This window comes from Flavobacteriales bacterium (assembly GCA_025210805.1).
Taxonomy (GTDB): domain Bacteria; phylum Bacteroidota; class Bacteroidia; order Flavobacteriales; family CAJXXR01; genus JAOAQX01.
In genome coordinates this window covers 57,672-102,424 of sequence record JAOAQX010000019.1, presented here as the reverse complement: position 1 = coordinate 102,424, position 44,753 = coordinate 57,672, and the positions used below count along the sequence as shown (strand labels likewise).

Below are 44,753 nucleotides of genomic sequence, written 5' to 3'. Positions count from 1 at the left end.
CCAGAAGCATAATAGTCTCCCATAAACAGAACACTATCTCCCGAGCAGATACTGGCGGATGTGGTGTCTGTATAACTGCTGGGTAAAAAATGAACGCTTCTTGCCACAATGCTGTCTGTTCCCCAAGTGGTAAGCATACTATCGATATATAACCCCGATTGGTTGGTCCACTGACCGTTTATCTCCAAACCGACTCCTGCACAAAGGGTATCCGAATAATGACGAAGGTATTTGAAATTGTCAACGGGTTGAATATATTCCCAAGGCGTAAAATACGCAATTGAATCTACTGTATAATTATGAATTTTCTCCACTTTTAATTTACCATTTTGAGGTATCGAATCTATTGGTTTAGACCAATAAAAAGAATTATTTGGAGGAGTAGCAAACATCCAAACCCCATTAACTCCTGGTTCTGTTCCTAATGAGCTATTTCCAAACCTATCCATGCACCCAATTCCTCTAATATTAGTATTATTCAATCCAAAATATCCATATGAATAATACTCAACAGAGTAGTACATGCTTTTTGGAGCATTTGGAAAAAGTTCAATATAACCTAAACGTATTCTATTTTTTCTTGAAAAAAATGCTCCATTTGACCATAACTCGGAACCCAAATGATTTGAAGAATGGTAAGCAACTGTTTCATGTAAGTCTCCAGGATAATTCTGATGAATATTAGTCCAAGTGATACCATTATTATAACCATGAAACAAAGTTGCAGGAATCCAATAACTTGGACTTAACCACATAGAAGAGTTTTTTTCAGACCAATTATGTATAATCGGATAATCAATACCTCCTTTTTGATAAGTAGGGACATCATTCACTAATCTCATAAACCTCGGATAGGCTTTTTCAAAATCTTCAAAAAGATGAGGGAATTGGTTTCGATAGTTAATTTTAGTGATGATTTCCCCGTCGTAAATTATATCGTGAACATAATAGTCGTGAAAGAGTGTGATTTCTACACTTCTAAAAGCCGCACTATTGCTATCGGGATAGTGGGGGTAATTATATTTAAAGACATCTTCAAAACTGTTGTTGAAGTGGATTGCCGAATCGTAATCTAATAAAACACTCTTTTGAATCGTATAATTGGCTTGCCCATGGTGATTTTCTAGCGAAACCGAAAACTCAAAAGTACTGTTGTTTGCCACATAATTACTATCAAAACTCCAATGTATTTTAATTTTGTTTTGATCTTTTTCTTTGGTAATATACAGTAGCTTAATCCCGCTAGGCAGAGGGTCGGGAGGCAAGGCTTCCGTTATTGTTTGAGCTTGTATTCCCAAGGGAATCATAAAGATAAAGAGATATAATATATTTTTCATGATCATGTTTTATAGTTATTAGTAAGGGGTATTCATCTACATGATACTCACCTACAAGTGCTTTATAGTATGAATGAATCTACCTCACAACATACTGATTATTGGATAATTATTATGTTGAAAATAATAAAAATACTACATCCATCAAATAATTTTCGATGATCAAGTCATTATTACTGCTTAATTATTTATTTCTATCGTCAAATCACAAAACCATTACGCAAACAACTTACAATATGACCATTAAATAACATACTCCTATTCAAAACGACATTAAGATTATGATCATAGACCTATCGACAATCAACACTAAAGATTGTAAAAATTACAAAATTGAATCAAAAAGTCTCAAAATTCAATAATTTTATCGCTCGAAAAAGCACATAAAAAAATGACTGAACAAGAATTTGTACATAAAGAATTTATCCAAGCTATTGAAGAATTAAAATCGAACTCAAGTCAGTTGATTAAACTCACTACGGCTTGTCATTTAATAGAATCTTTGGGTGCTTTTTTAGACAAAAAGCCTTTTGCTTGCCCAGGGCAAAGTCAAAAAAGGTTTGATATAGCGATCAACAGCTTATTTTCTGAGTCTTATCAGAAGACCAACCGAAAATCTTTCTTCTATTTCAAGTTCCGTTGTCATTTAATTCATTATTACCAGTTGCACCGTCAATACTTTTTGGTGGATTCGTCTGAGGAGCATCTCCGTTGGGACGATACTCGTATAGGAATTCATGCTGATACCTTATTAACAGATGTTCAGAATGCCGCCAAACAACTTATTGAACTTTGGGAAAAAGGATCCTTAAAAAAGAAAAAGACCAGTGCAATGACTGGTCTAGGTTTTGGTAAAAATTAATGTCTTGATTTATAGTATCCGCTTTTAGGGATCTTTATTCTGTACTTTTTCTTACTTTTATTTTTCAGATAGGTTTCTCTTAACCAAGGGTTATGAATCTTTAGTATTTTATAATTAATCCCAAGGTTTTCTGCAAAAGCAGAAAAATCTGTAACAGCAGAATCAATCACTACAGTAGTTGTGGGAACCAGTTGATAACTCGGTGAATGTTGCATTTGAAATCCATAATTTCTTGGGTTTTTCAAAATCTGTTTTATGGCTGCTATTCTAAAGATATAACGACTGGTTTCGGGGTTGAGAATTAAATCCAAATAATGCGTACTTCCCTGTCTATTTTGTTGTTTTTTTATACCGCCTACTCCTCTATTATAAGAAGCTGCAACGGTCATCCAATCGGCATTTCCGAGTTGTTTTCTTGCTTTTTTGAGATATTTACAAGCTGCTTCAGTTGCTTTTTCTAGGTGATATCTTTCGTCTACATAATCGTTTACTTCCATCCCAAAAGATTTTGCAGTGGGTTTCATAAATTGCCAAAAACCCTTAGCTCCGGCAGGTGATGTCACATTGTCTAGTCCACTTTCGGCAACAGCCAAATATTTAAAATCATCAGGAATTCCATGCTTTGCAAGAATAGGCTCAATGATTGGGAAATATTTTTTTGCTCTTTTTATCAGGATAATAGTTGAAGAGTGTCGGTAAGTATTTACGTGTAATTCTCTATCAAATCTCTCATATAAATCGGGTTCATTTAAAGGGATTTTGATTCCAGCAAAAGTTATTTTTGTAGGTTTTTTTAGTGCCGCTATTTCATAAGTATTTGGAATACCCGATTCATTATTTATTTTGGATTCTAATTCCGAAATTTTTTCATTTTGCTTAGAATTTATAAATAAAACTGCTACCAAAGCTACCAAAGCCATTGGACTTATTACATAATGTAATTTTTTCATAAATATTTTTTGTTTTTTTTTTAGAGACAATTTGAAAAAAAAGATTTTATGAATCCTTATATCTAATACTGATTATACTTCTCCCGAAAAATAGGGACAAGCTCTGTAATTAAATCCCTTCTGAAATGTCATTGTTTTATTAAACCTTAAAGCAAAGTATAAAATGCATCAGTATCCAAAAAAGAATTTTTTAATACTTATTCGCACAAACTAATAAATTTCAGGATTCCAATATTCTTTTACACGTCCTTCAAAGTTAGCATAAAAAGCTTGAATATGTTCCATATCTTTTTCAACATCGCCCGTTAGATAATACAAAGGACCGATCCCAAAAGTTTTCGTTTTTGAATCTGTAAAACAAAGGATCAAAGGAACATCAGCAGTTTGAGCTATTCTATAAAAACCTGTTTTCCACTTCCGAACCCTTTTTCTTGTTCCTTCGGGTGTAATCATTAAATGAAATCCTTCGGGGTGTTTTTCAAACTCCTTAATAAGTCCTCCTACAAAATCATTTTGGCTTTTACGAGATCTGTTGACTCCTATTCCACCTAGCGGCTTCATAAACCAACCCCATGGCGCTTTCATCCAAAAATCTTTGATTAGAAATTTGAGTTTCATATCAAAATGCCAAAACACCATCAATCCTTGATAAAAATCATAATTTGAGGTATGTGGTGCGGCAATCAAAACAGCATGTTTTGCTTCTTTTGGTAACACCCCTTTTATTTTCCATCCTGTAAATCTTTGGTATAATTTTACAAATAATTTCTTCATCACTTTTATTCAAAAAAATCTTCTTTAAAACCTATAAAATGTACTTTATCTGAAGCTCTGGTAACAGCTGTATAGAGCCATTTCAAATCTCCTTCTTCAATTTGATCAATATCCCAAAAAGGTTGTTCTACAAATACTTCTTTCCATTGTCCTCCTTGTGATTTATGGCAAGTAATTGCATAGGCAAATTTGATTTGAAGCGCATTGTAAAATGGATTCTTTTTGATACTTTCAAATTTTTTCCTTTTTGAACTCAAATGTTGATAATCCTCCATAATATTAAAATAGAGTGTTCTCATCTCCTCATAAGAGAGTGCGGGAGCTTCCTTTGTAAGCGTATCAAGTATCAAATGACATTCAAAAGAATCCATTTGTGGATAATCAATCAGTTTGAGTTCTACAACGGCAAATTCAAAACCATATTCTTCAATATATTTCTTTACCCGAACAATTTTTGCCATATCTCCATTGGCAATAAACCCAGCGGGAGAATCTTGATCTAGCCAAAAATAATTATTTTTTACCACCATAATCAAATCATCCTTTTCTAGTACCGATTCTTTACCAAAAAAATGGTAGCGTATTCTTTGATTATATTGGTTTGCTCTTTTATTGGATCTACAAAGTAGCACCGTTTCATCTTCACCATTTAGGTTATAACTTTTTTCTATTGCATACTCTAGCTCAAAGCGATCTTCATGGCGAAAACAATCCTTTTTATTTGATTTTAATTGAGGTATTTCCACAGGAATATTCGACATAGATTCTCTAATATTCGTTGCAGACCATAAGATATCCGACTCTTTTTTTTGTCTTTGAACATCTTGAAGATTAAAAAAATCTAGATTTCTCCAAAAGGTAGTTCTCAGCTCTTCGGCATCCAATGCAATACTCATTTGTGCACCCACTGGCGGTAATTGCGCTTGATCCCCTACCAATAATAATTTATTGTTTCTACCAGAAAAAACATATTGAATTAAATCATCTAAAACAGATTGACCTTCGTGTGCATGATGATGAATCATAGAGGCTTCATCCACTATATAAATAATGTTTTGAGCCTTATTGGCTTTTCTGGCAAAGGAAGTAATTCCTGCACCATCCACCTTTGTCTGATAAATGTGTTTATGGATCGTGGAGGCATATTTCTTGGTCTTTCCCTGTAAAACTTTTGCAGCCCTTCCTGTGGGTGCCAATAAAACAAATTTTTGCTGAAGCTGCGTATAGGCTTTCGCCAAAGCACCCAAAATACTTGTTTTTCCTGTTCCAGCATATCCTGATAATACAAAAATTTCTAAAGAAGTATCTTTTAGAGAAAAGCCTGAAACCTTAGCAATTAATAGCTCTTGCTCCGCTGTAGGATCAAAAGGTAGGTTATATTTAACAGTTTCTTCAAGAAGAGCTCTTGACATTGATTATTTTTTTTGGTTATATTTGACCGAATTCAAAGATAGCTGAATTTATCGCAATAAAACTGAAATATTTTATGCGAAATTGAGTTATTAGATTAAATTTGAAACAAAGAAAACGAAAAAACTAAACAAAGATGAAATACCTTATCAGATTGGTTCTATTAGCGGTTGTGGGATATTTAGCAGTACAGTTGTACAATTCAATACAAGAACCTATTATCTTTGAGAAGAAAAAAGAAGCTATTTACACAGAAGTAAAAGAAAGATTGCATTTAATAAAAGATGCACAAATGGCATTTAAAGAAGGAAATAAACGCTATGCAAATAATTTTTCTGAATTAATTAACCATATTGATACAGCAGAATTTGTTTTGATTTCCAAAAGAGATAGTTCTTTCCTTTATTACAACAAAGTGTATCGTGAGAAACAAGAAAAAATTGTTACGATAGTTGACACATTAGGTTTTGTTTCTATTAAAGATTCTGTTTTCAATAATGATGATAATTTATTGAAAAACTTAGCCTCAATTCCTACAAGTAAAAAAGGAGACAAGTTCGAAATGAAAACAAGCCTTGTAAAAAAAGGATCTTTGAACGTTCCTACTCTTTTAGTAAAAGCTAAAAAAGAGGTGCTACTTGAAGGACTAAACAAAAGATTAATCGCAAATAAAGCAGACGATCTTACTATTGGATCTTTAGAAGAAGTTCACTTAAATGGAAACTGGTAATCAAGCGTTGATTTACGAACACCATCTACTCAAGCAAGCGAAGCTTGAGAACTGCATATTGTCCATTCGATTTTTTTCGGATGGACTTTCTGTTTCTATCCACCAAGATAAACAATGGTGGTTTTTTTGGGAAAATAAAATGAAACCCGAAGAAGTCTATGAAGACCTCTTAACGCATTTATTATCTCATTATTCTTTTCTTCAACTTCCCTTCAAGCAAGTAAAAGTAAGTACAAATACGGGGTTCAACACTTGGATTCCATCTCAAATATTTCAGGTAGATCATCTATCCTCGCTTTGCAAAGAAGTAATTCCTTTTGAGCCAAAACACCAAGAACTACATCAAGATTTTCATCATCAATGGGATGCTTACCAAGTATTCTCATTCCCAAAATCTCTTAGTCAGTTTCTAAGCGTGAATTTCTCTAAAGATTTCTCCTTAAACTTTGAATGCTTTGAGCTATTTGAAGAAAGCAAAAAGATTCTCAGTATTCAGAAAAAAGTATTTTTTGTTTACGATGGAGACTTCCTACATCTGTGGGCATTACAAGGTAACAAACTCTTATTTCAACACACACTCGAATATCAAAATCCAAAAGAACTTGCCTTTAGAAGCATCTTACTTTTGGAAGAATTTGAACTCGATTTCTATAATGATTATTTCCAAATTTTTGGAAATCTCCCCGATGAGCTCGACTATATTCTTCACCAATACATTCATACTTTTGTGAATAAAAAACGTGAAGACGTTTTTGATATCTCTTAAATCAGTGCCCTCTCAAGTTAAGGAAAAGACTTTTTGTCAGTATTTTTTTTAACTAAAAACGCTTTTTTCTGTCATAATTTCCGATTTTTAAAATTGGTTAGAATCTTGCTCCCTCAAGATCACAAGCCAAATAAATCGACATGAATACAGATAAACTCAGTTATAAAACTCAAGAAACCATCAATAAGGCTGTACAGATAGCCACAGAAAAGAATCATACAATTATTGACCTAGAACATCTTGCTCAATCTTTTTTAGACACAGACCAATCAATTGTTCAGTTTATAATTAAAGATCAAAAAAATAATTTACAAGCATTTCAGGAAAAAACCAGTCAAGCTCTTGAAAAGAAAATATCTCAAGGTGAAAATAAAAAAGCCTATGCGGCTAATGATTTGCTAAAAACCATAGAAAAAGCAGAAAAACTTGCCGAAAAAAACCATGATGAATTTGTCAGTTTTGAATTCCTATTTTTAGCATTTGCTCAGCATAGCCACTCCTTTATCAAAGGTTTTGAGTTTGATGTAAAAAAGATGGAAAAGAATATTAAAGAATTAAGAAAGGGAGAGAAAATGACTACACAAAACGGAGATAATCAATATCGTGCATTAGAGAAATATTCTAAAAACCTCAACCAACTTGCAAAAGAAGGAAAAATAGATCCTGTGATTGGAAGAGATGATGAAATACGAAGAGTTCTTCAAATAATTTCTCGTAGAACAAAAAACAATCCGATCCTCATTGGAGAACCTGGTGTGGGGAAAACAGCAATCATCGAAGGTCTTGCCCAAAGAATTATCGATGGCGATGTCCCTGAAAACATCAAAGACAAAACGCTTATTTCTTTGGATATGGGACTCTTAGTAGCAGGTGCAAAATACAAAGGAGAATTTGAAGAAAGATTAAAAAGTGTGATTCAGGAAGTGAAAAAATCAGCAGGTAAAATCATCCTTTTTATTGATGAAATTCACACGCTTATAGGAGCAGGAGGCGGTCAAGGAGCTATGGATGCAGCTAATTTACTCAAGCCAGCATTGGCTCGTGGAGAGCTTAGGACAATTGGAGCTACTACCTTCCAAGAATATCAAAAACATATTGAAAAAGACAAAGCCCTTGAAAGACGCTTTCAACAAGTAACTGTGGATGAACCAAGCGTAGAAGATGCGATTTCTATCCTGAGAGGAATCAAAGAAAAATATGAAATTCACCACGGTATTCAAATAGAAGACGATGCCGTTATTGCTTCCGTAGAACTTTCAAAACGCTATATTTCGGATCGTTTTTTACCCGATAAAGCCATTGATTTACTTGATGAAGCCAGTTCTAAATTAAAAATTGAGATGAATTCTGTTCCCGAAGAATTAGATGAAATCAATAGAAAAATCATGCATCTGGAAATTGAAAGGGTTGCCATTAGAAGAGAAAAAAATTCGGAAAAAGAACAAGTACTCAATCAAGAAATTGAAGAAGCAAAAGAAATTCAAAACTCCATAAAAGCTCAATGGGAAAATGAAAAAGCCATTTTAGATGGAATTCACAAAACAAAAGAGCGTATTGACCACTTAAAACTACAAGCAGAACAAGCCGAAAGAGACGGAAACTTTGCCGAAGTGGCGGAAATTCGTTATGGAAAATTAGAAAATGCAAAAAAAGAGTTAGAGAATATCAAAAAACAAGCTCAAGAACTCCAAAATAGCGAAAATGCTTTGGTAAAAGAGCAAGTAAGTGCACAAGATATTGCAGATGTAGTTTCAAAATGGACAGGAATTCCTGTAAAAAACATGCTCCAGTCTGAAAAAGAGAAACTACTTTATCTAGAAGATCAACTCAAAAAACGCGTGGCAGGACAAGAGGAAGCCATAGAGGTTTTAGCCGATGCGGTAAGGCGAAGTAGAGCAGGGCTGCAAGACCCAAACAAACCTATCGGTTCTTTTCTTTTCCTAGGAAGTACGGGTGTAGGAAAAACAGAACTGGCTAAATCCTTGGCAGAAAATCTTTTTAACGATGAAAATGCCATGGTGAGAATTGATATGAGTGAATATCAAGAAAAACATGCCGTAAGCCGATTGATAGGAGCACCTCCTGGTTATGTGGGTTATGATGAAGGAGGACAACTTACAGAGGCTGTGAGAAGAAAACCTTATTCGGTGATTTTGCTAGACGAAATAGAAAAAGCACATCCAGATGCCTTTAATATTCTCTTGCAAGTATTGGATGATGGAAGACTGACGGATAATAAAGGAAGAATTGCCGATTTTAAAAACACAATTATCATCATGACTTCTAATATGGGATCAGAGTGGATTCAGGAGCAGATTCCAGTATTAGAACAAGTAAATTCTACTGAACGCGAAAGAATGTATGAAGATATTGAGAAAAAGGTTTTAAATGTGCTAAAGTCTCATCTAAAACCCGAGTTTATCAACAGAATTGACGAAACTATTCTCTTTAAGCCTTTATATAAAGAAGTAATTGAACAAATTGTTTTAATTCAACTAGTGCAAATTCAGCACCTTCTTAAAGGTAATGGAGTTGACATCCATTTTGACACTCCAGTGATAGAAAAACTTGCTCAGGATGCTTATGACCCAATTTATGGTGCTAGACCGCTAAAAAGATATATCCAAAAATATATTCTTAACAGTTTGTCTAAAGATATCTTGGCAAACAAAATAGATAAAGAAATCCCTGTAAAAGTGCATCTATCACCTCAAGGGGAATTTAGTTTCGAAAACGCCTAAGAGTTTTTATTATAGATTAGTTTTTGTTTTAAGAGAAAAGCCATTTTCAAAAAAATTTGAAAATGGCTTTTTGGTTGATATTTAGTGTAAGAAAAAAATGTGATTCCAATTCCTTTCTCAACCTACAGACTTCTTATCTGTGAATCCACGTTTGGAATCGTTTATTTAAAATCTACACTTAAATACTGTCTTTTCTTTCTCTTTTGACTATTAAAAAGGAGCTTTGAGCCTCCACGATAGGTATCTCCCATTCTAAGAGGATTTGGAGATTCTTCTTTACCCATTAGTAAAGTTTTTTCTTTAAACCCTTCATCAGTAAACTCTTCAAGAATTACTGCTTGGTGTCCTTTATTACCTTTATTAAATACCTTAACATTACTGGTTGTTAAGTCTTTTCTAAGGTTCTCTGATCTACCATTATAAATCACACGTAACATCCCATCATTATAAAAAGAATAAAAATAACCCATTCGACGTGATTTATCAATTAATTTAGTGCGCCTATTAATCTTATGTACCCACTTAATGTCTCCTTGGTTTCCAACAAATATTACAGGAATTTCTCTAAAATGATGAACAACGACTGTTCCATACTGAGAGGTAGAACTCACTATCAAGTAATATTCTAATATTAATATAAATCCATTATCAGCAGTCATTATCCTTTTAAAACTAAAATCCTCAAGTTCTTTTAGCTTCCCTTTTTTGTATTTTTCTTTAATTCTTTTAGCTTTTGATTTTTTTAGGTTTTGATAAAACATCTTCGCAGGGAACTTTTGGTATTTTAATTTATTTACATCTTTTATATCTGAAAAAACGACCCCTTCATATCCATCCATTTTTGGATGACTATTATATAAACCAACGATCTTGAGCTCTTGAGCCTTTGTCATTTTAAGATATAATTCATGTATGAATTTTTTCGATTTAAAAGACGCCACCTCAACAGGAGCTGATCCTTTAGTAATTTTTAGAATTTTATACTGTGCGTTGGGTTTTCTAAGATGAACTTTTTTAGCTGTTTTATTCATATAATGCATCAGTAAAATATACACATCACCATTATTACTGATATCATAATCAATAATACGATTATAGTCTCGTTTTACATTCAAAGAAACATTTTTAGACCATAAAGTATTTAATTTATCATCAGCCACAACAACTCCAAATTTCAATTGAGCTTTTTTCTTTTTAGGGTTTTGGTAAAAAATTAAATTTTTAGTAGAATCCATTGAAGCAAAATTTCTAAAAGATCCCGATTTGTATTTATTCCCTTCTTCGTAACTAATTTCTGCTACTTTATTAATGGAACCAAGACTAAGGTCATTCTTGTTTAATTTTTGCCTAAAAAGATATTTCATCTTTGTTTTCTGATTTCTAAAAGAGGAAAAAAGAAAAGCACCCTTTTTATTTTCAATAGAAAACTCATATTTCATTTTCTTGTCCTGATACTTCATTTCGATTTTTTTCTCATTTACTACTTCGAGGTCACCATTTACTTTTTCTAGAGTCATTTTTTTTCCACCATTACCAAATGCATTCAGTTTGTCTTGCAGAATAATATAACCATCGCCATTAGAATAAACTCGTTTAGTAATAACTCCTTTTTTCTCAATATTCCAAGACCCTCCTTGTGTAGAATAAGGTGATTTTTTTTGCGCATTTCCAGTGAATACCAATAATAGGAGTACACTTAGTGTTATTGTCTTCATATTTTTCCTCTATCTATATAGTTATTAAAAGATTATCCCTACCGAAATATTAGTATTTAAAACTTGTCGAGTCAAGTCACCCTCTAGCAGTTTATCATGAGAATCAAAATTTGAAGTATTTTTTAACCCATATTCCCAACCGAATCCCCAAATCCATCTTGTATGCCAGTTAAACTGATATCCAGCAGACAATAAATACTCATTTGAATTTTGACTTTTTGTATTTCCAAAATATCTTCGTTTTCGATATTTAAAGCCGATGAAATATTTTTCAATTCCCTCACCAAATGAATTTACTTTAAGAAAACCCGAATAACTATATCCATATCTTGCACCTATATCCTCCTTTCTGTATATATCTTCATCTACATCCCACAAATGCATATAATTATCGTAATAGGGTAAAATAGTTCCTCCAGATATTTCGACACTAAAAACATCTGTTATTTTTCTCTCGTAAGAAATCGTTAAATCTCCCTGAACCAAAAATGCTAAATCAACCTTAACTACTTGCCTTGTCAAAGATATCTCATCGTCTTCAAAATAAATACTCAAAGAATCCGAATTTTCCTGAGCAAAAACGGAAACACAAGTTAACCAAAAAGATACCAGAAGTATCAGTCTATTTATTTTCATCAATTCTATTTTTATCATCGTAATATCTGGTGCAATTTAAGGATGTGATTTTTCATTTCCAAAAAAACAGCTACCGAAATACTAAAATAAGTATCTCGATAGCTGAAAAAAAATGTTTTTTAATGATCTCAATCAGACCTAAAGTCTTTCAAGAATCATGGCTGATGCTCCACCACCACCGTTACAGATTCCTGCGGCTCCATATTTGGCGTTGTTTTGTTCTAAAACATTAATAAGTGTTACCAAAATTCTCGATCCAGAGTTTCCAAGTGGATGTCCTAAAGATACGGCTCCACCGTTTACGTTTACATTTTCTGGTTTAATTCCAAGGATTTCCATATTGGCTAATCCTACCACTGCAAATGCTTCGTTAAGTTCCCAGTAAGCGATATCATCTTTCGTTAATCCTGCCTTCTCTAAAGCAATTGGCAAAGCTTTAGCAGGAGCTGTGGTAAACCATTCTGGATCATGTGCCGCATCTGCATAAGAAGTAATCTTTGCTAAAGGCTTTAATCCAAGTTCAGCAGCTTTTTCTGCAGACATCAAAACTAAAGCAGAAGCTCCATCATTGATCGTAGAAGCATTACCCGCTGTTACTGTTCCGTCTTTTTTGAAAACAGTTCTTAGTTTTCTAAATTTATCTTCGTTGAAGTTGATATACTCTTCATCTTTTGAGAACACAACAGGCTCTCCTCTTCTTTGTGGTACTTCTACAGGTACTACTTCATTGTCAAATTTCCCTGCTTCCCAAGCTGCGGCAGAGCGTTTATAAGACTCAACTGCAATATTATCTTGATCCTCACGAGTGATTTTCATATCTGTAGCACAAGTTTCTGCACAAACACCCATCACTACTTTATTATACACATCCGTTAGACCATCTTGTGTCAGTCCATCAATGATTTTTCCATCTCCAAAACGATATCCGTTTCGGGCTTTTGGTAAATAATATGGAGCATTACTCATGCTTTCCATTCCACCAGCAACTACGATATCTCTATCTCCTGCTTTAATAGCTTGAGCTGCCATCATCACAGCTTTCATTCCCGATGCACATACTTTATTTACTGTTGTAGAAGGAGTTGCATTATTCAAGCCAGCTTTAATAGCTGCTTGACGTGCTGGTGCTTGTCCTACATTGGCTTGTAGTACATTTCCCATATATACTTCTTCTATTTTGTCAGCGTCCAAATTAATCTTTGATAAAGCTCCTTTGATTGCTGCAGCTCCAAGATCTGTAGCACTTAGCCCAGATAAAGAACCTCCGAAACTACCCATTGCTGTACGAACAGCAGAAACGATTACAACGTCTTTCATAGTTTTTATGTTATTTTAAATCTCTTGTTCAACAAATTCTGTTCGAATTTACAAAAAGATTTGGCATTCATGAGTAAAAAAAGCATACTAATTCCCCATTTGAAGAGCTTCTCCTAACTTTTCGGCAGGGCTTATTTTATACTAGGCACCGTGTAGTTATCTATTTCCATGTCAAATGATGAGCAACCTGATGAAATTCGTAAAAGTATCTTCTCGTTCAAATTACAAAACTTCCAATATATCTCTTATCTTTGGCTATTTAATTTTGCATCATAGACAATGAAGAAAGCATTTATAACGGGAATCACAGGACAAGATGGGTCTTATTTAGCCGAATTATTATTAGAAAAAGGATACGAAGTACATGGAATCTTGCGTAGAGCAAGTGTTTTCACTACTGAGAGAATTGATCATTTAATGGATCATGATAGACTCAAACTTCACCATGGAGATGTCACCGATAGCTCGAATCTTAATAAACTAATGGCACAAATAAAGCCCGATGAAGTTTATAATTTGGCAGCTCAATCTCATGTTCAAGTATCCTTTGAAGTACCTGAATATACTGCACAAGTTGATGCTTTAGGTACACTTAGAATTTTAGATGCATTAAAAAACCATTGTCCAGAGGCTCGTTTTTATCAAGCTTCCACCTCTGAGCTTTATGGAAAAGTTCAAGAAATTCCTCAAACAGAAGAAACACCTTTTTATCCTAGAAGCCCTTATGCCGTGGCAAAAATTTATGGTTTTTGGATTGTAAAGAATTTTAGAGAAGCTTATGGTCTTTACGCCTGTAATGGAATCTTATTCAACCATGAAAGTGAGCGTAGAGGAAAAACTTTTGTTACCCGAAAAATCACAATGTCTTTAGCCGAAATTGCGGCAGGTAAAAGAGACGTTTTAAAACTTGGAAACCTAGATGCAAAAAGAGACTGGGGATATGCAAAAGAATATGTGGAAGCTATGTGGCTTATGCTTCAGCAAGAAACCGCTGAGGATTTTGTGATTGCCACAGGAAAAACTTATACTGTAAGAGATTTTGTAGAAAGAGCAGCAAAATACGTCGGATTTGATATCCAATGGGAAGGAACTGGTGTTGATGAAAGAGGAATTGACAAAAATACGGGTGAAACAATTATAGAAATCAGTCCTAAATACTTTAGACCTGCCGAGGTAGATTTATTGATAGGAGATGCAACAAAAGCCAAAGAAAAACTAGGTTGGGAAACCAAAGTAGATTTGGATGAATTAGTAGAAATCATGATGAAAAACGATATCCAAGAAGCCCAATAGTATGGAAAAACAAGCAAAAATCTATGTGGCAGGACATAGAGGAATGGTGGGAAGTAGTATCGTACGATTATTAAAATCTCAAGGTTATGAAAACATCCTTACCCGTACTTCTTCGGAATTAGATTTGATTAATCAAGAAGCTGTACATCGTTTTTTTGAAGAAGAAAAGCCTAATTATGTAATTTTGGCGGCAGCCAAAGTAGGAGGAATTCACGCAAACAATAGTTATAAAGGGTCATTTATTTACAATAATCTAATGATTCAAAATAACGTAATCCATTCAGCTCATATTCATGGCGTTGAAAAACTACTTTTTTTAGGAAGTTCTTGTATTTATCCTAAAATGGCACCACAGCCCATCAAAGAAGAATATTTACTCACAGGAACATTAGAACCTACTAATGAACCTTATGCTTTAGCGAAAATTGCGGGTATAAAAATGTGTGATAGCTATAGAGATCAATACGGATCCAATTTTATCTCGGCAATGCCTACTAATTTGTATGGTCCCAATGATAATTATGATTTGAATAATTCTCATGTATTACCTGCCCTTATTAGAAAATTTCATACTGCAAAAAAAGAGAATTTACCTTCGGTAGAAATTTGGGGAACAGGCTCTCCACTTAGAGAATTTTTGTATGTAGAGGACCTTGCAGAAGCTTGTGTTTTTCTTATGAACGAACACCATGAGGCAGGTTGGGTAAATATTGGAACAGGAATAGACTTGAGTATCAAAGAACTAGCCTTAACCATTAAAGAAATAGTTGGCTTTGAAGGTGTCTTGACTTTTGATAGTACAAAACCAGATGGTACACCTAAAAAACAACTCGATGTTTCCAAAATGAAAAACATTGGTTGGGAAGCAAAAACGACATTAAGAGAAGGTATTCAAAAAACCTACCAATCTTTCCTAAAAGAGCATCCAGAATTGGCTTAAAAATGAGTAAAATCACCTTTCTTACAAGGCATTATCCCCCAAACAAAAATATCAACGGAATTCTCGTTTGTGAGATGGTGGACTTTTTGGAAAAGCATCATCAAACAGCATGTTCTGTTGTGTATATTGATGGTAAAGCTCCTGGGAATAATAAATATGTAGAACCCAAAGGAACACTTGTTCCGCTACCTTTTTCAAAATTTATCACAAAAGGCTTAACCACATTTTGGGATAATTATAGGATGATTAAAAAAGCAAACACTATAGATAGTGACTGGATTATTCTCACTACCAGTCCCCCACTTCTGCCTTTGTTTGCCAATATTTTCTTAAAAAAATCTAAAAAGTGGATTCTTTGGTCTTTCGATTTATTTCCCGAAGGATTTTCGGCAACTGGAAAAGTCTCCGAAAAAAATGCCATTTACCGTTGGTGGATGAAGAAAACCTATGCAAAAGCACCAGAAATGCTCTTGTCTTTAGGAACCCAACAAGCTAAGCATATACAAGGTAAATACGGAAAAAAAATACCGACTATGATTTTACCTGCTGGAGTGAAATTAGATTCTGTTGCTAGTGAAAGAAATGAAGTACACCAACCAGAATGGTTTGATGAATCAAAAATTACCTTGGGATATTTTGGAAATATTGGTGATGCTCATAATCCCGATTTTTTAGAAAAAGCCATTGAACTTTCAGGAAAAATGAATTTTCAGTTTGTATTAGCTTGCTATGGTGTACATGAAAAACGAATAAAGGACTTTGCAAGGAAATTTAGCCATGTAATCATTGCTGAAAATGGATTACCAGGCGAACATTTACCTTATATTGATATCCATTTGGTTACCCTAAAAGACCAATGGACTCACGTGGCAGTTCCTTCTAAAGCTGTTACGGCCATTTCTATGGGAAGACCTATTTTGTTCTGTGGAAACCCAGATAGTGATAATTGGTGTATGTTTCAGAAGTCAGGGTATCTTGTGGAAGAAAACAAAGACTTGGAAAAACAAATTCAAAATATATTCAACCAATTAAACAAAGAAGACATCAATAAAAAATCCGAAATCGCTAAAGAAACATTTTTAGGGTTAAAGAAACAAGTTTTGGAAACATATAATCAGATAGGAAAACTTTAGTTATTGATGAAAATCGTTCACTTAAATACCTATGATCTACAAGGCGGAGCAGCCATTGCGGCAAACCGACTTCACTCCACTTTACTCAAGCATGGTATAGATTCAACTATGGTTGTTGATATTGCAAAAGGCAATACCCCAAACTGCATTGCGATTTCTAAAACTCCTTTTCAGCAAAAGTTGCAAAAATGGACGTATTTATTTGAAAAAATCCTTTTTATTCCCTTTGAAGCATCTAAAAATAAACGTTTTGCTTTCACTACTTTTCTTTTTGGAAAAAATCTCGATAAAATTCCAGAGATAAAAGAAGCCGATTTGATTCATATTCATTGGGTAAACCATAGTTTTTTCTCTAAAAAAACATTCGAATATATTTTCTCACTCGGAAAACCCGTTGTAATCACCATGCATGATATGTGGTTTGCTACTGGAGGATGTCATCATTCCAATGAGTGTGAAAATTACCAAAAAGAATGTGGAAACTGTAAATATTTGAAAAAGCCACATGCCAAGGATTTATCTAATAAAAATTGGCTTAAGAAAAAAGAACTGTTTCCGAAAAACCTCACATTTGTTACCTGTAGTAAATGGTTATTGTCTCGTGTGGAAAAAAGTAGTCTTTTAAAAAATCAGAATTTACGGAGTATTCCCAATCCTATAGATACCAGTATTTATACTGATGGAGACAAAAAAATGGCCAAAAAACAACTAGGACTTTCGGCTGATAAAAAGCATATTTTATACATAGCGGCTAATGTAGGAAATATTCAAAAAGGATATCAATACCTTGAAGAAGCCTGTGGAAAAATGGCTCAAGATGATCGTTTTTCCCAAATAGAAATTCTAGTGGTAGGTGCAGATCCCAAAAATCGTGTTCATCTCTCACTACCTATGATCAAATTAGGCTATATTTCTAAGGTTTCAGAATTGGTGACTATTTATCAAGCTTCAGATCTTTTTATTTCGCCAACTCTGGAAGATAATCTCCCCAATACGATTATGGAATCCATGAGTTGTGGGACACCTTGTGTGGCATTTAATATAGGAGGAATTCCACAACTAATAGACCACAAAGAAAACGGTTATATTTCGGAATATAAAAACGCCAATGATTTAATCAATGGAATCGAGTTTTGTCTATCAAATCATCATTTAAATAAGCAAGCTAGAAATAAAGTAATCAAGAGCTTTGACCAAGAATATATCGCTCAGGAATTCAAATCGCTTTATAAAGACCTCCTCGCAAAAACAAACTAAACAACTGAATAACAAAATTATACACCTTCTTTTTATTTCAAAAAAGTAAGCTTAATTTTTTATTATTTCCAATATATTTTATTAAATTTGCCAGCTCACTAAAGCACCAAAAAAAGATGGATTCAAAAGTTCAAATTTTCACAGGAAGAGCTACCAGACACTTGGCAGAACAAATTGCCAGTGAATATGGAACAAAACTAGGGAATGTAATTATTTCAGAATTTAGTGACGGGGAATTTCAACCATCTTTTGAGGAAACCGTACGTGGAGACTATGTTTTCATTATTCAATCTACACCACCACCATCAGATAATTTGATGGAATTATTGTTGATGATTGATGCTGCAAAGAGAGCTTCAGCAAAACATATTGTAGCGGTTATGCCTTATTTTGGTTTGGCACGTCAAGACAGAAAGGATAAACCAAGAGTTCCGATAGGAGCAAAATTGGTTGCCAATATGATTCATGCAGCAGGGGCTACACGAGTGATGTGTATGGACTTACATGCTGATCAAATTCAAGGATTTTTTGAAGTACCAGTAGATCATTTATATGCTTCTTCTGTATTCAAAAATTATATTAAGGATCTGAATCTCACAAATTTGGTGATTGCCTCACCAGATATGGGAGGAAGTAAAAGGGCCAAGACTTATGCTAAACACCTTGGTGTAGAAATGGTTATATGCCATAAAGTGAGATCAAAAGCCAATTTGGTTGATGAAATGACCGTTATTGGTGATGTAACAGGAAAAGATATTGTATTAGTAGATGACATGGTGGATACCGCAGGTACACTTACCAAAGCTGCAGATATGATGTTTGAAAAAGGAGCTACTTCCGTAAGAGCAATTTGTACACATGCCGTTCTCTCTGGAAGTGCTTATGAACGAGTAGAAAATTCAAGGCTGGAAGAACTAATTGTTACCAACACCTTAGATTTAAAAGAAAACTCGGGAACAGAAAAAATTAAGCAATTATCAATTGCACCTCTTTTTGCTAATGTTATCAGAAATGTATTTAGCCAAGAGAGTATTAGTTCGTATTTTATTAACTAACACTATAAACACAAACCAATGGAAACTATTAAGTTGAGCGCTGAAGCGCGTATGGATTTGGGGAAAAAAGAATCTAAAACCCTAAGAAAAGAAGGAAAAGTTCCTTGTGTTCTTTATGGAGGTGAAGAAGTAGTACACTTCTCTATACCTGAGATTCAATTCAAAAACCTGGTTTATACTCCAAACGTTTACAGACTAGAAATAGACGTAAATGGAAAAACTTATTCAGCAATTTTGAAAGATCTTCAATTTCACCCAGTAACAGATAATATTCTGCATGCAGATTTTATTGAGTTGACTGAAGGTAAAGAAGTAACTTATCAAATTCCAGTAAGAATTACAGGAAACGCAAAAGGAGTTATGCTTGGAGGTAAATTGAGACTAAACATGCGTAAACTAAATGTACGTTCTACACCAGAAAATATGGTATCAGACGTAGTTTTAGACGTTACTCCTCTTGGAATTGGAAAAACAATTCGTGTTTCTGAAATAGAAACAAACAACTTCGATATTCTTAATGCTGGAAATGCCGTAATCGTAGCCGTGAAAACAGCTCGTGGTGCACAAAAAGAAGAAGAAGAAGAAGAAGGTGAGGAATAAGCCCCTTAACATTTCAAACTATTTAACGGCAAGAAAACATTTTTTCTTGCCGTTTTTTTATACACAAACAATACCATTTCACACATATTGAGTTCAGTATAAAAAACAACACACATAAAACAATGTTAAGTTATAATAAATAAGCAAAAAGTAACAAGTTCTATAATTATATCATCATTATTCAATAATTTATTACTCTAAACATCAATCTGATCTTTTATAAAAAGCCTGTAAATAATATAGTTTCCAAAGAAAACAAAAATGCCAACTCAGTAATAAGGCAAAACAATCATTTGGTCGATAAATATTAAAGTTTCATCAAAAAAAACAAAAAAACATCTACTCTTTTTATAAAATAACATTGTGGTTATATATTTTTTACTATATTTGTTACGCAAAAGAGAGGATAAGTAAAATTAAATACAACAATACTCAATTGCAAAACAAAGTACGATCATTAAAATTCTTAAAGATTAGACCCTGGTGTAGATACTATTTTAAACCCTAATATTATTTAACAACTGAAATGAAAATAGGTGCGAGTTTTCATTTTACACTATTTCACAACGAATATTACTTTATTTTCAGCTGGGGTCTTTTTTACCATACAAAAAAAGGAACTTATTAATATATAATAAGTTCCTTTTTTTTTGCAAAAATCTTTCTTTCACCCCTGATAAACAGGATCATACTTCTTTCTTAAATTATACTCATTTGCCATACTACTACTGTAGGCGCCAGCACTATGAATTACAATAAAATCACCTCTTTTTGATAATGGTAATTTCAAATTTCTTGCAAAAATATCAGAAGACTCACAGATAGGACCTACCACATCATATTGAGCGTCCTGTATACTTGAAGATGAAATATTCTCCACCAAATGACTCGCCTGATAGAGTGCTGGACGCAATAATTCTGTCATTCCTGCATCCAGAATAAGAAAAGACTTTTCTTTACCTTTCTTAGTATAGAGAACTTTTGAAAGCAGATAACCACAATTAGCAACAAGACTTCTACCTAACTCAAAACAAATTTTTTGATTAGGCTCCCTTTGAATATTTTTATCTATCGTACCAAAAAACAACTCAAAATCGACCTCAGATGCATGATTTGACTTTGAATAATCAACACCCAAACCCCCTCCTAAATTAAGTGTCTTCACTTCAAAACCTTGCTCTTTGACTTGATCCTTAATTTTATTAACCTTTTTACAAAGATTCTCAAAAACATCCATCTCCGTTATTTGACTACCGATATGAAAATGTAATCCTTCAAATTGACAGTTTAGAGAGTTTCGAACCAAATTTAATGCATCAAGTAATTGATCTTCTCTTATTCCAAACTTATTCTCTTTCAATCCTGTAGTAATATTGGGATGTGTTTTTGCATCAATATTGGGATTAACTCTCAAAGCTATTTTTGCAGTTTTACCAAGACTTGTTGCAATTTGATTAATTACTTCAATCTCCTCTAAAGATTCAATATTAATACAAGAAATTTCTTGTTTCAAAGCTGTCTCTATCTCCCAATCAGTCTTTCCCACACCTGCCAAAACAATATTTTGTGGAGCAAAACCCATTTCGATACTCTTCTCAACCTCTCTCCCACTTACACAATCTGCACCAAAACCCTTTTTTGAGATTTCTTGAAGAATGCGATTTTCAAAATTTGCCTTCACAGCATAATGAATATGAAAATTGTATTTGTCTGACCAAAAAGCAGCACTTTTAAGAGTTTTCCTTAAAATACCCAAATCGTAAACATAACGAGGTGTCTCGAGGTTTTCTATTTTATCTAAAGTCAATTTCATCTTAAAATAGATTTTTATGCAACATTTTTAAGGCTTCTTCTTTATAATAATCATCAATCAAAATAGACATATTAGAAGCAGAACCACCATACGATACCATACGCAATGGAATGGAAGATAAAGATGATAAAACACGACTACCAACTGATGGCTTTTCTGGTGAAAAATCTCCAACTATACAAATTATGGTTTGTTTTTTATAGACCTCCACTTTACTAAACGCACATAGCTCATCGGTAATTTGACTCAGAAATTGCATATTATCAATAGTTAGAGAAACTGCTACTTCAGAAGTTGTAATCATATCAATAGGCGTTTGATATTTTTCAAAAATTTCAAAAACTTTCCTAAGAAAACCATAAGTATTAAGCATTCTATCAGACAAAATATTAATCATCGTTATATGATCTTTTGCCGCAATTGCACGAATTCCCTCTTTTCTTCTCACTGCATTTATCTTTGTTCCTTGCTCATGCGGAAACAAAGTATTTTTCAACACTACAGGTATTTTCTTTTGCATAACGGGTAAAATACAAGAAGGATGTAGAATTTTTGCTCCAAAATACGCCAATTCTGATGCCTCCTCATAACTCAAATGACGTATTGGCGAAGCGTGCTCCACAATCCTTGGATCATTATTATGCATTCCATCAATATCTGTCCATATTTCCACAAAACTCGCCTCAACAATATTGGCAAGAATTGTAGCCGTAAAATCGCTTCCTCCACGTTTTAAATTATCAATTTCTCCAAAAGAATTTCGACAAATATACCCTGGACAAACATAACAAGCCAATCCTTCGTTTTTGGAAAAAAAAGTTTTTACAGCCTGATTTATATATGGATAATCTGGCTCTTCGGATTCGTTTATTCTAATTAAATCTAGAGCTGACATGAGCATATTTGACACAGCACTTACTGATAATAATATGGTAAACAAATGATTAGAAATCTGTTCACCAATTGCCAGAATTCCTTTTTTATTCAACTCAACATCTTCACAATATTCCCTCAATTTACCAAAATAGTAATCAACACAATCTTGTGCCAATTGACATTTTTCTGGATCCTCAAAAAGATTTTTTATATAACAATCATAGTGCTCTTTAAGACTCTCAATTCTTCTTTCTTTATCTTCTGTTTTTTTTGTGATGAGCTCCAACTCATTTGTTGTTCCACTTAAAGCAGACAAAACAACTATACAAGAATCAGTTTGACTCATCACAATATCTCTCACCTTCAGCATTCTATCCGCTGTACCTACTGAGGTTCCTCCGAATTTTAGTACCTTCATTTTTCTAGTATTTTAAGCGAAGTTAATTTCAATTTTTAATTTATTAACATATTGTTAGTTTTTAAAACATATTACCCATATTACAAAAAATATTAAACAAATAATATTAAAATCAACTCATAAAAGGATGGTTAAATATCTTTAAAATAGTGTTAATTAAAACTTCTTTGAGGGTATATTTGCAGTGTAAAAAACAACCCACCATTATGAAGAATAAAATACTTGATGTATTAGCATCTTCCAAGCTAGCACTCGTACTTTTGTTGATATTCGGAATCTCTATCGGAGCTGCAACTTTTATAGAAGAAAGATGGGATACCATCACGGCCAAAGTATTGATCTATAACGCGCGTTGGTTTGAAGTTCTGATAATTCTTTTAGTCATCAACTTTATTCTTCATATTCCAAAATACAAACTTCTCAGCAAAGAAAAAATCTCGACTTTTTTAATGCATTTTGCCTTAATTGTGATTATTGCAGGAGCCGCCATAACTCGTTTTACAGGATTTGAAGGACTGATGCCAATCAGAGAAGGAGAGAAAACCAATTTGATGTATAGTATTGAGCCTTATTTACAGGTTTTTATGGCAGACGGAAAACAAAGAAAAGCTTATTATAAGCATCTTTATATGACCGAAGATTTTGATAATGATTTTGATGCAAAAATTAAATTTGAGGGACATGAAGATCTAAAAATCGAATATGTAGATTTTATCCCCAATGCCACTGAAAGCTTTGAAGAGCATATGGAAGGTGGTAAAGATATTTTAGAAATCATTACGGCTGATGAAACAGGAAGAGTGACCTTAATTCTTCAAGAAGGAGAAAGTAAAAGAATTGGTCCTGTTGCTATTGCCTACAAAAACAAATCAGACAACCCAGATGATATTTTAGTCTTCAAAGAAAATGGAAAACTAAAAGTTCAGTCGCCTGTGAAAATTTACACCATGAAAATGGCTACTATGAAGCAGGACACCATCTCTGCAAATACCGTTGCTGATTTGGAATTTATGAAACTTCATAATCTTGCAGGTATTGCACAATTTGTGGTAAAACAAGAATATCAAAAAGCCAAAAAAGTTCTCAAACCAGCTCAAAATAAAGAAGAAGGGACAACCGATGTACTTTCAGTAAAAATTTCTTACCAAAACCAAGAAAAAATTATTCAACTCAAAGGTGGAAACCAAAGAATTCCTCAAATAAACTCTTTCCAAATAGGAGATTTACTTCTACAGGCAGGTTATGGAGCTAGAACCATCCCGCTACCTTTTTCTTTACATCTCAACGACTTCATTCTAGATAGATACCCTGGCTCTATGAGTCCGAGCTCTTATAAAAGTGTGGTAACTCTTTTTGACGAAAGAAATAACAAAAGAGAACGTTTAGAGATTTTCATGAACAATGTTTTAGACTATGATGGGTACCGTTTCTTTCAGTCTTCTTATGATCAAGATGAACTGGGAACACGCCTATCTGTCAACCATGATAAAGCGGGAACATTTGTAACATATTTTGGATATTTCTTATTGATTTTAGGGTTTATCTTTATCCATTTTGACAAAAACTCTCGTTTTAATACTATTCGAAGAATGATTATTCAATCAAGAAAAAAACGACTCAAATCTGGATTAATCGTTTTGTTTTCTATGCTATCTTTTGCAGGTTTTGCTCAAGATTCTACCCACAAACATGATCATAGCGATCATGACCACAGTCACCATGACCATAATCATGCTGAAGAAAAACCTTCTTTGGGATCACAAAATCATGGTGGAATTAATATGGATAGAAGCCAGATAGGAAAAAATCCTAACAAAAAATTTATTGAATTATCTAAAACACATGCCGATCAGTTTGCAAAACTTCTGGTACAAACCATGGATGGAAGATTCCAACCTGTAAACAGTTTAGCCATTGATATCCTCAGAAAAATATCCAAAAAAGATCAAATAAAAACTACTGATGGAAGTACGCAAACTGCCAAACAGTTTATTTTGGATGTAATGATTAATGTGGATTTCTGGAAAAATCAGAAAATGATTTACCTAAGAGATGCTGGACTGGCAAAAGACCTCGGACTGGGTGATAGCCGCTACTTGAGTTACAACGATTTGTTTAGCTCAAAAATGGAGTATAAAATCCAAAAACAAGTAGAAGAAGCTTTTAGAAAAGATGCTGCAAAACAAAACTATCTAGACAAAGAAGTCATAAAACTAGACGAAAGAGTAAATGTTTTTATGATGGCAATGCGAGGGGAATTCCTTAAGATTTTTCCAAAACCAAATTCTCCAAATCACGAATGGATGACTTGGTCTGATTCCCTTGCTCATGCACCTATTGGGGCTATGATGAATGATAAACAAGAGGTTGTAGAAAATAATGAAATCACTTATTCTAGTGTGCTCAAACTTTATATTATCTCCCTTTTAGATGCCAAAGAAAATGGTGATTATGAACTCTCAGATAAAATTGTAAGCTCATTAGCTAAAATCCAAAGACAAAAAGAAGATCCTTCTATTCTTCCTTCTGAAAAACAGATTGAACAAGAAATTTCTTATAACCAACAAAATATTTTCAAAAAACTCCAACGCTATTATTCAATTTTAGCTTTGGTATTGTTGGTATTAGCTTTCGCCGATATTGTTTCTAAAAATAAAAACACAAAAAAGTACAACTTAGCCATTAAATGGCCTTTGAGAATTTTTTCTGGAATTCTATTTATTGCTTTTGCATATCATACTTATGGTATGGGAATGCGTTGGTATCTTTCTGGACATGCTCCATGGAGTAATGGTTACGAAGCCTTATTACTCATAGCTTGGGCAGGATTATTTTCAGGATTTTTGTTTGCAAGATATTCCAAACTTACTTTAGCAGCAACGGCCTTATTGGCATTTTTTATCCTTATGACGGCCTCGCTAAGTAGTTATGACCCTCAACTTACGAATTTACAACCTGTTTTAAAATCTTATTGGCTTATCATTCACGTGGCAGCTCTTACGATCTCTTACGGATTCTTTGGCCTAGCCTTTATCCTTGGACTGATCAATTTGATTTTGATGATTTTCGTAAAAAAAGAACGATTCAAATACTTTAACTCCCTCCTCACAGAACTTACTTTTGTAAATGAAATGAATATTTCTATCGGATTGGCACTGGCTACTGTTGGTACTTTTCTTGGTGGGATTTGGGCAAACGAATCTTGGGGAAGATACTGGGGATGGGACTCAAAAGAAACTTGGGCAATGGTCATTATCCTTATTTATGGAATGATCCTTCATTTCCGATTCATTCCTAAAATGAAAAACATCTACACCTTTAATATTGCTTCGGTCTGGGGATTCTCTACCGTTTTGATGACCTTTTTTGGAGTAAATTATTATCTTACTAAAGGTTTACACTCTTATGCTCGTGGAGAAACTCCTGTTTTCCCACTTTGGGCATGGATTACAATTTTTGTAGTATTAATTATTAGCGTATTAGCTAGTCGTTACAATAAACTATCGAAATAATATCCGTATTTTAAAAAACTGGCATAGAGATGAAATTCTTCATTTTTATGCCAGTTTTTTTTTGTTTTTAAGAGATTTTAATTCCTCTTTTTAACATTCCTAATTATACCGTTTACTTGCTAAAATTACCCACTTATTTCACTGCGTTCATAACTGGCTTTTAGCAATGTATCGGCATTATACCTATGAGTAAATTAACACCGTAAATGGTATTAATTTACTCTGTAGGATAACGCTTCTCTATAATTTCAATACTTTCTTTAAGAATTTCACCTAAAAGTTCCTCGTTTACTTGCTCAAGCTTGTTGATATAAATACAGCTTTTGCCAAGTTTAATTTTACCGAGTTGCTTCTTTTTCTCATCTAGATCATCATTATAAGCAGCAGCATATACGGCAATATTCTTTGCCCTTGGAGCAAATCCAATCTTAAAAAAATCCCCTTCTCTCCCACTATCATATTTGTAATGATATTGATCAAAACCAATAATATTCCCCCACATCACGGGATCATGACCAGACACTTTTTTCATTAATTCAACAAGAGATCTACAGTCTTTTTGTTTTTGCTCTGGCGTGATATTCCCTAAAAATTCTTCTACAGATAGTTTGGTGGGTTGTGTTTTATTTTGACTCATTTCAAAGTTATTTTTCATCCTAAAATACAAAAAAAAACCGAAATGAAATTTTACCTAGTTCTGGTTAATTGACCTCAAAACTATAATCATAACGATATACAATTTTTCGGATAGTTAGATGTCGATAATAACTCCTTTTGTAACTAAAATACTTTTTCACCCATCCGATAATAAAAAATACAGTGAGAAATTGACCTAAATTTCAATCAATTTTTAGCTATATTTGAAAAAATAAATCAGTTTCAAAATTCCTAAAACACTTAACAACTAGGCTCTTCATAACGAAGATTAGTTGTATTTTAAAATTGATAATAATTTCCAAAAAACATCTTTTCAATGAGATTAATAGGTATTCTCTTTTTTCTATCGTTTAGCTTTTCGATTCAAGCTCAGAACTTTATAAAACATACATTATCCAATCGTAGTTCTGGAAAAGTGGATTTTGAAATTACCAAAACCAACTCCGACTCTTTACTTGACATTATCACCTTATCTAATAAAATAGATAAGCACTTGGGGTGGTTTGAACAAAATAGTAACTTCTTCCATTATTCTGCGATAGAAAACACCCCTGAATTTGACTTGATAGAGACATCATACAACCCTCAAAATGACAGCTTACTCCTTGTAACATATTCTTCATATGACTCCACATTACACCACTATCATCAAGTGAATGGAGGCTTTACTTTATCCTATATTGAAAATTTGCCTTGGACCATTCAAAACTTTTTTTACCAAGATTTCGATAATGATGGTGTACAAGAATTCCTCTTTTTACCACAAAATGATTCTATACAAATACATTTTGCGAATAATAATCATTTAACGTTACCGATTCTTTCAGATTCCATCGATAAAATAAGGGTTTTTGATTACTACGAAGATTCTTTTCCTGATATTTTTATACAAACCAAAAATAATAAGTTCTTTTTCTTCAAAAACTCATTTGGCACTTCTTTTTCTAAAGAGTCCTTCCCTACAGACACAACAAAAACGATTCAGTCTTTTGATTTCTACAAACAACCAGACAGTTTAAATCATGAAATATATTTAGCTTATGAAAATACGGATACCCTAAGTGTATTTTATAAAAACAATTTCAATCTGTCTTTCCACAGGAACATAATTTCTCCATCTCAAAACTTGCAAGAACTGATTATTAAGGACTTCAATAATGACTCCTTAGCTGATATTGTTTTTAAAAATAAAACCATGGACTCTTTGTTTTATATATCAGACTTTGAAAACAATACAAATGATACGATCATAATATCCAAAAGAATTCTAAGCCTTGAAAAATGGATTTCAGAAGACATTGATAATGATGGATATTTAGACATAGTCACTTTATCAGAAAGAAACGGACAACTTACTATTTTCAAATTCCAAGGAGGTGGTTTTTCTGAGCAAATCATTAGCAAACAAACCGTACTACCCTTAACACATTTTGTTGATATAGATTTTGATAATGATTTAGATATCGTTTGCACCGATAAAATTGATACTGGAAGGATTGTAGATGATCTGATGGAGATTGGCATTTTCGAGAACAAAGGAAATGACAACTTCGAATACCACTTTTTAATTGAAGATAAGGTTTACCATTATCCCCAAAAACTATATGCCAAAACTATACAAAAGGGGAATCGAATGGATATTTATTATAGATCACATACTGCTTTATTGTCTTTCTTAATTGATGTCACAAATTATGATTATGTCGAGAAATATTTTGTATATCACTCAGGTCTACATAGTTTCAATCAAGTTATTGAGCATGATTGGGATCAAGATGGAGACATAGATCTTCATTGCTACAAGTACAATTCTGCAGTTTTCTATGCAAACAATGATTCGAATTACTTCCATTTTGGGGCTTATTGGTCTTCTAAAAAAATAGAGGAACCCAATACGTTTGGTATTATGGATATGAATAACGATAGTATTGCCGATATTGTTACCTGTGATGATCGTCATAACATTATGTATTATACCCCCACAACCAATAATTCTTTAGCAAAATTTTCGTCTACTCCTGATAATACTCACCAAATAAACAAACTTGGTACCCATAGTTACTTCTGGTTAAAGGATTATGATTTTGATGGCATTAGAGATTGTATTAGCTTAAATACCAATCAAGACTCAATGTTCTTCTATCAAAACAATGGCTTGGGTAATTTTCAAAACAAAGAACATATAAATTTTCCTATTGGTAATTTCAAAGCACCTTCCGAAGTTGGTTTTCCCCACAATATAATCATTGAAGATTTTGACCAAGATCAAGATTTGGATATTATTCATTTGTCTATGCTTTATGAAGATACTCTTTGGAATCAATATGAGATTGGATATTCATTCAGAGTATTTTTGAATAATGGAGCTAATACTTTTCATAGCTACAAAATAGATACTCTACTCCCCATAGTTAAGCCCTATTATTATAGACACATTAGGCAGAGTCTTATTCACAAACCTATTGCTGCAAAAGACTATGATAATGATGGCGACATTGATTTAGTAGGAAGGTGGAATGGCGATTTAGTCTATTATGAAAATAATATTTGTGTAAGTTCCCACACCATAATAGACTCAATATGTGAATCCTACACTTCACCAAGCGGAAACAACATATACTATACATCTGGTACTTACATAGATATCATACCCAATCATAAAGGTTGTGACTCAATTATTACGCTTCATTTAACAAGAATAACGAGTTCAGATACGCTATCAATCAGTACTTGTGAAGGATATTTAACGAAAAAAGGTAACTTCCTAAGTTCCTCTGGAGTATATAGCGAAACATTTCAAAACCATTTAAATTGCGATTCAATTGTTGTGTATGATTTAACTATATTACAAAATAGAGATTCATTTAATATACAAGAATGTTCTGAATATACTTTACCTAATGGAGATATTATTGAGCAATCTGGTTTATATATAGACAGTGCTATAAATGTAAATGGTTGTGATTCCGTATCAATTTTTGATATCGAAATTACACTTCCCAAAATAGAACTAATAATAGAAAATGAAACCCTTAAAATAACTAATCCAAATATCACACTAGACTCCTTACATTGGATTGATTGCGTTAACAAACAAGTGATTAAAAAAAATCAAGACTCCTTTACTCCTCCAAAAAACAGAAGATATTTTTGTAATTTTTTTAAGAATAATTGTGTTTTTTCAACGGATTGTATTCGCCTCTCGGAAGAAGCTCCAAGTATTGAGTCAATCGGCTTTCATAAAAACAACTTTTATATTCTTTTTGAGGACAATGTCGACGAACTTGAAATTGAAATTATTGATATTCTCGGTAGAAAAGCACTTTCCTACAAAGGAATCAATGTAATGGATTTTGAATCACCTAAAGAATTTGCTAAAGGTGTTTATATTATTCACTTGAATTACCACAATAAAATTCGCTCTTTTAAATTCATGAATTTGTAATCAAAAAAAACATCTATGGTTTAAAAGCTATAATTTACAGCTTATATCGTTTTCGGTGTAAAGTTACCCCAAAAAGCATTTTAACACAAATTATTGATTACTAATTTTTTAACTAGACCTATATCAAGTTTAAGAATCATTTGAGTAATTTTCTCTTGAAGATCTCTTGTTTATTCAAAAAACTTCCTTGAACTTGATTTTTCTTCAATTGCCAAATTTTTTCTGCGGGATTTAGTTCTAGGGAATATGGTGATATTCCCTAAAAATTCTTCTACAGATAGTTTGGTGGGTTGTGTTTTATTCTCGCTCATTTTTTTTGTTTTCTAATTCTGGTTATTGCTAAATTACTCAATTATACGATCATTTACTTAATTACTGATACCGGAAGAAGAACACATAAAAAGCCGAAACATAATTAAATATGCTCGGCTTTTGTAAAAAATGTATTGGCTTGAGACGGTATTATCTAAGCTCTGAAATATAAAAAAATGACTGAGATGAATTATCGGTCATCAGCATTCTATTCCCTTCATCTACTATGAGTTCCCCACCATTTTTCAGAATATCATTTTTGGATTTTTCTAAAGAGTTCACACAAAATGAGCTAATCCAATATTCATATTTTCCTTTATAGGAATTTGGAACCTCCAAGATATCCCCAATGTATTCTTGTTGATGATTATAAATTTTAAAAAAATGCTCATCTTGAATTTTAATTTCCCAATCAAATATACCGGCATAAAAAGGTATAATTTTTTGCGCATCAGAAACATGTAACTCATTCCAAATAAGCGTATTTGGAGTGTTATAATTTCTTGTAGAATTCAAATACTCACCTTCATAAATTGTAAAACCTGCTCCATGAAGATCTCTAATAAGGGCAACTTTACCAAAACCAGGCATTTCTAGCTCCATTTCTATAATTCCACCTAATTCTCTCGCTTTTGAGACCACCTTATTTGCATCATTTACCTGAATATAAGTCATCCAAAAATGAGGCATTCTCATTTGCTTAAACTTATCAGGTGTTTCATACAATCCTACAATTGGCTCATCATTAATATAAGCAGTATAATAATTATACTCATTACTAAATTTCCACCCGAAAACATTCTCATAAAACTGCATAGTCTTTTTGGGTGTATAGGTAGATAAATCTGAATAAATGATATTATTGGGCTTCATAATCTGTTCTTTAATTCTATGTTGCTAGAAAACTCTTACAACATTAAATCCAAAGGAAACATCTCCTTTTGCCCAATCACCTTGAGCTTCTGTCAAATAAGCCGCATCATGACTTCCTCTTGAATTTGTGAAAAACATCTGAAAAATATGACCACCTGTTTCGACATCAACACCAACGGTAAGCGGGTTTTTAAATACAGATGTTTCTGCTTTACTAAAGTTGTAAGCGTAATCGATATTTAAACTCATTCGCTTACTCACTTTAAACCTCCCACCTACACCCAAAACCAATTGGTTGAATGTAGGTTCCTTGGATAAATTGAGATTTTGGAGGTTTTTTCTGACAAATGTTGGTGCGATCAAAAGTGACATTTTCTTAGAAAATCTTTTTGAAATCAGTAATTGGGAGGTATAACTCAATCTTTCTGTAAACCTAAGATTTGGATAGGTTTCTTTTTTGAGCAAAGTATTCACATCTATATTTCCATACCCTACAATATTTACAGGGAATTTTCTCGTTTGTCTAGTGATCTTAAATTTCACATTTCCGGAATATGCTTTCTGGTAACTATCTCGGCTTACACCTAGCTGAACGCCATTAAATAAACCATAATTAAACTGTATTTTAGTATTCGCTTGATCTAATCCAAAAAATCCATCAACTCCATCTTTAATTGATCCAAATCGATGAGAAACCACAAGATACAAATCACCTTTTGAAGCTATTTTGGTTGACTGTAAGTTTCCTATCTGCATACTTTTGAATGCAGGTAATTCAAATCGTTTTCTTTTTGAAGAATTTTTTTCTAAATCCGCTAAGAGATCATCTTGAGCCATTACATTTACTGATGTGAACAAAAGTCCTACAGTGAGTATTTTTGAAATAGTTTTTATTGTGTTCATCTTTTAGTTTTTTAAGAACCCATCTTGTTTCCATTTATTAAAAAGTGCTCGTGTATTTGCTGGCAACAAATTATTAGGAGGCATAGGATTTTGAGCATCATTTATTCTCTCTATCAAAGTACCATTTTCAGCTGATACTTTATTCTGATCATAAGTTTCCAATGTAAGATTTGCCGATGGATTTACACTACCATGACAAGTAAGACATCTATTAAAAACAACAGGTTTTATGTGTTTTTCGAAGGTTACTTTTTCCTCAATCACTACTTGATCGTCTTCTGGGATGATTCCTTTAGTACAACTAAGTGAAATTAATACTATAGGTATAATGGTGTAATACTTTTTCATTTTACAATTTCTTTTAGTTTTGAACATCAATATTGGTAACTGAAATAAATTCATTTTCCTTAGCAGTTAAAGTAAACTTGTGTGAGATACTTAAAACATCACCCGTCGATGGTGCACCGTCTTGATTTTTATCTGCAACAATTGTTAGATAATAATCTCCAGGATGGATATAAGTGAACATAAACTCATTCTCAAGATTATCCAGTGTTGGAAAATGAAGAATGGTATTTAAAGCATCTGGATCGAAATTTAAATATCCTTGATTATCTGTAAGTGGTTTTTTAGACAAATACAAGATTAGATTATCATTCTGTATGGTGTTATTACGTGTAATTGATACAGATACAGTACCCAGTGTAGGATGATCAGTAATTTTATAAGGATCCCCAGATAAAGGTGCTAAATCATAAACATCATTCCCTGATCCTTGAGCCAAAAATGTTGCCGATTTTGGTTTAGATACACCTTGTGGCTTATAAATATCCGTCTCTACAAATCCTTTTGCAAAATCAAGACCTTGGTCTAATTCATTTTTAGGAAAACCAAAGGCTTGGGCAGCAGTATACGCCAATTCTTCATTTGCTTTCTTAGCTCTAAAAAGCATGTGATGCGTGGGTAAACGTGTTCCTAAATTACTGGTATAAGCATTAAAAATCAAACTATCTTGCTTGAATCTAAAAATCATAGACATTACGTCCTCTCCTCCTATTGCATCTACAAATCTATAGGTCTTATCGGCTGCTCCTTTTACTTCTATTTTATCCATTACGAAATAAGAAGTTCGATAGATTCCTTTTAACAAACCTCCGTTTCTAGACATGAGCGTTCTTTTTCCCTTAAAATCAGTTACAAAAAAAGAGGTGAACAAATTCCCAAATGATCCTCCTTCATGGATTCCATGTAAATGCGATTTAGAGATTGCTCTAAAATCCCATCCAAACCAAGGATAATTTAGATTGACAACTTTGTTTTTCCCAACCCAATGTCCTTGCATTTTCTCTAAAAACTCAAACCCATCTTTATTGATATCCACTGGAGTCACCTCTACTTTCACAGGAGGTTTGGGTTCTATTTTTTCTGTTTCTGTGATGTCATGCAAATCTTTTTCGCAACTCATCATTGCAGTTAATCCGAGTAGTAATACTAATTTTGTCCAATTCATAATGTTACTTTTTTCTGGTCCAATATTCTGTCTTTTGTTGGCTTTTTACGTAATAGATTGCCTTAAGCGTATCCTTACTTAAACTATGTAGATATAGTGTTTTGTCTGTCTTTTTTGTTGCTCCAGAAATAGCATCTGGTTTATTTTTTTCTTGGTCTCGAAACTGAATATTCCTAAAAATAATATCCTCATCTGTATTTGTAGGATGCAATACTTTGATACCATCATTGTAGTAATCCAGCTTACAAACAAAATGACCATTGTGTTGAATTATCTGGTAAGTTGCTTGATAATAATCACTCACAAGATCCCATTTTCCTATTTTGTCCAATTTTGAGTTTTTACAACTCATAAAGGATATCAGAATAAATACAATTGCAACACTTTTCTTCATGATTCAAAGGTATGTTTCGGTTTATTTATTTTTTTTGACTTAAATCAAATTCATTCAAACGGCGATATATTTCTTTGAGTCTAAGCCATTGTTGATAAAAAAATGGTAAGCTTACCACGCTCTCTATATACTGATAAGCATACATAATGAGTGCAAAAAGGGCTCCATACTCAACCTGCTCCGTATCTACTGAGAAAACAATTGCGAATAGCAAAAATATCATCATAAAAACCCAAGTGATAGAAAAATTAATAGTCTCTAAATCTGAAAGTTTGATATTTATTTTATTAAGCCTAGTAATATGTTTTTTTAATTCAGTTTGTTCGCCTTTATGCACTACTGCTACTTGCTTTTCTACTTCGTTATTATATTCTTCATTGAACCGAATCGTTTTTTTGGAAGTCAACCAATACAGCACCATCACTAATACACCAGATAAAACAGCCATTACAAACACATTCCAATTAAGAGACATGATAATAAAAGCTACACCAAAAAGCCCTATGGTGCTTTGAATAAGAGTCGGTATTTGGTTTTCAAAAAACTCTATAATTTCTGTAAGCATATAAAGTCTTGCAGATTTTTTTGTGTCTTCTACCGTTTCATTCTCGGCTAATTTAGTACTAAGTTCTATATGTAATTTTGCGTAGAATCGTGAATCTATTAAGCGTCTAAATCCTCCAATGATTATAAGCGCTAAACCTAAAAATCCTAGATTATACACAGCATGAAAATCTTTTTCTATTGCACCTGCAATAGCATACCCTATATACAACGGAAACAACAGATTTGCAGCAGATTCTAATAAAACAAGCAGAAAGGTAAATATTAACCGATATTTATGTTTTAAGAAAGTTTTTTTAGTATCCATAATACCATGTCATAATTGGTTCTGAAAAAGTCAAACTCATTAGAGAAATTACGATCCACATAATATTAATTGTCCAAAAAAGTACGGGGCTATCACTTTTAAGTACCGTATCTATCAAAGTTGCCATTCCACTTTTTATACCTTGAATACTCCAAAACAAAAATAGCAAGGCGAAAAAAAACTCCACCAAATTAAAGTAAAATGCAATAGGCATTAGAAATAAAGCTAAAATTGCTCGCCAGTATCTTTTTAAGTCTTTCATATTTTTCTCTTTAGTCAATCTCAATTTACTCAATTTGAGTGTTTTTTATATAAAAAAAGAATCGTTTTCACTTTTGTTCCTTTTTACGAAAAAATATTTTTTAGTTTTTCCCAGATAGAATCTCCATTTCTGCTATGTCCTTTATTCCATTTTTCTGCAAACTCAGAAACCTCCCAAGTTCCATACTCCAATTCTTCTACAGACATTTTTGTAGGTTTAAAAACTACGTGGGTTCCATCATACTGAGACCAGTCTTCTGTGAGTATCCTTCCTTCTGCCTTGAGTTTTTTATAAGTCTCGGAACCTGGAAATGGAATCATCAAGTGAGGATATGCTTTATCCACGTTGATGTCTTTAATGAATTCTTTGGTTTGCTCGAAAATCGAATAATCATGTGCATCAAATCCAAAAAGAAAATCTCCTACTACTTCGATACCATAACTTTGCACCCTTGCAACATATTCTTTTATTTTCTCTGGCTTCACGAAGCTTTTCCCTTGATCTTTCAAAGCATCTTCTGATGGAGTCTCTATTCCAAAAAGTAACATTTTTACCCCTGCTTTTTGAGCTGCCGCCAAGAGCTTTTCATCTCGTGCAATAAGCACTGTAGTTTCCCCAAAAAAGTTCATTTCTAATGGCGCTAATGCTTCAAAGAGTTCAATTGCGTATCTTTTGTTTTGAGTAAGATTATCTGAATGTAATTCTACCCATTCTACACCGATTCTTTTTAAAGCTTTTACTTCTTCTACAATCTTGTCGATAGGTCGTAAATTAAACTTATCAAAAAACTGATGAACTAGACAAAAATCACAATGCATAGGACAACCTCTACTCACTAAAACAGACCAAGTATAATCATATCTTTCAACATCTATTAAATGGGTTGGATATGGGTTCAACTCTGCCAAATCCAATGGTTTCTCTCTTTTATATTTAGGCTTAAGTTGATTATTTTTTAAATCCTCAAAAATTTGCTCCCAAAGCCCTTCCGATTCTCCAATTACCAAAGCATCGGCATATTTCTCTGCTTCTTCCTGAAAGAAAAACGTGTGTAATCCTCCTAACAAGGTTACTTTTCCTAATTCTGAAAATGCAGAAGTCAACTCATAAGCCCTATATGCATCTGGAGTAGACATAAAGACAGCTACAATATCAGCATCCGATTTCATATCGGCCTTCATACCTATGGTTTCGTCACACATCTCTATTTCAATATCACTTGGCATTGCCGCAGCCGCTGAAAATATGTTTTGCGGTGGACCTCCTGTATCTGCTTTATATGTTGAATAAGCACTTCCTGCCGAGGCTTTTATCAGATATATTTTCATAATATGAACGTTTTAAGATGATCTACTTTGGATTTCTCATTTACAAAATTACACCAGCATGGAATAGCTATTTTTGATGTATATCAAATTAAACTAAAACGATACAAAGGGTGATTCTCTAAGTTTTAAAAGACTCAAAATAAATACATTAATCTTCAATACTAAAATAAAATCATCGCTTATATTTTGTTTTCTAGTCTCACGACTATCTATTACCGGCATCATACCGACAATTCATTAAAATCGCAACAGCAAATTTTTTATGACTCTTTTATAAAAAAAACATATTTCACTTATAGATAAATGACAATAGAAATGGGATAATTTGGACTAAAAAAGAAAAGACAATATAATCCAGTCAATGACTATAATTCCAACAGTTAATAACAACCAAACCCACCACGGCAAATAGATTCTTTTACTAACTTCAACCTCTACCCATGTCCAGACAATGAGAAATATAGACCACAGCCAAAGATCAGAAATGTCGAAAAAAATCATCAAAACCATTCCTGTTGTAAACAGAAACATAGTTATTAAAAAAATAATCCAATTTTTTTTTGAACCTGAATAATGCATTTTTGTTTTTGTTTTTTTATACGCTAAGAAACGTATTAAGATGATGTTTCTACCAGAAATAAAAAGTAGAAAAATTGTTTTAAAAAAATATTACTCCCCTATGAAAGAGGAGTAATATTTTACTTTTCAAACCGTGATTTACATTGAATAGATTTTCAAATAAGATTCGTTTTATTAAATCCAAAATCTCAATATCTACTACTAATACACTTTTGTTTTTAAGTAAATCACACTATTTGTAGTGTTTAATCAATAAATTCCAAACCAAATAAAATTTTAGAAAATCGTTTGTATTATTGAATGCTAAAAGCAACACCAACACCTAATATTTGCCATGTTCCTCCTTTTACCGCAAGTCTTGAATAAAAAGAATTTACACGAAATACGTCACTTAATTGATAGGAAATTCTTGGCTGATACTGAAAACCATTTCGAATATTTTTACCAAGTCCTAAAGTATATCCAGCATCAACCCCTATGACGAGATTTTTCACAAGTTGATACCTTACTGATGCTAAAAATGGAAGATAACTGGCATTGTCTAATTTTGACGAATAGGTCAATCCATCATGTTTTGTAATCATCGTTTTTCCAGAAAAATATGAGATTCCAGATGTAACCCCAAATCCCAAAGCATTTTCTGGATTAAGGATATAGGTAGCCTCTGCCCCAATTCCTAATTTACTCACTTCACCAGCATCGCCCAGTGGCACTCCAAGATAAGCCCCTACCTGTAGAACATCGTGTTGAGCCAATGAAATTTGGCTTAAAAATATGGTTAGAATAAAAAGTACTTTTTTCATGATATCTATTTAATAATTTTGTTCAAGACAAAGATGTTTCAAAATAGCATATCATCTTTTGATATATATCAAAATCTATATTTGTGATCGAACCCTACTAAGTGTCTCTTGCGAAATACCTAAAAATGAAGCTATTAAACCAAGCTTCACCCTTTGCTCTATATTTGGATAATAGGATTGTAAAATTTGATATTTTTCTTTTGCAGAAATAAATGACCAACTTCTAGAGAATTCATCAAGAAAAGTGAGTATTTCCTCTGCAAGAAGCCTAGCAAAATTTCCAAAAGCAGGAAAATCTGCTATAAGCTTTTGATAGTCCGAAAAACTTATTCGATACAAAACACAGTCTTCTAAACATTCTATATTTTCAAAACTTGGCTTTTGTGCATAAAAGCTAGACCATGCAGTATTGAAATGATTTTCTATATAAAACCATGAGCTAACTTGACGTAACTCAAAATCATGATAATTATGTAATACACCTTGATCCACAAAATAGAGATAATGAGCACGATTTCCCGCCTGCAAAATAATGTCTCCCTTTTTGCATTCTACCCGTTCAAATACCTCAGAAATTCTATTCTTTAATTCTTTTGTTAAAAAAGCTCGTTCTGATATATAAAGTAATAGTTTTTCCATGTGCTCCTAGTGTTTGTTCAATTTTAAATCAATATACAAAAAAGCATTATTCAAAAAATAAAAATGTAGAAAAAATTCGAGATAATACCACTTACGTTGTTAATTTACTCACTGTTTAAGTCCTCTTTGAATAGCTTGTCCCGATTTTTCGGGAGGGGAAGGGGGATGTTATACAAGTAAACGCATCCGAAAAAGAAGCTAGAACTTATGGGTAAATTAACACCGTAAACGGGATAAGACATCATTTTACAACGGTTTTTATTTTCTCAACCTCAGAATACCCATAAACAAAAAAAAGCTGATTCAGGAAAACCCAAATCAGCTTTTTTTTATATCTAGTATTTAGTAAAAACTAAATATGTATTGCTCTTTTTTCGGTAGCATCTAATGCTGCTTCCTTAAATGATTCAGTAAAAGTTGGATGAGCGTGGCAAATTCTTGCAATATCTTCTGCTGATGCTCTAAATTCCATTGCAACTACGGCTTCTGCAATCATATCTGCTACTCGAGGACCGATCATGTGTACACCAATAATTTCATCAGTTTTGGCGTCTGCCAATACTTTTACAAAACCATCTACATCCATAGAAGCTCTTGCTCTACCACTAGCTTTGAATGGAAATGCTCCTTTTTTATACTTTACACCTTCTGCTTTCAGCTCTTGCTCTGTTTTACCCACAGCGGCAACTTCAGGCCAAGTGTAAACTACTCCTGGGATCAAATTATAATCTACATGAGGTTTTTGACCAGCAATTAATTCAGCAACAAAAACACCTTCTTCTTCTGCTTTATGTGCTAACATAGCTCCCTTTACCACATCTCCAATAGCATAAATATTGGAAACATTGGTTTGTAAATGATGATTTGTTTCTATTCTTCCTCTATCGTCCACCTGTACGCCAGCATTTTCTAGCCCAAGTCCTTCTGTAAATGGCTTTCTACCTACAGAAACTAAACAATAATCCCCTTTTATTTCAACTTCCTCTCCTTTTTTGAGGTTATCTACTTTTAAAACCACTTCATCACCTGTATTTTCTACAGCTTTAACACCATGTTTTAGGTAGAATTTAAATCCTAATTGTTTCGTAAGTACCTTCTTTAATTCTTTTCCTAAATCTGTATCCATTGTTGGGATAATAGAATCTGCATATTCAACAACAGAAACCTTTGAACCAAGGCGTGCATAAACAGAACCGAGTTCTAAACCAATAACTCCACCACCTATTACAACTAAGTGTTTTGGAACTTCTTTTAGTTTTAATGCCTCAGTAGAAGTAATCACTCTTTCTTTATCTAGATTGATAAACGGAAGAGATGCTGGCTTAGATCCTGTGGCAATAATGGTTTTAGCTGCCTCAATTTCCTCGTCCTTTCCATCTTTTGATATAGTAATATGTGTAGCATCTTTAAAAGAACCTACTCCATGAAAAACATCAATCTTATTTTTTCCCATCAAAAAGTCAATTCCAGAACATGTTTGATCAATAACTGATTGCTTACGCTTAATCATCTGTTCAAGATTCACTTTTGGTGTGCTGATTTCTATACCATGCTCTGCAAACTGATGCGTAGCTTGGTGAAAATGTTCTGAAGAATCTAAGAGCGCTTTAGAAGGTATACACCCTACATTTAAACAAGTTCCTCCAAGAGTATCATATTTTTCTATGATAGCTGTTTTCATTCCCAATTGTGCACAACGGATTGCTGAAACATACCCTCCAGGTCCTGAACCAATCACTACAACGTCATATTTTTTCATATCAAAAGAGATAATGTGTTAAGTTTTTTAAGTTTGAATAACAAATGTATATAAGTTCGAACAAACTATAAGAGCTTTTTTATTTTTTTTATAACTTCACGACATCTTAACACAAACTTTATCTAAAACGATTGAATTTTGACAGATATACTATCTAAATACATTTATCTGATTATTATACTTTCGTTTGTTTAAACAAACTAACAATGAAAAAACTTTTACCTATTTTTTTCTTGCTCGGGATTTTAAGTTCCTTTGCTCAAACAACCGTAGTGATGTCTCATGACAGTACTCACATGAAATGGTACAAAAAATATATCGATACCACTTCTTTTCCAACAAACAACACAACCTATTCAAAAATTATGATGGAGCTAGTGCTCAGTTGTCCTGATGGAGGTTGTAGCCAATGGGATTATACCACAAAAATTCTACTTGAAGAACCGACTGGCAAAATGGATTCCACTTTAAAATCTCATCCAAACTTTAAAGTAGATGGTAATTCTCCTGACACTTTTAACTATACCCCAGACCAAGTTTATACCTATACAGTGGAAAATGATGGTGGAGTTTTAGATACTTTGTCTATAGATACTATTGCTCAGATGGATTTAGTCCTTTATTCGGATTCACTTAATCCAACAACATCTACAGGAACACAATTTGTATATCCTACTAATATATATAACTATACCGTAGACACCAACGGGCAAATTACTGATTCTACCTTAGTATCTGTTTCAAACGCTACGCAAATCATTAAAAAACTAAATTATTATTATAAAGTTTTTGAAGTAAAATTAGAGTATGAATTAGGTAGAATTATCACACCTTATGCGGGTGGTTTAACAGCATCTTGGGGTCGTCGCTATGAATTTGAAGTTACAGATCTTGCTCCCCTATTAAAAGGAGACAAAGTCATTAAATTATTCTATCAAGGATGGTCTGACGGTTTTACAGGAACTTTAAAGTTTCATTTCACTCAAGGTACACCACCAAGAGATGTCAAGGATATCCATCATTTTTGGTCTGGCGGACATGATTACGGTAAATGGGAAAATGGAGTTCATACTATTGAAAACTATATGAACCAAAAGAAATTCTATGCGGGTTCTGATGTAAAATATTCTGTGCTAAACTTTATTCCAACAGGTCATGGTTTTGGTGGGAATAATAACCCAGAAAACTGTGCAGAGTTTTGTGACAAATGGTTTAAAGTTCTCTCAAACGGAAATCAAGTTGCCCAACATATTATCTGGAAAAATGATTGCGGATCCAATGCTCACTACCCACAAGGAGGGACATGGTGGTATGACCGTGCAAACTGGTGTCCTGGAGAAGCTGTTCCTGAATTTGACATTGATTTGAATGTTCAATCCAATGATACTAATACTTTTGATATCAATTTCCAAGAATATACAGGAAATGGAGGTTCATATAATATTTCTGGATATGTAGTGAATTATGGAGAATATAACTCTATGAAAGATGCTGCAGTTTCTGATATTTTGGCACCATCAAAAAAGTATGACCATAAAAGATTTAACCCGATTTGTGGAGCACCTAAAATTAAGGTTCAAAACAGAGGAAAAGAAACCATTACGAGTTTAAAAATAAAGTATGGAATCACGGGGCAAGTAGATAAAGAGTTTGTGTTTAATGGAAATATCTCTTCTATGAAATTCATGGACATCACTTTACCTTCTTTAGATTTCTCTAATTATAGCCAAAGTATCAACAATACTTTTTATGCAGAAATTACCGAAGTAAACGGTGGAACAGATCAAAATACTTATGACAACAAGCTCACAACAGATTTTGAAGCAGTTGATAAGGTTTCAGAAAAAATTATTATCAATTTCAGAACCAATAACTTTCCTAACGAGTCTAGCTATAAAATTTATGATGCCAATAATAATGTTGTCTTGCATCAAAATGGTGCTTTGAGTGCAAATACGACTTACAAAGATACCTTTGTATTACTCCAAGGGTGTTACCGATTTGAATTTGAAGATAGCCAAGGAAATGGACTTAGAACAGGTTTTCAACAAATAGATTCTCAATATGGAACAGGTTGGTTGAAATTCAAAAAAGCTGGTGCGGGTTCTAAGACATTCAATTCCAATTTTGGAAATAAAATAGTTTACTATTTTGTTACCGACCCTAGTATTGGTACAGAAGAAATTGCACTTCACAATGATTTTGATATTAGCCCAAATCCATCACAAGGAAACCTCCTTCTTTCTAACTTAGATATTGAAGGAAAAACAACGATTCGAGCTTTCAATAATCTTGGACAAGAAGTTTATTCAAATACCATTACTGAACTTTCTTCTGAACACAATATCGATTTAAGTAAATTACCAAACGGGCACTATACACTAAGTATTGAAACAGCCAAAGATTTACTCACACAGAAATTTACAATTCAGAAATAATACCATTTTTTGTGTTTCATTTACTCATTGGTATTATCCCAATGCATTACTAAAAAAAACCAGTAATGAATGTGAGTGATTTCAGCAAATAATTGGTATAAGCCTAAATCAATACCTATCAAAAAAGCTTCTCTAAAATTTATTAGAGAAGCTTTTTTTGGTTTAGAGCTATGGGAATATACAATAAAAAAATGAAAAAAAGTAGGAGTAAAATCTGTTTTATAAATGACAAAAGTTTTGTACTACATTTAGAAAACCTACTACTTTAGTAATGTAAAAACAAGTAAGTAATAACCCAAAATAAAAACAAAAAAAGTTATGAAAAGAAGAGAACCAGTTAGCAAGATTATGACAAAGGATGTTGTAACACTTCAGATCAACGATGGACTAGACAAAGCCGAAAAATTATTCAGACAACACAATATGCGTCATATTCCTGTAGTTTCTGGAGACAAAATTGAAGGAATTATCTCAATGACCGATTTAGCAAGAATTAGTTTTGTGGATAACTATGATCCAAATAATTTTACTGTAGATACATCAGTTTACGATATCTTGACACTTGAGCAAGTAATGGTAAAAAAACCAGAAACAATAGATGTAAACAAAACCGTAAAAGATGCTGCAGAACTGTTGGCAAGTAGAGAGTTTCATGCTTTGCCAGTTGTAGAGAATGAAAACCTTGTGGGAATTGTAACCTCTACGGATTTGATTAACTATTTAATTGAGCAATATTAATAAACAGTTTACACACGTATGTCGATTTGATGATTAATTTCGAACCGACATACGTGAGTTTTATACAAGAAACTGTAATACGCTCCAAAATACCAACCAGTTCTTGTTGAAAAATAAGTCATTGGCTAAAAGATACGTGTAGAATTTATAAACCCTATTAAAACAAACCAAACAAACAATGAAAAAACATGTGGTTATCTTCGAAGCTCAAGGAGGTTCAGATAAAGGAAGATACGGCTTTAGAAACGATTCAAAACCAATTATCGATTCGTTAACAAAAAGAGGATGGACAGCCGAAATTATATTCTATGATGATAAAAATCGTGGAGAAATCTATAGACACACCATTAATAAGGCAGATGCGTATATCAGCCGAGTTAACCCAGGAAATCTTACAGATGAGAAAGGATATTTCCAGATGTTAACGGAGTTGGTGCTTCAGGGAATTGTAGGCTTACCACATCCAGATGTTATGACTGTTTATGGTGCAAAAAATTCATTAGAAAAATTAAAAGGATTAAACAACTTAGTTCCCGATGATGTTTATGCATATTATAGTTTTGAAGAGTTAAAAGAAAATTTCCCAAAAACATTATCTAAAGGTCATCGAGTTATAAAACAGAACCGAGGTTCAACAGGAGAAGGTATCTGGAAAGTTGAAGTAAAAGATAAATTGGATCCAAAAGTTAAAGAAATTCCTCTGGATACTGTATTAATACTAACTGAAGCTAAAGACAACCATACGGAAGAGAAAACACTTCAAGATTTCCTTGAATTCTGTATCCAGTATTTAGAAGGAGACAATGGACTTATTCTCGACATGCCTTTCCTTCCTAGGATAAAAGAAGGGGAAATACGTGTACTCATGCTAAGAGATAAAGTGGTGAATATTGTTCATAAAAAACCTTCTAGTAAACCGAATTCCTTTTCGGCAACCTTATTTTCTGGAGCCAAATACCGCTATGATAAACCAGAAAAATGGCCCGACCTTGTAAAGGTTATTACCAAAAGTCTTCCACTTATTCAAGAACGTTTAGGAAATTATGCATTACCGCTTATCTGGACAGCAGATTTCATTTTAGACACAAGTGCGAAAACTAAAAAAGA

37 protein-coding genes (1 of these 37 only partly in view) are annotated in these 44,753 nt (G+C 33.1%); 15 read left to right on the top strand and 22 right to left on the bottom strand.

Annotated elements, in window-relative coordinates; translation table 11 throughout:
* The coding region (locus tag N4A45_07715; GenBank protein ID MCT4665104.1) for a hypothetical protein at positions 1-1,337 on the bottom strand (1,337 nt) is incomplete at its 3' end.
* 391 nt (positions 1,338-1,728) lie between these two features.
* Between N4A45_07715 and N4A45_07710 the strand changes: the two genes are divergently transcribed.
* Complete coding sequence (locus N4A45_07710; protein ID MCT4665103.1) at positions 1,729-2,199, top strand: hypothetical protein; 471 nt, start codon at positions 1,729-1,731, stop codon at positions 2,197-2,199.
* On the opposite strand, the gene N4A45_07705 is transcribed toward N4A45_07710, so the two are convergent.
* The 3 genes from N4A45_07705 to N4A45_07695 all read right to left on the bottom strand — a co-directional run bounded on the left by N4A45_07705 (position 2,196) and on the right by N4A45_07695 (position 5,335).
* The gene (locus N4A45_07705) at positions 2,196-3,149 is read right to left on the bottom strand and encodes a lytic transglycosylase domain-containing protein (GenBank protein MCT4665102.1); all 954 of its coding nucleotides are present in this window, start codon (positions 3,147-3,149) and stop codon (positions 2,196-2,198) included. The genes N4A45_07710 and N4A45_07705 overlap by 4 nt on opposite strands.
* 210 nt (positions 3,150-3,359) lie before the next feature.
* Positions 3,360-3,923 (bottom strand): 1-acyl-sn-glycerol-3-phosphate acyltransferase, encoded by a 564-nt coding sequence (locus N4A45_07700; protein ID MCT4665101.1) that lies wholly within the window; start codon positions 3,921-3,923, stop codon positions 3,360-3,362.
* A gap of 5 nt (positions 3,924-3,928) precedes the next feature.
* Positions 3,929-5,335 (bottom strand): AAA family ATPase, encoded by a 1,407-nt coding sequence (locus N4A45_07695; GenBank protein ID MCT4665100.1) that lies wholly within the window; start codon positions 5,333-5,335, stop codon positions 3,929-3,931.
* Between the two features lie 134 nt (positions 5,336-5,469).
* Between N4A45_07695 and N4A45_07690 the strand changes: the two genes are divergently transcribed.
* The 3 genes from N4A45_07690 to N4A45_07680 all read left to right on the top strand — a co-directional run bounded on the left by N4A45_07690 (position 5,470) and on the right by N4A45_07680 (position 9,570).
* Complete coding sequence (locus N4A45_07690; protein MCT4665099.1) at positions 5,470-6,063, top strand: hypothetical protein; 594 nt, start codon at positions 5,470-5,472, stop codon at positions 6,061-6,063.
* A complete protein-coding gene (locus tag N4A45_07685; protein ID MCT4665098.1) occupies positions 6,050-6,829 on the top strand; it encodes a DUF3822 family protein in 780 nt (259 codons plus the stop codon). The genes N4A45_07690 and N4A45_07685 overlap by 14 nt, the downstream gene beginning before the upstream one ends.
* A 140-nt stretch (positions 6,830-6,969) precedes the next feature.
* Entirely contained in the window at positions 6,970-9,570 is a 2,601-nt protein-coding gene (locus N4A45_07680; protein ID MCT4665097.1) for an AAA family ATPase, read from the top strand.
* A 161-nt stretch (positions 9,571-9,731) separates the two neighbouring features.
* On the opposite strand, the gene N4A45_07675 is transcribed toward N4A45_07680, so the two are convergent.
* The 3 genes from N4A45_07675 to N4A45_07665 all read right to left on the bottom strand — a co-directional run bounded on the left by N4A45_07675 (position 9,732) and on the right by N4A45_07665 (position 13,238).
* Entirely contained in the window at positions 9,732-11,285 is a 1,554-nt protein-coding gene (locus N4A45_07675; GenBank protein ID MCT4665096.1) for a hypothetical protein, read from the bottom strand.
* A 24-nt stretch (positions 11,286-11,309) separates the two neighbouring features.
* Entirely contained in the window at positions 11,310-11,921 is a 612-nt protein-coding gene (locus tag N4A45_07670) for a hypothetical protein (protein ID MCT4665095.1), read from the bottom strand.
* A 138-nt stretch (positions 11,922-12,059) separates the two neighbouring features.
* On the bottom strand, positions 12,060-13,238 hold the full coding sequence (locus N4A45_07665) for an acetyl-CoA C-acyltransferase (GenBank protein ID MCT4665094.1): 1,179 nt from the start codon (positions 13,236-13,238) through the stop codon (positions 12,060-12,062).
* Positions 13,239-13,517: 279 nt separating this feature from the next.
* Between N4A45_07665 and gmd the strand changes: the two genes are divergently transcribed.
* From gmd to N4A45_07635, 6 genes are all read left to right on the top strand, one after another.
* Entirely contained in the window at positions 13,518-14,531 is a 1,014-nt protein-coding gene (gmd, locus tag N4A45_07660) for a GDP-mannose 4,6-dehydratase (GenBank protein ID MCT4665093.1), read from the top strand.
* 1 nt (position 14,532) lies between these two features.
* On the top strand, positions 14,533-15,471 hold the full coding sequence (locus N4A45_07655) for a GDP-L-fucose synthase (GenBank protein MCT4665092.1): 939 nt from the start codon (positions 14,533-14,535) through the stop codon (positions 15,469-15,471).
* Positions 15,472-15,473: 2 nt separating this feature from the next.
* The gene (locus N4A45_07650; GenBank protein MCT4665091.1) at positions 15,474-16,604 is read left to right on the top strand and encodes a hypothetical protein; all 1,131 of its coding nucleotides are present in this window, start codon (positions 15,474-15,476) and stop codon (positions 16,602-16,604) included.
* Between the two features lie 6 nt (positions 16,605-16,610).
* Positions 16,611-17,861 carry a glycosyltransferase family 4 protein gene (locus N4A45_07645; GenBank protein ID MCT4665090.1) on the top strand — a complete coding sequence of 417 codons (1,251 nt, stop codon included), beginning with the start codon at positions 16,611-16,613 and terminating at the stop codon, positions 17,859-17,861.
* Between the two features lie 116 nt (positions 17,862-17,977).
* On the top strand, positions 17,978-18,916 hold the full coding sequence (locus N4A45_07640; GenBank protein MCT4665089.1) for a ribose-phosphate pyrophosphokinase: 939 nt from the start codon (positions 17,978-17,980) through the stop codon (positions 18,914-18,916).
* 18 nt (positions 18,917-18,934) lie between these two features.
* Complete coding sequence (locus N4A45_07635; GenBank protein ID MCT4665088.1) at positions 18,935-19,516, top strand: 50S ribosomal protein L25/general stress protein Ctc; 582 nt, start codon at positions 18,935-18,937, stop codon at positions 19,514-19,516.
* A gap of 667 nt (positions 19,517-20,183) precedes the next feature.
* Here the strand turns inward: N4A45_07635 and lysA are convergent.
* Together lysA and N4A45_07625 are read right to left on the bottom strand one after the other, a co-directional pair.
* Entirely contained in the window at positions 20,184-21,329 is a 1,146-nt protein-coding gene (gene lysA / locus N4A45_07630) for a diaminopimelate decarboxylase (GenBank protein MCT4665087.1), read from the bottom strand.
* 1 nt (position 21,330) lies between these two features.
* Complete coding sequence (locus tag N4A45_07625; protein ID MCT4665086.1) at positions 21,331-22,623, bottom strand: aspartate kinase; 1,293 nt, start codon at positions 22,621-22,623, stop codon at positions 21,331-21,333.
* 206 nt (positions 22,624-22,829) lie between these two features.
* Between N4A45_07625 and ccsA the strand changes: the two genes are divergently transcribed.
* Positions 22,830-26,135, top strand: coding sequence for a cytochrome c biogenesis protein CcsA (gene ccsA / locus N4A45_07620; GenBank protein MCT4665085.1), 3,306 nt, complete (start codon positions 22,830-22,832; stop codon positions 26,133-26,135).
* A 217-nt stretch (positions 26,136-26,352) separates the two neighbouring features.
* Here the strand turns inward: ccsA and N4A45_07615 are convergent, their stop codons facing one another.
* Positions 26,353-26,772 (bottom strand): DUF1801 domain-containing protein, encoded by a 420-nt coding sequence (locus tag N4A45_07615; protein MCT4665084.1) that lies wholly within the window; start codon positions 26,770-26,772, stop codon positions 26,353-26,355.
* A 336-nt stretch (positions 26,773-27,108) separates the two neighbouring features.
* Between N4A45_07615 and N4A45_07610 the strand changes: the two genes are divergently transcribed.
* Positions 27,109-30,237: a T9SS type A sorting domain-containing protein gene (locus N4A45_07610; protein ID MCT4665083.1), complete on the top strand. Its 3,129-nt coding sequence runs from the start codon at positions 27,109-27,111 to the stop codon at positions 30,235-30,237.
* A 170-nt stretch (positions 30,238-30,407) separates the two neighbouring features.
* Here the strand turns inward: N4A45_07610 and N4A45_07605 are convergent, their stop codons facing one another.
* The 12 genes from N4A45_07605 to lpdA form a co-directional block, all read right to left on the bottom strand.
* The gene (locus tag N4A45_07605; GenBank protein MCT4665082.1) at positions 30,408-30,548 is read right to left on the bottom strand and encodes a hypothetical protein; all 141 of its coding nucleotides are present in this window, start codon (positions 30,546-30,548) and stop codon (positions 30,408-30,410) included.
* A gap of 151 nt (positions 30,549-30,699) precedes the next feature.
* A complete protein-coding gene (locus tag N4A45_07600) occupies positions 30,700-31,422 on the bottom strand; it encodes a VOC family protein (GenBank protein MCT4665081.1) in 723 nt (240 codons plus the stop codon).
* Between the two features lie 24 nt (positions 31,423-31,446).
* Positions 31,447-32,325 (bottom strand): DUF5777 family beta-barrel protein, encoded by an 879-nt coding sequence (locus tag N4A45_07595; GenBank protein MCT4665080.1) that lies wholly within the window; start codon positions 32,323-32,325, stop codon positions 31,447-31,449.
* 3 nt (positions 32,326-32,328) lie between these two features.
* Positions 32,329-32,673, bottom strand: coding sequence for a hypothetical protein (locus tag N4A45_07590; protein MCT4665079.1), 345 nt, complete (start codon positions 32,671-32,673; stop codon positions 32,329-32,331).
* Positions 32,674-32,686: 13 nt separating this feature from the next.
* Entirely contained in the window at positions 32,687-33,835 is a 1,149-nt protein-coding gene (locus N4A45_07585) for a hypothetical protein (protein ID MCT4665078.1), read from the bottom strand.
* A gap of 4 nt (positions 33,836-33,839) precedes the next feature.
* A complete protein-coding gene (locus tag N4A45_07580) occupies positions 33,840-34,229 on the bottom strand; it encodes a hypothetical protein (protein MCT4665077.1) in 390 nt (129 codons plus the stop codon).
* 25 nt (positions 34,230-34,254) lie between these two features.
* Entirely contained in the window at positions 34,255-35,100 is an 846-nt protein-coding gene (locus N4A45_07575) for an ABC transporter six-transmembrane domain-containing protein (GenBank protein ID MCT4665076.1), read from the bottom strand.
* Positions 35,090-35,395, bottom strand: coding sequence for a hypothetical protein (locus N4A45_07570; GenBank protein MCT4665075.1), 306 nt, complete (start codon positions 35,393-35,395; stop codon positions 35,090-35,092). The genes N4A45_07575 and N4A45_07570 overlap by 11 nt, the downstream gene beginning before the upstream one ends.
* A gap of 50 nt (positions 35,396-35,445) precedes the next feature.
* Positions 35,446-36,690, bottom strand: coding sequence for a B12-binding domain-containing radical SAM protein (locus tag N4A45_07565; GenBank protein MCT4665074.1), 1,245 nt, complete (start codon positions 36,688-36,690; stop codon positions 35,446-35,448).
* Positions 36,691-37,562: 872 nt separating this feature from the next.
* On the bottom strand, positions 37,563-38,072 hold the full coding sequence (locus tag N4A45_07560) for a hypothetical protein (protein MCT4665073.1): 510 nt from the start codon (positions 38,070-38,072) through the stop codon (positions 37,563-37,565).
* Positions 38,073-38,147: 75 nt separating this feature from the next.
* A complete protein-coding gene (locus N4A45_07555) occupies positions 38,148-38,711 on the bottom strand; it encodes a Crp/Fnr family transcriptional regulator (GenBank protein MCT4665072.1) in 564 nt (187 codons plus the stop codon).
* Positions 38,712-39,063: 352 nt separating this feature from the next.
* Positions 39,064-40,470, bottom strand: coding sequence for a dihydrolipoyl dehydrogenase (lpdA, locus tag N4A45_07550; GenBank protein MCT4665071.1), 1,407 nt, complete (start codon positions 40,468-40,470; stop codon positions 39,064-39,066).
* Positions 40,471-40,676: 206 nt separating this feature from the next.
* On the opposite strand from lpdA, the gene N4A45_07545 reads away from it, so the two are divergent.
* The 3 genes from N4A45_07545 to N4A45_07535 form a co-directional block, all read left to right on the top strand.
* Entirely contained in the window at positions 40,677-42,908 is a 2,232-nt protein-coding gene (locus N4A45_07545; GenBank protein MCT4665070.1) for a peptide-N-glycosidase F-related protein, read from the top strand.
* A 318-nt stretch (positions 42,909-43,226) separates the two neighbouring features.
* Complete coding sequence (locus N4A45_07540) at positions 43,227-43,646, top strand: CBS domain-containing protein (protein ID MCT4665069.1); 420 nt, start codon at positions 43,227-43,229, stop codon at positions 43,644-43,646.
* Between the two features lie 178 nt (positions 43,647-43,824).
* Positions 43,825-44,753, top strand: the 5' portion of a protein-coding gene (locus N4A45_07535; GenBank protein ID MCT4665068.1) for a Cj0069 family protein. The gene runs 145 nt beyond the window's last position; 929 of the gene's 1,074 nt are visible here — the first part of the coding sequence; its start codon is at positions 43,825-43,827; its stop codon lies beyond the right edge, outside the window.

What these genes read in the sequence shown, in the direction of transcription:
- N4A45_07615 (MCT4665084.1), bottom strand. Translation starts at nt 26,772, where the DNA reads ATGAGTCAAAATAAAACACAACCCACCAAACTATCTGTAGAAGAATTT.
- N4A45_07670 (MCT4665095.1), bottom strand. Translation starts at nt 11,921, where the DNA reads ATGAAAATAAATAGACTGATACTTCTGGTATCTTTTTGGTTAACTTGT.
- N4A45_07555 (MCT4665072.1), bottom strand. Translation starts at nt 38,711, where the DNA reads ATGGAAAAACTATTACTTTATATATCAGAACGAGCTTTTTTAACAAAA.
- N4A45_07545 (MCT4665070.1), top strand. Translation starts at nt 40,677, where the DNA reads ATGAAAAAACTTTTACCTATTTTTTTCTTGCTCGGGATTTTAAGTTCC.
- N4A45_07680 (MCT4665097.1), top strand. Translation starts at nt 6,970, where the DNA reads ATGAATACAGATAAACTCAGTTATAAAACTCAAGAAACCATCAATAAG.
- N4A45_07700 (MCT4665101.1), bottom strand. Translation starts at nt 3,923, where the DNA reads ATGAAGAAATTATTTGTAAAATTATACCAAAGATTTACAGGATGGAAA.
- N4A45_07610 (MCT4665083.1), top strand. Translation starts at nt 27,109, where the DNA reads ATGAGATTAATAGGTATTCTCTTTTTTCTATCGTTTAGCTTTTCGATT.
- N4A45_07645 (MCT4665090.1), top strand. Translation starts at nt 16,611, where the DNA reads ATGAAAATCGTTCACTTAAATACCTATGATCTACAAGGCGGAGCAGCC.
- N4A45_07540 (MCT4665069.1), top strand. Translation starts at nt 43,227, where the DNA reads ATGAAAAGAAGAGAACCAGTTAGCAAGATTATGACAAAGGATGTTGTA.
- N4A45_07580 (MCT4665077.1), bottom strand. Translation starts at nt 34,229, where the DNA reads ATGAAGAAAAGTGTTGCAATTGTATTTATTCTGATATCCTTTATGAGT.
- ccsA (MCT4665085.1), top strand. Translation starts at nt 22,830, where the DNA reads ATGAAGAATAAAATACTTGATGTATTAGCATCTTCCAAGCTAGCACTC.
- N4A45_07685 (MCT4665098.1), top strand. Translation starts at nt 6,050, where the DNA reads ATGGAAACTGGTAATCAAGCGTTGATTTACGAACACCATCTACTCAAG.
- N4A45_07560 (MCT4665073.1), bottom strand. Translation starts at nt 38,072, where the DNA reads ATGAAAAAAGTACTTTTTATTCTAACCATATTTTTAAGCCAAATTTCA.
- N4A45_07650 (MCT4665091.1), top strand. Translation starts at nt 15,474, where the DNA reads ATGAGTAAAATCACCTTTCTTACAAGGCATTATCCCCCAAACAAAAAT.
- N4A45_07625 (MCT4665086.1), bottom strand. Translation starts at nt 22,623, where the DNA reads ATGAAGGTACTAAAATTCGGAGGAACCTCAGTAGGTACAGCGGATAGA.
- N4A45_07675 (MCT4665096.1), bottom strand. Translation starts at nt 11,285, where the DNA reads ATGAAGACAATAACACTAAGTGTACTCCTATTATTGGTATTCACTGGA.
- N4A45_07710 (MCT4665103.1), top strand. Translation starts at nt 1,729, where the DNA reads ATGACTGAACAAGAATTTGTACATAAAGAATTTATCCAAGCTATTGAA.
- lpdA (MCT4665071.1), bottom strand. Translation starts at nt 40,470, where the DNA reads ATGAAAAAATATGACGTTGTAGTGATTGGTTCAGGACCTGGAGGGTAT.
- gmd (MCT4665093.1), top strand. Translation starts at nt 13,518, where the DNA reads ATGAAGAAAGCATTTATAACGGGAATCACAGGACAAGATGGGTCTTAT.
- N4A45_07635 (MCT4665088.1), top strand. Translation starts at nt 18,935, where the DNA reads ATGGAAACTATTAAGTTGAGCGCTGAAGCGCGTATGGATTTGGGGAAA.
- N4A45_07640 (MCT4665089.1), top strand. Translation starts at nt 17,978, where the DNA reads ATGGATTCAAAAGTTCAAATTTTCACAGGAAGAGCTACCAGACACTTG.
- N4A45_07690 (MCT4665099.1), top strand. Translation starts at nt 5,470, where the DNA reads ATGAAATACCTTATCAGATTGGTTCTATTAGCGGTTGTGGGATATTTA.
- N4A45_07565 (MCT4665074.1), bottom strand. Translation starts at nt 36,690, where the DNA reads ATGAAAATATATCTGATAAAAGCCTCGGCAGGAAGTGCTTATTCAACA.
- N4A45_07695 (MCT4665100.1), bottom strand. Translation starts at nt 5,335, where the DNA reads ATGTCAAGAGCTCTTCTTGAAGAAACTGTTAAATATAACCTACCTTTT.
- N4A45_07590 (MCT4665079.1), bottom strand. Translation starts at nt 32,673, where the DNA reads ATGAAAAAGTATTACACCATTATACCTATAGTATTAATTTCACTTAGT.
- N4A45_07585 (MCT4665078.1), bottom strand. Translation starts at nt 33,835, where the DNA reads ATGAATTGGACAAAATTAGTATTACTACTCGGATTAACTGCAATGATG.
- N4A45_07575 (MCT4665076.1), bottom strand. Translation starts at nt 35,100, where the DNA reads ATGGATACTAAAAAAACTTTCTTAAAACATAAATATCGGTTAATATTT.
- N4A45_07705 (MCT4665102.1), bottom strand. Translation starts at nt 3,149, where the DNA reads ATGAAAAAATTACATTATGTAATAAGTCCAATGGCTTTGGTAGCTTTG.
- lysA (MCT4665087.1), bottom strand. Translation starts at nt 21,329, where the DNA reads ATGAAATTGACTTTAGATAAAATAGAAAACCTCGAGACACCTCGTTAT.
- N4A45_07605 (MCT4665082.1), bottom strand. Translation starts at nt 30,548, where the DNA reads ATGAGCGAGAATAAAACACAACCCACCAAACTATCTGTAGAAGAATTT.
- N4A45_07655 (MCT4665092.1), top strand. Translation starts at nt 14,533, where the DNA reads ATGGAAAAACAAGCAAAAATCTATGTGGCAGGACATAGAGGAATGGTG.
- N4A45_07595 (MCT4665080.1), bottom strand. Translation starts at nt 32,325, where the DNA reads ATGAACACAATAAAAACTATTTCAAAAATACTCACTGTAGGACTTTTG.
- N4A45_07665 (MCT4665094.1), bottom strand. Translation starts at nt 13,238, where the DNA reads ATGAAAGACGTTGTAATCGTTTCTGCTGTTCGTACAGCAATGGGTAGT.
- N4A45_07600 (MCT4665081.1), bottom strand. Translation starts at nt 31,422, where the DNA reads ATGAAGCCCAATAATATCATTTATTCAGATTTATCTACCTATACACCC.